The sequence below is a fragment of the Burkholderia sp. AU6039 genome (assembly GCF_002223365.1).
Taxonomy (GTDB): domain Bacteria; phylum Pseudomonadota; class Gammaproteobacteria; order Burkholderiales; family Burkholderiaceae; genus Burkholderia.
Genome location: NZ_NKFK01000005.1, coordinates 169,897 through 223,628, shown reverse-complemented (window position 1 = coordinate 223,628; position 53,732 = coordinate 169,897). Strand labels below are relative to the sequence as shown.

Sequence of the window (53,732 nt, the reverse complement as noted above, 5' to 3'; positions counted from 1 at the left end):
CGTCAGTTTTGATATGCTCACCCTCGCCAAAAACCCCTGGAGACCCCATCGAGATGTCCAACAGCGAGCAGGCCAACGTCGATCTGATCACCGCCAACAAGGTGCGCGACCTACTGAACCGGAACGGGATTCCGCCGCGAAGTCACAACACGACGATCGCGAACGTGCTCGGCCTGAGCTTCTCGGTCGTCACGCGCAAGATGAAAGGCCTGATCCCGTGGAACCTGTCGCAGTTGCAGGACATCGCGACGCACTTCGGCGTGCCGCCCGCGATCCTGCTCGACGACAAGGGCACGCAGCCGCCCGCCGCCGAGATGATCGACGCGACGCTCGTGATCGAGTCGCGGCGCTTTCGCTGCCGCGCGGCGATCTCGACCAAGGCCAGCAGCCAGAGCGAGACGGATTTCGTCGCGCTGCAGTGGCAGGGCGAATGGCTGATCACCGAGCGTCAGCACGCGCGCGAGGGCCGCACGTATCCGGTCGACGTCATCGAGCTGCGCTCGGCCCAGCCGAACGTGTATGCGGCGCGCATCGCCGTGGTCGACGATTCGCAGGATGTCGCCGAAACGGTATGTGAATATTTCATCGAAAAAGGCGTGAACGCGATCCCGTACTTCGACGGCGCGGCATTCCGCAAGGCACTGGAGGTCGAGGATTTCGACGGCTACATCCTCGACTGGATGCTCGGCGACCAGACCGCCGCCGAACTCGTGCGCGGCATCCGCTCGAGCGAGAACAGCGGCGCGCCGATCTTCCTGCTGACCGGCAAGATCTCGACCGGCGAAGCCAGCGAGGACGAAATCGCGCACATCGTGTCGCACTACAACGCGCGCTGCGAGGAAAAGCCGGTGCGCCTGCCGATCCTGTTCGCCGAAGTGGCGCGCGAACTGAAGATCACGCTGCCGGCCGCCACCGCCGCCGCGAACTGAGACTCCAACGACAAATCACCACCGCACGACCGAGGGCAACCCATGCGAATTTCGACCATCTGGACCAAGCACCTGCTGACGGCCTGCCTGCTCGGCATGGCCGCCGCGACCTGGGCCGCTTCGTCGTTCACGTTCACCGTCGACGGCAAGATCGACAAGCACAACCAGCAGGGCAAGACGGCGTACGTGTTTTCCGAGCAGGCGCTGATGGCGCTGCCGCAGCACACGATCGTCACGTCGACGAGCTGGACGCCGAAGGCGGCCTTCACCGGCCCGCGCCTGTCCGACATCCTGAAGACCGTCGGCGCGCACGGCACGCAGATCGAGTTCCGCTGCATCGACGAGTACACGTTCACGATTCCGGTGTCCGACGCCGATCGCTACGGCGTAATCCTCGCACGGACGATGAACGGCAAGGTGCTCGGCAACGACAACTACGGCCCGCTGTGGATCATGTACCCGCGCGACCAGTATCCCGATGAACTGAAGACGCCGCTCGGCGAAGCCAAGTTCGCGTGGCAGATCATCGGCCTGACGGTGAAATGAAACGCCGGCGATGGAAAAATAGAAAAATCATCCTGGTCCTCGGCTCGCTGTGGATCATGGGGTTCGCCGCGTGGGCGTTCCTGTTGTGGGACCTCCTCGCCACCTCGGTCAACGAGGGCGTGCTCGAAGGGCCGCGCGAAGGCGTGTTCTGGACCGCCGCGCAATACCGCAACGTCTATACGCGGTTCGACCGGCAGTTGATCCTCTACACGACGCACCAGGACGACGACTTCAATCACGTGCAGATGCAGCTCGACAGCCTGTCGGTGTCGTTCGGCTTTCTGCAGCGGCCGTCTGAAGTATCCGAATACTGGCTGCGCATCCCGCGCGCGCGCAACGAGATCGACGCGCTCGGCGAATTCATGGCGCGCCTGAAGCGCGAAGTCCCGTTGCTGCGCGATTCGCCGAAAAGCGCGCAGCAGGTCATCGACGAGGTCAATGCGTACTGGCCGAAGGTCAACGGCCTCGCGAACTATTTCCGCGCGATCGAAATGGCGCAGCGCGACTTCACGTTCCATCAGCTGAAGGAGAAGCAGCGTGCGATCCTGATCCTCGGCATCGTGCTCGGCGTGATCCTGTGCGCGCTGTTCCTGCTGCTGTTCTATACGATGCGCACGCGTGACGACCTGCTCGAGCGGCAGGACGCGGCGCTCGACGCGGAACGCAAGGCGTCCGACCGTGCGTTCGAAATGATCGAGGCAAAGAACGCGTTCCTCGGGATGGTCAGCCACGAGTTGCGCACGCCGCTGCAGGCGATCTGCGGATCGGTCGAGATCCTGCTCGCGCGCCCGCAGTCGGAGGCGAACCTGAAGACGATCCGGCGGCTGCAGAATTCCGCGTTGTCGCTCGAGGCGCTCGTCAAGGATCTGACCGACTACATCAAGCTGCGCTCGACGAAGCGCCTCGCCGAACGGGAAACCGTCGGCATGGCGTCGCTGCTCGCCGAGGTGCTCGACCCGTTGCGCGAGAAGATCGCGGCCAAGCGGATCGCGATCGCGCAGCAGGTCGAGCCGCACGACCTCACGATCCGTTCGGATCGCAAGCTGCTGCGCCAGGTGCTGTCGAACCTGATCGAGAACTCGGTCAAGTACACGCTCGGCGGGTCGATCGACGTGTCGATCACGCTCGCCGACGCGCCGGCCGGCCAGCAATTGAAGATCGCCGTGCGCGACACGGGCACCGGCATCGCGAAGTCGCACCTGTCGAAGATCTTCGAGCCGTTCTATCGCGCGAACGACGCGGTCGGGCTGCATGTGGACGGGATCGGCATGGGGCTCGCCGTCGTGCGCGAAATCGTGACGACGCTGCGCGGGCATGTGGACGTGCGCAGCGTCGTGGGCGAAGGCAGCGAGTTCGTCGTGACGCTGCCGGCCGAAGTGCCCGGCATCGACACCGCCGGCCACGCGGCCGGCGACGCGCTCGCGCTACCGCACGCATCCGTGCACCGCGACCGGCGCGCGCTGGTGGTCGACGACGACGACAACGCGCGCGAAACGCTCGGCGCGATGCTGTCTGCGCTCGGCATCGACGCCGATCTGTGCGGCACCGGGCAGGAAGGCGTCGCGCGCTTCGGCACGGGACATTACGACATCGTCGTGATCGATCTCGAGCTGCCGGACTTGAGCGGCTTCGAAGTCGCGCGGCGCATTCGCACGGTCGCGGTACCCGACGACGACGGCCGGCATCCGGCGATCCTCGGCGTCAGCGCATATGAATCGGCGGCGCTGCGCGAGAACAAGCAGGTATTCGACGCATTCCTGCCGAAGCCCGTCCACCTGCGCGAACTCGGCGCGCTCGTCGAGAAGCTGCTCGCCTGAGCCGGTGTGCCGGCGATGCGCCGCTTGTTGCGCTTGTTGCGCTTGTTGCGCTTGTTGCGCTTGTTGCGCTTGTTGCGCTTGTTGCGCTGGTTGCCGCTTGTTGCGCTGGTTGCCGCTTACTCGCCGATCAGGTGCAGCACGATATCGCGGCGGTGCGCCGCGCGGCGATGCTCGAACAGGTAAATCCCCTGCCACGTGCCAAGCACCATGCGCCCCTGCTCGACCGGGATCGACAATTGCACCTGCGTGAGCGCCGTGCGCAGGTGCGCCGGCATGTCGTCGGTGCCTTCGGTGTCGTGCTCGTAGCGCGTGGCGTCCTCGGGTGCGAGCGTCGCGAAGTAACGCTCGATGTCGCGCTGCACCGACGCATCGGCATTCTCCTGGATCAGCAGCGATGCCGAGGTATGGCGACAGAACACGGTGAGCAGGCCGGTACTGATGGCCTGCTGGTCGACGAACGCGCGCACCTGCGACGTGAATTCGACGAGGCCGCTGCCGCGCGTGTCGATGCCGATATGCGTGATCGCCTGTTGCATCGTCGTGACCTCAGGCCAGCGCGGCGAAGCCGTCGGCTTCGATCTGCTTCGCGTCGGCGGGGCGCACGACGCGCGCGACTTCGACACCATCGCGCAGGAACACCAGGGTGGGCCACAGCTTCACGCCGAACGAGCGGCCGAGCGGCCGACCCGGGCCATCCTCGATCTTCAGGTGCCGCACGGCGGGATGCGCGGAAAACGACGCGACGATCGCCGGCTGCGCGCCTGCGCAGATCCCGCACCAGTTCGCGCCGAATTCGATGACGGTCGGGCCGCCCAGTGCGTCGACTTCCGCGCGCGTCGGCGCGTTGGCGGTGTAGCGTTGCTCGGTATCCATCGGACCCTCGTGTGCGTTGGCGGAACAAGGCCGCGCGTGCCCGTGTGACGCGGCGGGCGCGGCCTGCGATCTCCTACTGTAGCGGAAAAGCGCGTGCGATGCCGGGCGCTCCTGTCCGGCGCAAAGGCCGTTCCCGCCCCTGCGGGATGACACGACAAGATTCGGAGCGCGACGCCGTCGCGACAGGATCAGCATGCGGACTGATCCCTCAACGAAGGCACCGATCATGAACGTTCCGCATTGCGTCACCGAACCGAACATCCTCTATTTCGGCACGCCCGTCGTGCTGGTCAGCACGCTGAACGAAGACGGCACGGCCAATCTCGCGCCGATCTCGTCCGCGTTCTGGCTCGGCTGGCGCGGCGTGATCGGCATCGCCGCCAGCTCGCAAACCACCCGCAACCTGCTGCGCACCGGCGAGTGCGTACTGAACCTGCCGTCGTCGGCACAGGCGCACGCGGTCGACCGGATCGCGCGCACGACGGGCACCTACCCGGTGCCGGATGGCAAGCGCGCGAAGGGCTACGTGTACGAACCCGACAAGTTCGGCACGGCCGGGCTCACCGAAGCGGCATCGCAAACCGTCGCGCCGCCGCGTGCGCTCGAATGCCCGGTGCATATGGAAGCGGTCGTCGCGGCCACGCATGGCATCGGTGAAGACGCGCCCGACGTGCGTGGCCACATCCGCGTGTTCGAGTTGCGCATCCAGCGCGTGCACGTGCATCCCGACCTGCTGATGGACGGCCACGCGGACCGCATCGATCCGGACAAGTGGTCGCCGCTGATCATGAGTTTCCAGAAGTTCTACGGCCTTACGCCGCATCAGGTGCATGCATCGCGGCTCGCCGAGATTCCCGAGCGCGCGTATCGCAGCCCGGACATCGAGCGCTCGCGCGATGCGGGCGTGCCGGCCGGCGGCGTGGAGCGCGATGGCAAGCACGTCGGGGCAACGACCGCGTATACCTGAACCGCATCGTTGCCGCCGGACGATAGCGCGGCGCTGGCGTCGCACACGGCCGGCACCCGTTCGCCGGCCGGCGCGCAGAGGCCGATCGGATAAGATACGGCCGGCCATGCTCATTGGCCCCTGACCGAACCGACGGAGTGTTTTCAGTGATTCAACCGACCCAAGTATTCAAGGACAACCTCGCGCAACTGCCGGCCATCGACGGCGTCGCGCGCATCGATCTCGTCGGCACGAACGGCGACGTGGTCGCGACCATCGAGAACCAGCCGGGCAAGCAAGGCTCGCTCGCGGTGTACCACTACCTGAAGCAGGCATTCGGCACGCTCGACGCGAAAGCCGCCGAGCACGGCCTCGCGGTGTTCGCCGAACATACGGCCGACGCACGCAATCGCCCGGGCGCGCATCCGAACGTCGATCGCCTGCTGGCCATCGTCGACGGCGGCGAAGCGCTGCGGATCGACGTCGTCGCGAAGGGTTGAGCCGCCGGCGGCACACACGCCTGCTGCCGGACGGTGCGCGGCCGTGACACGCGGGCGCAAACCCGCGATCATCGCGCCCGTTCCCCTTTCCCCGGAGACCACCCAAGTGTCCCGTTTCGTTGCGTTGCCGTTTGCCCGCGGTCTTGCGTCGAGCGTGTCGATCATGTCGATCGCGGCCGTCGCATGTGCCGCGCTCGGCGGTACGGCATCGGCCGACACGCTGCGTACGACCTCCGATATCGCCGGTGCGTCGCTGGTGCCGCTCGGTGTGCTGCCGCACTCGCCGGAGAACGGTTCGCTGGACTCGTTCTGCACGCAATACCGCGCGAAGACGACCACCGCGGCCGGCCGTGAAGTCGCGAAGCGCGACTGGATCGTGACGTCCGAAGCACCGCTCGGCCGCTACACGGTCGTCACGTTCGCGAGCGGATTCAGTGCCGGCACGAGCGCGATCTGTTTCGCACGCAACGGCAACGTCGGCGTGTTCGACGGCACGACGCTCGTCGCGCTCGGCTACACGGCGCGCAATGCGGGCTGGCAGCTCGGCACGGCCGATCGGCTGGAAAGCGGCGCGCTGCTTATCTGGGGCGGCGACGGCCCGGCGCCACCAGTCGGCGAACTGCGCGAAGAGAACGGCGGCCTGCGCCTGACCCGGGTCGCGGCTGAAAGCACCTACTGCCAGGGCCGCGCGGTCGTGCCCAACGTGTACGGCAAACCGCTCGACGTCGCGCGCCGGATCCTGATCGCGAAAGGCTGGCAACCGCTGCGCCCGCGCGAGAAGCCGGATGCGACGGACGGCGCGGCGACGCTCGCGAAGCACGGCATCATCGAAGCCGAAGCCTGTTCGGGCACCGGCATGGGCTATTGCGCGCTGCGCTACCGGAACGCAGCCGGCGTGCTCGGCGTGACGACGGTCGGCGGCGAGCCGGACAAGCCGTCGGCGAATACCGTGATCGATTATCAGGTGGCCTGCCGCAAGCGTTGAGCAGGGTGGCGATTGCCGACCCCACGCACTCCATGTTGATACAGCGTCGGGCAATAGCGTACGTGCCAAAGGCAGCGCACGCGCGGTGACGATCGGCCTCAACGGCCCGCCAGACCATCGTCCGTTCGTTCGATTGACCGGCCTCGCGCGCCCTCCTAAACTGACCTCCCTTTTACGCGGTATCCACAAAAGGGACTTCCATGATCGACCTCTCCACGCTCGCGCTGTTCTCCGGCGCGTGTCTCGCGCTGACCGCCACGCCGGGCCCCGACATGCTGCTGATCGCGTCCCGCAGCGTGAGCCAGGGCCGGCGCGCAGGTTTCGCGACGCTCGCGGGCATCCAGGCCGGCACTTACTGTCACGCACTGGCGGCCGCACTCGGGCTGTCGCAGCTGTTCGTCGCGGTGCCACTCGCCTATGACGCGGTGCGCTTCGCGGGCGCCGCCTATCTGCTGTATCTCGCGTGGAAGACGTTCCGTTCGGATGCGACCGCACTGTCGCCCGTCGCGTCGCCGCGACGCCACTCGGCCGCGGCGATCTTCCGCCAGGGGCTGACGACGAACCTGCTGAACCCGAAGATGGCGCTGTTCGTGCTCGCGCTGTTTCCGCAGTTCGTGCGGCCCGAACACGGTTCGATCGCCGTGCAGATTCTCGTGCTCGCGACGGTGCTGAACCTGATCGGCCTCGTCGTGAACGGCGCGGTCGTATTGTCCGCGAGCCGGCTGAGCCAGCGGATCGGTGCGCGCCGCCGCCCGTCGAAGCTGCCGCAATATCTGCTCGGGTCGGTGTTCGTGGGGCTGGCGGCGCGGTTGGCGGTGGCGGGGCGGCAGTAGTCGTGAAGCCGTCGGAGAATCACGCTGGTGCAATCGAGTTGATGAGGTTTGATATGGGAACGTATGAAGATCTGCGCAAACGCGCATTGTCCGACCCCGAGTTGCGTGCTGAATACGAACGACTGAACCGCGAGGAGTTTGCGGCGCTCGACGCAATGCTTGCTGCGCGGCGAGCGGCCGGCGTAGCGTCGACCGATGTCGTGGAAGGCACGGAAACGAGCGCGCCCACTGTGGAGTAACACCGGCTCGCGTTCGTGGCGAGCCGGCGTGCACCAACACTCGATACGCCGCTCAAGCAGGCATCGGGCGGTGACAAAAGGCTCGTGATCGCGCTCGCTTGAGTCAGACGCTGTCCGGATCGTCACCTTCGGACACGTTCTCAACGTGCTTGCGCGTATCCGCCACCACCCGCAACGCCCCGCTACCCAGCAAGCTCGCTGGCGTCACCGTGCGGCGGCGCCACGGAATCCGGCCGAAGTACCAGACCCGCCAGAAGCCGAGCGGATGATCGGGATTCCGGCGCAGCAGCATGTCGAAGGTCTCGACGTCGCCGAGCACGATCCGCGTCGCATCGCGCACGACTTCGCGCACGAACCGCGAGCAGAACTGCCGGCGCGACGCAAGATTGAACCCCGTGTCGTAGACCACGCCGATCCGGCGCATCGCCGCGTCAACAAGCCGGCGCCGCTGCGCGGCATCGAGCGGCTGCTTCAGCCGCGCGATCACGCACGCGCCGCGATCGGAGCGCGCAAGAAACCGCGACATCGTCGTGACGCGCGATAGCGGAAACGTGCTCTCCGCAATCAACGGCTCGCCGCCGCGCTCGCCGACGACGATCCCGACGTGATTCGTCCACGAGCGCGTCGCGCTCGCCACTTCGAGAAACGGCCGCACGGTCACGCGGATGAAGACGATGTCGCCGATCTCCGGCTCGATCGGCAACCGCATGTCACGCGGATCGTGTGAACCCACGGAAAAGAGACGCCGCCGGCCCGCTTCGGGCGAACGGATCATGAGCGGCCGGCAGCCGGTATCGACAACCATACGGACCTCGCGCGAGTGGGGATGGCGCGAGCATGTCAGCCGCCGCCGCGCGCCGCATCCGCTTCGTGCGCAAGGGCGGGTATCCGCGCCGCCGGGTGGCGAATTTCGATACCGGGCGCGGACGCCGCGCGGCCTTCAGCGGGTCGCGCCCAGCGCCACGCGCAGCCGCTCCATCAACTGCGTGTAGTACCGCAGCACGTCGTCCTTCGGCACGACATTCGCGGTCGCGAAACGATCCGACCACGCCGGTTTCCATTCATACGCGCCGTGCACGCTGCGATCGCCGTCGGGCGCCTGGACCAGCGAACGGATCCGCGCATCGCGGCCCGGGCCCGTATGCACGTCGAACAGCGCATGGATGTACGTGTGATACGCGTCGTACACGTCGTCGTCGAACAGGTAGCGGTAGATGTGGAACGTGCGGTCGAGGTCGCGCTTCGCGCGGATCACGTCGTCCGGCGAGATGTCCTTCCAGTAGCCGATCCACGTGTAGAAGCACAGCAGCGCATTGAGCTGCGGCGCGACCGCGTCGTACAGCGCGAGCCGCTTCTCGATCAATCGCTGGTTGGTCCACTGCACGAGTTCGAGCCGCTTCAGCCGGCGTGCGACGAGCCAGCCGAGACACGCGACCGACAACGGCGTCAGCACGCCCAGCACGAGCTTGACGATTTCCAGCGAATTCCACGGATTGTTGATTGGCTGCATGAATGGCTCGACAAGAAATAACGCATTCGCGCCGACGCACGACCCGGCGCGCAGCGCCGCCTGCCCGATCACGCCGACATTGACCGTTAGTTGCTTGCGCATCGAACGTCGCGCAATCGCTCGGGCAACCGGTTCGAAGCGGCGTGATTCGTCAGTCTATCGGACGATTGTCACCGAGCCGTGACCGTTCGTCGACCCGTCGTCGTCGCATGGCTGAGCCCTCGCGTCACGCTAGGTCGGGAGCGCCGACGTGAGCTTGACCTTCTGCATCGGGATGTCGGTCTTCACGCTCAGCACACCCGGAATGCGCGTGAGGGTTTCCATCTGGAAGCGCCGGTAATCGTCGATGTCGGCCGCGACGACGCGCAGCAGGAAATCGCAGTCGCCCGCCATCAGGTGGCATTCGACGACTTCCGGCATCTGCTGGACGGCCTCCGCGAAGCGGTTCACCGATTCCGCGTCCTGCCCCTTCAGCCACACGCGCGTGAAGATCGTCAGCCCCTTGCCGACTTTCGCGGGATTCAGCACGGCCACGTATTTTTCGATCACGCCGGCTTCCTCGAGGAGGCGCACGCGCCGCAGGCACGGCGACGGCGACAGCCCGACCTCGTGCGCGAGCTCCACGTTCTGCATGCGGCCGTCGCGCTGGAGCGCGCTCAGGATCCGGCGGTCGATGGCGTCAAGTTTCATTGGCATCCGATTCCAAAAAATTTTCAAATCACGCGTTCAATGCCAAATTCTGAGAAAAATCTGGCCACAACGCAACCCGATTCGAGTCAAAAAAGCAGACAATTCCTCCCCCGAAGGAGGAGTAATGAGCAGTAGCGTTTCAACGTCGTCAGGGCTTCGCGACAAGCCCGCCTATGTCGCCGAGATGGGTCGCGGTTTGCGCGCGGCGCTGCCCGTCATGCTGGGTTTCGTGCCGTTCGCGCTCGTGCTGGGCGCGCAGGCCGCGCAGAAAGGGCTGAGCCTGTTCGAAGTGCCGATGATGACCGGCATGAACTTCGGCGGCGGCTCCGAATTCGCGGCGATCCATCTGTGGTCATCGCCGCCGCACATCGCCCTGATCGTCGCGATGTCGTTCCTCGTGAATTCGCGCCACATCCTGATGGGCGCCGCATTCGAGCCGTATATCCGCCGCCTGCCGCGCCGCCGCGCGTTCTTCGCGCTGTTCTTCATGTGCGACGAAAGCTGGGCGATGTCGCTCGCCGATGCCCGGGCGCGCTCGGCCACGCACATCAGCGTGCCCTATTACGCGGGCATCTGCATGGGGCTCTACCTGACGTGGATCTCGATGACCACGCTCGGCGCGGCGATCGGCCCGACGATCGGCAACGTCGAGCAGTACGGCTTCGACATGGCGTTCACGGCCGTGTTTCTGGTGCTGCTGCGCGGGATGTGGAAAGGGATGCGCGCGAGCCGCCCGTGGTTCGTGAGCCTCGTGGTCGCTGCCGCCACGCACCTGGCCGTGCCCGGCGCATGGTACGTCGCGGCCGGCGCCTGCGCGGGGCTGATCGCCGCGCTGCTGTGGGAGCCGCGCGATGCCTGATTTCCCGGATTTCAGCACGGTCGCGACGATCGTGCTGATGGCGTCGACCACCTATCTGTCGCGCATCCTCGGCTACGTGCTGCTGCGCAACCGCACGCTGAGCCCGCGGATGGCATCGGTGATGGAGAACGTGCCCGGCTGCGTGCTGATCTCGGTGATCGCGCCGGCCTTCGTGTCGACGCGCCCGGCCGACCTGCTCGCGCTGGCCATCACGCTGATCGCGGCGACGCGCCTGTCGATCCTGCCGACCGTCATCGTCGGCGTCGTGTCGGCCGGCCTGCTGCGGCACCTGCTCGGCTGAGCGGTTCCGACCCGCCGCGCACACCGCGGCACGGCCACCACGAACGGGCGCGCAGTGCGCCCGTTTTCACATCCGCGCCCATCGCGCGACACGACGATCCTCACGCGGGAATGCTAGCCTTGAGGCTTGCGCCACGCTGCATTCCCCTCTCATCGTCCAACTCCGCGAGGATCGTCCCGATGCAAGAAACCCGCCCGCTGTTCGACCGCGTCCTGCTCACCAACGACGACGGCATCGACGCCCCCGGCCTTGACGTGCTCGAACACGTCGCCACGCAACTGGCACGCGAAGTGTGGATCGTCGCGCCGGCGGAAGATCAGAGCGGCACGTCGCACTCGCTGAGCCTGCACGAACCGCTGCGCGTGCATCGCAAGGGGGAACGCCGCTTCGCGGTGCGCGGCACGCCCGGCGATTGCGTCGCCATCGCCACCAGCCACCTGATGAAGGACGCACGGCCCGACATCGTGCTGTCCGGCGTGAATCGCGGCGGGAACCTCGGCACCGAAACGGTGTTTTCCGGCACGGTGGGCGCCGCGATGACGAGCATGCTGGTCGGCGTGCCGGCCATCGCGCTGAGCCAGGCCTTCACCGATCGCAACGCGGTGCCGTGGGACACGGCACGCGCGCTTGCGCCGGACGTCATTCGCCGGCTCGTGGCCGCCGGCTGGGACAGCGACGCGTGCCTGAACGTGAATTTCCCGCCGCGGCCCGCGCAGGATGTGCGCGGCCTGAAGGTGACGAACCAGGGTGCCGGCACGCTGCAGGGCGTCGAGATCGTGTCGGGGCGCGACCCGCGCGACTTCGAGTATCACTGGCTGAAGCTCTCCCGCGCACCGCGCGACGACGATGCGGATTCGGAAACGGTTGCACTTGCCGAAGGGTATGTCGCCGTCACGCCGCTGAAATTCGAGCGCACGCACGATCAGGCACTCGCACAACTGCGGTCGCGGCTCGGCTGATCGCGTCGCTCGGCAAGTTAGCGGTCGCGGTAGTTGTGCGTCTGACACCTGCGCGCGGGTGCGCGGCCGCATACGCCTTCGGTACTTCGGTACTTCGGTACTTCGGTACTTCGGTACTTCGGCACTTCGGCACTTCGGCACTTCGGCACTTCGGCACTTCGGCGCTTCGATGCTTCGGCGCTTCGGCGCTTCGGCGCTTCGGCGCTTCGGCGCTTCGGCACTTCGGCACTTCGGCACTTCGGCACTTCGGCACTTCGGCACTTCGGCACTTCGGCACTTCGGCACTTCGGCGCTTCGGCGCTTCGGCGCTTCGGTGCTTCGGTGCTTCGGTGTTTCGGTGTTTCGGCGCTTCGATGCGTCACCGACTCTCGCCTCACGTCAGATTCATTCCCCCGTCGAGCATCACGATCTCGCCCGTCACATAGTCGGACGCGACGAGCATCGCGACCGTCTGCGCGATGTCGTCCGGCGTCGCCGCACGGCGCATCGGCGCGCGCTCGCGCCAGAGCTGCTGCGCGTCCGTCCAGTCGGCCGTAAGCGGCGTATCGACGAGCCCCGGCGCGACCGCATTGACGCGAATCGCCGGCGCGAGCGTTTTCGCGAGCAGCCGCGTCGTGTGATTGAGCGCGGCCTTCGCCGCCGCATACGGAATCGACGCACCTTTCGGCCGCACGCCCGCATGCGAGCTGACGTTCACCACGCACCCGGCCCGCCCGTGCGATGCCGCCTCGCGCAGCGCAGCCTCCGCTTCTGCGACGAGCCGGAACGGCGCGATCACATTGATCTCGTGCATCTCGTGCCACACGTCGGGCGTCGCCGCAGCGAGATCGTCATGCGCAATCACGCGGCTCACGCCCGCGTTGTTGACGAGCACGTCGAGCCGCCCGTGTACGGCTAGTGCGTCGCGGATCAGCCGCACGCGTTCCGCATCGTTCGCGAGATCGGCCTGCACATACGCTCCGCCGAGTTCGCGCGCCATCGCACGTCCCTCGTCGGCCGAGCGGCGCGAATGCAGGATCACCGCGTAGCCGTCCGCCGCCAGGCGGCGCGCGATCGCCGCGCCGATCCCCGACGTCGATCCGGTGACGAGCGCGACCGGCCGATGCACGCGCGACGCGCGCGGCTCGGCGACGGTTTCGGTTTCAGGTTCCATTTCGGAAATCGGGGCAGACATCGGCGGGAGCGGCGCGTCCATATCGGGGAACCCTGTCAGTGGCGTTCCCGCATCATAAGCGCGACGACGCCCCATGACACGAACGTGACGGCAACCGCCATCGGGATTGAATCGGTCAAGCCGAAGCGGTCGGCCGTCAGTGCCGGATCCGTTCGATGCCGAGCCGGAGCGGCATGAGCGACCTGCCGGCCGGGACGGAGACCATCGCTTGCTGTCGTGCCCCGCTTGCGTGTGGGCCGCCGAAGCAGTCACCGCGTTGGCGCATGGCGTCCCCGCCGCGCGGCCCGAGGACGGATCCCCTGGGCAGGCCGCTTCCTGCCTCGCGGCCGCGCCCCGCGCCGTCCCGTCAAATGAAGGGAAAGAGACGCGGCCCGCGTCGCCGCGGGCCACCTGCAGCCGCTACTTGCCGGCCAGCGCCAGCGATGGCGCGAGCGCGCTGTTCGGATCCTGCCCGTTCCAGTTGCCGACCCACGCGTCGTTCGGCGTCGAACCCATCACGAAGTCGAGCGTGCCGCCGGCCTTCATCTCGTCGTACGTGATGTACGGCCGATGCAGCGGCGTGCCGTTCAGGCTGACCGACTGGACATAGCGATTGACCGATGACGGCGCGCCGCCGCCGGCCGTATGCGCGGTCACCTTGAAGCGCCGCGTCGCGCCGAACTGCAGGTTCTTTCCGTCCCCGCCGCCCGACGCCACCGGAATGTCGATCGTCGCCTCCTCGAACAGCGGCGTGCCGAGGTAGAACACGCCGCCCACCGGATTCAGCGAATAAATGCCGAGCGCGGACAGCACGTACCACGCGGACAGTTGCCCGCAATCGTCGTTACCGGGAATCGCCGCATCACGCACGCGGCGCGGATCGGCCAGCGCGGCCTTCAGGCTGTCGCCGCTCAACAGCGCGCGATCGCCGGCCGTCAGCGTCAGCGAGTACATGTCGTCCATCACCGACCGCACGCGGTCCTGCGTCTTCGACGGCATGCCCGCGACGTCGTACAGGTACGGCAGGTGGTTCGCCGGCTCGTTCCCCGCGAAGAACTGGCCGCTGCGCCCGGTCAGGTCCGGAAAGCCCTGGTTGTTGAGGAAGGTCAGCGGATTGGCCGGATCGAACGTGCGGTCGAGCTGCGCGATGAACTGGCTCTTGCCGCCGAGCAGCGCCACGAGGCCGGGAAAGTCGTGGAAGATGTTCCACGTATCGACCCACGAATTCGATTCGGAGAAGTCCGTCTTCTCCGCCGCCGTCGGGTCGAAGCCCGCCACCCAGTTGCCCTGCGCATCCTTCGGCTGCGCAAACTTCCAGCCGTTGTTCGGCACCGGGTTGAACACGTTGCGGTAGTTCTGGCTGCGCTGCAGGTACGGCCGGTAGTCGGCCGTGCTCTTGCCCGCCGCTTTGCCGACCGCCGCCGTCGCCCAGTCGTCGAACGAATAATCCTGCGTCGTCGACACCGATGCGTTGTCGCCCGCGGTCACGTAGCCGCTCTGCCGGTACTGGTCGAAGCCGTGCGCGCTCGCGCTCTGCGTGGTCGTCAATGCAGTCCAGATGTCGTCGATGCCCGCGCTCGTCAGGTGCTTCAGGTATGCATCGGCGATCAGCGGGATCGACGGGTGGCCGGCCATCGTGAAGGTTTCCGTCTGCGCGAGCGGCCACACCGGCAGCTCGCCCTTGCCGTTCTGCCTGAACTGCGTGAGCAGCGACTTCACCCAGCCGTCGACGCGCTCGGGCTGCACCAGCGTCATCAACGGCGACTCGGCGCGGAAGGTGTCCCACAGCGAGAACGTCGACGAATAGTCGAAGCCCGGATTCGCATGCTTGCTCGTGGTCGGCGGCGACGTCGTGCCGTCGTTGGTCGAATCGGTGCCGACGTAGCTGCCGTCCGCGTTGTTGTAGACGGTCGGCGCGAGCATCGTGCGGTACAGCGACGTGTAGAACATCGTCCGCTGGTCGGCGCTGCCGCCCTTGATCCGGATCCGGTCGAGCGCGGCTCGCCACACGCGCTCGGCCGCGCCGCGCACCTGGTCGAACGACTTCGCGCCGACTTCCGCGGCGAGATTGGCCTGCGCATCCGCGATGCTCGACGGCGAGATGCCGACCTTCACCGTCACCGCGCCGCCGCTGTCGTTACCGTCGGCGAACGTCAGGTAGGCCTTGAAGCCGTCGGCGCTGAACGCGACGTGCTTCGTATCGAACGGCTTCGAGAAACGCGCGACGAAATACGTCGGCTTGTTGTTCGCCCAGTTGTTCGTGATCTCCCAGCCGGCGATCGTCTGCGCATCGAGCACCTGGATCTTGCCGGTCGCGGTCGAGCCGCCGATCGGGTTGTCGATGCTGACGATCATGCTGCGCTTCTGCGCGGCCGCGCTCGGGAAATATGTGTAGCGATGCACGCCCGCGTGCGTGGTGGCCGTCATCTCCGCGAGGATCTTCGCGCCCTGCACGTTCCACGGCGTGTTGCCGCTGCCGACCGGCGCCATCTTCACGCGGTAGTAGCCGGGGCTCGCGGTTTCGTCGTCGTGGCTGAACGACGCGTTATAGGTGATCGACGAATCGGCGGCGACCTTCGCCAGCGTCGCGGTATCGACCGGCGCCAACGTCGGCAGGAACCGCACTTCGCCGCCCGAGCCGATGCCGGTGCCCGACAGGTGCGTATGCGTGAAGCCGGTGATGAGCGGATCGTCGTACTGGTAGCCCGACGTGCGATCCCAGTTCCACGGCAGCGTGTGCGCGCCGCCGGTCGTGTCCGGCCCGAGCTGCACCATCCCGAACGGCACGGTCGCGCCCGGGTACACGTGGCCGTGGCCCCGCACACCGCTGCTCCAGTCCGCGTTGATGTCGAGATTCGCGGTGCCGATCATCGGGTCGACGCTGTGCAGCACCGACCGTTGGGTCGCGCCGCCGTTTTCGCCTTGATCGTTCTGGTCACCCTGGTCGTTCTGGTTGCCTTGATCGCTCTGGTTGCCTTGCACGTTCGACCGCTGCGCGAGCACGCTCGCATCCGTCGAACCCTGATCGCCCCCGCACCCCGACAACACGGCAAGGCACCCGATACCCACCACATGACGTAGCTTCATCCGTTCGTCCCTCCCTCTCTCTGCGTCGATCCTGTCGGCAAGAACCGCTCGTCGATCCCCCTGGCTGCTACGGCGCGCTGGCCGCCTGCGGGAACGACGGCATCGCGGATGCGTCGGTGCCCCAGGTCGTGGCGCTCGTGTCAGACGTCATCGCGTACGACAGCTTCCCACCCTTCGCGATCTGCTCGAACGGCAGCCACGCGGCCGAGTACGGTGCGCCGTTCAGCTTCAGCGACTTCACATAGAACGACGCGGCATCGCTGGAGCCGGCACCCGGCGCGACGATGTGCAGCAGACGGTAGCTGCCGTCCTTCTGCCCGACGCGCACCGTGATCTTCTCGAACTGCGGGCTCGACAGCGCGACGCCGCTCACGCCCGGCACGACCGGATAAAGACCGAGCGCGGCCCACACGTACCAGCCCGAGATCGCTCCGAGATCGTCGTTGCCCGGCAGCCCGGCTGCGCCGGTGCCGAACTCGTTCGCGAGCGATGCGTGCAGCACGCGCTGCGTATGCGACGGCGCACCGGCCCACGCATAGACCCACGGCACGGCCATCGTCACTTCGTTGCCGACGTAGAAATACGGCTGCACGGTGCCGATGTTCAGGTGCGTGAAGAACGTATCGAGCCGCTTGACGACCGGCGCGGCGCCGCCCGCCTGCGCGACCACGCCGGCGAGATCGTGCGGCACGTACCACGTGTACTGCTCCGAATTGCCTTCCATGAAGCCGGTGCCGTCGGTGACCCATGCGCCGGCCGACGTCTTCGGCTGGATCGCACCCTGGTCGAACAGGTTGCGCCAGTTGCCGCTCGACTTCAGCAGCGCGCCAGCCGTCGTCGTGTCGCCGAGCGCCGCCGCAAAGCGCGACACCGCGAAATCGCGCACCGCGTATTCGAGCGTGTTCGAGGCGGTCTGGTTGTCGCCCGAGCCCGACGACGGCACGTAGCCGAGCCGGTCGTAGTCCGCGCGGCTGCCCATCACCGGCGTGCCGGCGCAGGCGGCGCCCGGCGCCGTGCTGTTCTTCATGATCGACAGCGCAGCCTGTGTGTCGAAGTTCGTCGCGCCGAACGCATGCGCATTCGCGACGATGATCGAGCCCGCGTCGCCCGGCATCACGGCCGTCTCGGTATTGAAGTACGCCCAGCGCGGGAACGCGCCGCACGCCTTCGCATCGAGCACGAGCGATTGCACGATGTCGCTGGTGCGCACCGGATCGAGCAACGCCTGCAGCTGGATGAACGAGCGGTCGATGTCCCAGCCGGAGAAGTTCGCGTACATCGTGCGGCCTTTTTCTACCTGACGCGTCGGCGCGGCCGCTGCGCCGTTCGACGCGTAGAAATCCGGGTACTGGCCGTTCACGTCGTTGAACACGTTCGGGTGCAGCGACGCGTGATACAGAGCCGTGTAGAACCTCGTCTTGTCGGCGTCGCTGCCGCCCGTGACCTGGATCGCGTTCAGGCGCGTGTTCCACGCGGTGCTCGCCGCGCGGCGCACGGTGTCGAAACGCCAGTTCCGGTTGCCTTGCGCGTCCGTCTCAGGATTTTCCGCGCGCAGGTTCGCCTTCGCATTCGCTTCGCTGACGAACGAGATGCCGAGCTTCATCATCACGTCGGGATGCTTGCGGTCGACATTGAACGTCACCGTCACCGGGCTGTTGTTCGACAGCACCGGCTTCGACGCGAACGGCTGGCTGAATTCCGCGTAGTAGTAGACGGGCACCGCGTGCCCGGCCCAGCAGAACCCGCCGCCCGCGATCGTGCCCGACAACGCGCGGTCGCCGACCTGGCTGATCGTGTCGCTCGTCGTGCCCTGCGCGCGGTTGTTCAGCACGGTCGGATCGATCGCGATCGTCGCCTGCTGGCCCTGTGCGAGCGCCGGATACGTGAAGCGTGCGAAGCCGGTACGCACCGTCGTCGTCAGCTCGGCCTTGATGCCGTTGCCGAGCGTGACGCCGTAGTAGCCGGCCTGCGCGGTTTCGTTCGCGTGATTGAAGCTGGCCGGCGTGCCGGCGTCGCCCGGTGCGAGCTGCGGCATCACGTTCAGGTAGCCGCCGTTCGCCCAGCAGCCGGTGCCGCTCAGGTGCAGGATGCTGAATGCGTTGATCGACGTGTCGCCGTACCAGTAGCCGCCGGAGAAACCGGAGCCGTCGCCCTTGCTGCTGTCGTATTGGGCGGTCGGTGTCATCGGGCTCCATTGCATCATCCCGAACGGGACGGTCGGCCCCGGGAACGTGCCGCCGCCGAGACCCGATCCGACCGGGTCGGCCGGCTGGTCAGTCGCGTAGTCGGTGCCGATCAGCGGATTGACGTACTGCGCGACGTGGATGTCGGCGTTTTTCTTCGACGACTCGTTGCCGTTGCTGTTGTCGTTCTCGTTACCGTTGTCGTTGCCGCCGTTGCCATTTTCATTGCCCTGCGACTGCGCGGCAGCCGACAGGTTCGCCGCGGACACCGACGGTGAATCGCCATCACCGCCGCAGGCAGACAAGACCACGCACAGCGCCAGCAGCGCCGTTCCCAACCCCCAGTTCCTGGACATCGTCCGTCTCCGTATCGTTCTTGAATCTGGATATTGATTCGAACTACTGAGCTTTCAATCAGGATGCTTTTGATGAATTCCGCTTGCCCGGCCAATCGGTCGAAAATCCCGGCTGCGTGTCGTTATTTCCGAATGCGCGCACCTGGAAACAGACGCACCGGCATGTCGAAATACCGGCGCCCAGGAGCGGACAATGTGCACAAGCGTGCCCAAATAAACGCGTTTTCTCTACCCCGTGTTTTTACGAATTTTTATTTCGTTTATCTAAACACGAGGTCATTGATTCGGTTTTTATGTGGAATGGGGCGGTGAATGCGTGATTGGCGATCAAGGCTGCTTCGGCAGATCCACATAGTCCTCGAGCTCGCCGGCCACATAAAGCCGCTTGCCGAGTCGCGGGTATTCGCAGACGTCGTGTTCGAGCCGCTGCCCGCCGACGAGCAGCTCCAGCGGCGTATCGCCGGTGTTCTGCACCGTATGCGCTTCTCCGCCGCGCGGAAAGCCCAGAAAATCGCCCGGCCCGATTTCACTGGTGCGTTCACCGATCGTGACCGCGCCCGTCCCGGACAGCACGTACACGAACTCTTCTTCGTACAGGTGACGGTGATACTCGGCCGATTCGTGACCGGGCATCAGCGTGAGCAGGTGAACACCGAATTGCGTCAGGCCGGTCAGGTCGCTCAGTGTTCGCTTGAGCCGAACGGCATTGGGATTCAGCGAATGCACCGCGCGCGTCGGTTCCATCTTCGCAATATCGGCGGCCTTCAGCAGTTCCCGGGGAAAGGGAGTCGACATGGGGATCTCGCAAGCGTGAATGCTTCGGTTGAACGCGGCGCCGGCGTGGCGCGCGCAGCGGCCATTGTCCGACATTTTCACGCTTGCGGAGGGGTCGCAAACTCCGCCCTCGCACGCGGCTAACGCGCGCAATCGGCCAGCAGGTTCGCCAGCACCGATGCGCCTTGCGCGAGGTGCACCGGATCGGCCTCTTCCGCTTCGTTGTGGCTCAAGCCGGCCTTGCACGGCACGAACACCATCGCGGAAGGCGCGACGTACGACAGGTTCACCGCGTCGTGCCCCGCGCCGCTGCACATCTCCATGGACGGATAGCCGGCGGCCGCCGTTGCCTGCCGCACACGCTCGACGCATGCCGCATCGAACACCACCGGCTCGTATTCGGCGATCGTCTCTACCTGCACGCTCGTGCCGCGCAGCGCGGTGCGCTGCTTGCAGATCGCTTCGATGTCGGCGACCAGTTGCTGCAACGCCGGCCGCGACGGGTGACGCACGTCGACGCTGAACCGGACCTTGCCCGGAATCGTGCTCGGCGAATTCGGCTGGCACGCGACATGGCCGACCGTCACGCGCGCATCGGTATCGAAGGTATGACCGTGCTCGACGATCGCTGCGATCATCGCGGCCGCCGCGCCCATCGCGTCGCGGCGTACGCTCATCGGCGTCGTGCCTGCATGCGACTCGAAGCCGGTCACCGTGACGTCGAGTTCGTAGATGCCCTGCACGCCTGTCACGACGCCGATCGGCAAGCCGGCCTGCTCCAGCACCGGCCCTTGCTCGATATGCGCTTCGAAATACGCCTTCGGCATCTGCCGCTCGCGCGCGGGGCCAGCGAAGCCCGTGCGTTCGAGTTCGTCGCGCAGCAGCACGCCCGTCTGCATGCACGGGCGATCCAGTGCGTAGTCGAGATCCAGCGCGCCGGCATAGACGGCCGAGCCCATCATGCCAGGCGTGAAGCGCGAACCCTCTTCGTTGGTCCACGCGACGACGTCGATCGGATGCCGCGTTTCAATGCCATGCTCGTTCAGCGTACGAATCGCTTCGAGGCCCGCGAGCACGCCATAGACGCCGTCGAAGCGGCCGCCGAGCGGCTGCGTGTCGAGATGGCTGCCGCACGTCACGGGCGGCAAACCCGGTTCCGTGCCCGGCCGGCGCGCGAACACGTTGCCGATCGGATCGATGCGGATCTCGCAACCGGCTGCTTCGCACCACGCGATGAAGCGGCGCCTGCCGCGCGCGTCGTCGTCACTCAGCGCGAGCCGGCAGCTGCCGCCGTGCGCGGTCGCGCCGATCGTCGCCATCTCCATCAGCGAATCCCACAGCCGTTGCTGGTTAACGAGAATCATCGTGACCGCTCCTGAAAAGCACCGAGCATATACACTCGACCCAATAAGAAAAATCCAAGATTTCGTTGTGGACGATAACTTTTTCTTGTCACTCGGTGGTTGGCCCGGCACCCCGCGCTTCTTTCGTATTCTGATCGGTCATTCATGAAGCTCAAGCAGCTCGATGCGTTTCTCGCGGTCGCCGAGCATCGCACCATTCGCGGCGCGGCGCGCGCGCTCGGCGTCACGCAACCGGCGATCAGCAGCATCGTGCGCGAGCTCGAACAGGAGCTCGGCGTGCCGCTCGTCGTGCGCAGCGTGAAGGGAATCGAGCTGACCGATTACGGCAGCGCGTTTGCGATTCGCGCGCGGCTGATCGTCGAGGAGATCCAGCGCACGCGCGACGAAATCGAGCAGTTGCGGCTCGGCACGACCGGCTCGGTATCGATCGCGGTCAGCCCGACCGTCGCGCTGACGCTGCTGCCGCGTGCCTTCACCGCGTTCTCGCGCGACCTGCCCGGCGCCACGCTGAACGTCGACGATGCGCTGACCGCGACGGATCTCGCGCGGCTGCGCGACGGCTCGCTCGACTTCATCGTCACACATCAGCTGTCGAACGCGATACCGGACCCTGACGAATTCGCGAGCATTCCGTTGTTCCGGACGGCGTTCGCAGTCGTCGCGAGAAGCCGGCATCGGCTCGCGCGCGCCCGCTCGCTGCGCGAGCTCGTCGATGCGCACTGGTGCGTGCCGCGCTACGGCGACGAGGGAGACGATCTGGTGCGCTCGATCTTCATGCCGCTCGGCATCGACGTGCCGAAGCGGGTGGTCCACTGCCCGTCGTTTGCCGCGACGCTCGGGCTCGTGTCGCAAACGGATGCGCTCGGCGTGTTCGCGCGGCCGCTCGCCGACGTCGAACGCAAGTCACGCGGCATCGTCGCGCTGGAACTCGCCGAGCCGATGCCCGCATTGACGGTCGCGATCGTGATGCGGCGGCATGCGCTGCTGACGCCGGCCGCACTGCATTTCATCGAGTGCCTGAAGGGCGCGGCTGCAACCGTTCAGGGCACGGACGGCGCATGATGCTCAGCGCACGTGCACGCCGCGCAGCTCCGTCAGCAAGGCCACGAGACGATCGATGTGCGCGTCTTCGGTGCGCCACGACGACACACTGATCCGGAATGCCGGCCGCCCCTGCCACACCGTCGCGCCGAACCACACGTCGCCCGACGCCTGCGCGGCCGCGAGGATTGCCGCCGTTTCATCGTCGGTGCCGGCGCGCACCAGCACCTGGTTCAGCACGACACGGTTCAGCACGTCGTAGCCGGCGGCACGCAGGCCGTCCGCGACCCGCGCCGCCTGCGCGCAATGCCGCTCGACCATCGTGGCCACGCCGGCGCGGCCGAGTGAACGCAGCGCGGCCCACACGGGAATGCCGCGCGCGCGCCGCGAGAACTCGAGGTTCAGGTTCTTCTGCGCGTCCTGCGCGCCGCTCAGGTACACGGCGTCGCTGTTCATCGCGGTCGCGAGCGCGGCCGCGTCGCGGCAGATCACCATCGCGCCGTCGTACGGCGTGTTGAGCCACTTGTGGCCGTCGGTGGTCCAGCTGTCCGCGCCGTCGATGCCGTCCGTCAGCGCACGCTTCGACGAGGCGCGGGCCCACAGGCCGAACGCGCCGTCGACGTGCACCCACGCCCCGGCCGCCTTCGCGGGCGGAATCAGCGCCGCGAACGGATCGAACTCGCCCGTGTTCACTTCGCCGGCCTGCACGCAGAGGATCGTCATGTCGTCGAGCGCCGGCAGCTGTGCCGGATCGATCCGGCCATGCGCGTCGACCGGCGCGACGATGAGGCGCTTCATCCCGAAACCGAGCACGCGCAGCGCCTTCTTCACCGTGATGTGCGCCAGCTCGGAGATCACGACCTTCACTTCGGGCGCGCCGATCAGGCCATCCGCATCGACGTCCCAGCCCTTGCGCGCGAGCAGCGCGCGCCGCGCGGCCACCAGCGCGACGAGCGTGCAGGCCGTCGCGCTCGTGCCGAAACCGACCGCGCTGCCTTCGGGCAACCCGAGCACGTCGACGACCCAGCGCGCGGCCTGGCGCTCGATCGTCGCGGCCACCGGCGAATTCGCATAGGACGATGCGCACTGGTCCCACGCGAGCATCAACCGCTCGGCCGCCGCCGCGGCCGGCAGCGTGGCGCCGATCACGAAGCCGAAGTAGTTCGGGCCGTTCGACGCGACGGTCGCGGGCGTGCCGCGCTCGTCGAGCAGGCGCAGCACGTCGTTGGCCGGGCCGCCCGTATCGGGCAGCGGCTCGTCGAACGCCGCCAGGCCGGCCAAGGCGGCCGCGTCGGGAAACGCGCGCCGCTCGTTCGTCGCGGCCAGATACGCGTGCGCGCGCCGGTCGGCGTCGGCCAGCAATGCAAGTTCGTCCATGTCGGTTGCCTCGTGGGGAATCAGAGTTGCAAAAGATCGCGGCCGAGCTGCTGCAGCGCGCCGTCGATCCGCTTGTAGTACGTGAACTTGCCGACGCGGGTCGCCTGCACGAGCCCCGCATCCGCGAGGATGCGCATGTGGCGCGTGGTCGTGGCCGGCGCGATGCCGAGCTTCTCGGTGATGTACGTGCAGCACACGCCGAGTTCGTCGAAATCGCCGTGCGGCTGCGGCGGGAAATGCTCGCGCGGCTGCTTGAGCCAGCGCATCACGGCCAGGCGGCTTTCGTTGGCCAGTGCGCTGATACGGGTGACGTCGTCCATGGGTTCGGTTTCATTTAACGTTTTGAATATTAGCTAAATGACGAAATGTGTGCAATTGGTTCGAAGGGCGACTTGAGCTGACGCTGGGGTGTATTGGGCCGCCGTATCGGCACCGGATGCGATCGCGGCAAGCGCGCAGCTGCAACGCGTTGCACACAGCGCCGGGAACACGCTTCAGCTCGCCGTCAATGCCGAGCGGCCATTCCGCATACAAGTCGGGCCCGAAACGCATTGCGATCCGTCATGTGCGGCAGGATCGTCCCGACGCGCCTGCCTGCCGTGTGCGGCGCGCACACCACGCGCCGCGCACGGCCGAGCGAGCGGCCGCGCAATGCACTATCCGTTGGCCCGGCCCATCCGCCAGTGCGGGGGATGCAAGGGGTGCGCGGAAGCGTTACCGTGAAATGCATGCGCGGTCTGTCAACGAACCCGCGGCCGTTTCATTGTTCGAGAGGGAGGGTTCGCTAGCTCAATCCCACGGATTAACGATAGGAACGCCGGTTTCAACAAAATCGGCGACATTGCGCGTCACGACGGTCATGCCATGCACGAGCGCCGTTGCGGCAATGAGTGCGTCCCGCTCCGACCGCCGATCCGGTACATGGAGTCGTGCGCATCGTTGTGCGACCGCAGTATCAACCGGCAGCACGCGACCCGCGAACTCCGGCAGGACATGCCCGTCAAGCCATGCCCGCAGAAGCGCACCTTGAGCCGTGTCCCGGCGTTCGATTTGCAAGACGCCTGTCTCCAGCTCCATGATCGTGATTGCCGAGACAAAAAGCGTGGGTGCGTCGACGGTTGAACTCCAGGCCGCCAGGCCTTTGTCCGCCTTGCCGGTTCACACCTTCCGGAGTTCCGAAACAACGTTGGTATCGAGGACGAACATCATCAAAAATCAACCGGTTTGATACCGATCTCCACGCGCGGAGGGGCAAACTCGACGTCCTCGACACCGGGCATGGCCAACGCGTCGGCAATGTTGCGCCGTTGCTGCGTGAGACGCTGGTATTCCTCGAAACTCAGCAGCACATGGGCAGGCCTGCCACGATCCGTAATGAACACCGGGCCATCCTTCGCTGCCTTCTTCGCTTTGGTCACATCCTGGTTGAGTTCGCGACTCGAGAGCGTTGTGATGGTCATCATGGACTCCTCAAACCAATCAATGTAGGTATGTTGCTACAGCAAATGAGATTGCGCGGCATTGCCTGCTCCGGTTGATCCGGCCCCGTGAGCGTCTTCTTCATCGATACCTCGTGCACCTGCGTACGAGCTCCGTTGCCGGCGGCAAAGTCCTCTGGCAGGAAGCGCGATACGCACCGCTATGAATCGTTTCCGTTCAATCACGCGCATCCGATTCCGAGGACAACCCATGCCGAGTTTCGCCGTTGCCGAAGCGAACTCGCCACAATGACCACCCGAAGGGCACGAAATTGGCGTCGTCACGTCGAGTCCGACGCAATTACATCCAACACGTTCACGCCGCCAGCGCCTGCGCCAGCCGTTCGATCAGCGCCCGCACCCGCCGCGGCTGCACGGCGTTGCCCGGATAGACGATCTGCAGATCGACGTCGCCCGGCGAGAACGCGCGCAGGACTTCCACGAGCGCGCCGGACGCCAGATCCTGCTCGACGTCGACCAGCGACTTCAGCGCAACACCATGCCCCGCGACGCACCACGCGCGCACGAGTGCGCCGTCGTTGGCCACCCGCCTGCCGCGCACCGTCACGCGCCGGGGTTCGCCATCGATGCTGAACGGCCATTCGGCATACAGGTCCTGCCCGAAGCGCATCACGATGCAGTCGTGTGCGGCAAGATCGTCCGGATGCCGCGGCGTGCCGTGCGCCGCGAGATACGCGGGCGACGCGCACACGACGCGCCGCGCGCGGCCGAGCGAACGGCTGCGCAGCGAACTGTCGGCGAGCACCCCGCGACGGATCGCGAAATCCAGCCCCTGCCCGACGACATCCACGTAGCCGTCACCGAGATGCAGGTCGACCGTGACGCCCGGATGCTCGGCGAGGAACGCGTCGACGACGGGCACCACGCGCTCGCGCCCGAGATCGGCCGGCGCGCTCAGGCGCACCGGCCCCGACAAGGTCTGCACGCCGAGCCGCACACGGCCTTCGAGTTCGTCGGCCTCCGCCAGCAGGCGCCGCGCGCCGTCGACGAGCGTGCGGCCTTCGTCGGTCAGGCTGATCGCGCGCGTCGTGCGCGTGAGCAGCGCCGCGCCGTAGTGGCGCTCGAGCGCGGTCAGCCGCTCGGACACGGTGGCCGGCGACAGCCCGAACTCGCGGCCCGCCGCGGCCAGTCCGCCCTTCTCCACGATGCGCAGGAACAGCGCGAGATTGTCGAGCAGCATTATTCGCCCCTTCCGAACGATATTTTCGAAGTCTGGCCAATTATCCGAAATATCCGCAAGCGATACAGTGTGCCAACGCTGGCCTCGCGGCCGCCCCTCGACACGTCGCCCCCCAAAGGAAACCCGCCATGGAATACCGCACCCTCGGCCGCTCCGGCCTCAAGGTTCCTGCCCTGAGCTTCGGCGCCGGCACGTTCGGCGGCACCGGCCCGCTGTTCAGCGCCTGGGGCAACACGGGCGTCGATGAAGCGCGCCGCCTGATCGACATCTGCCTCGAAGCCGGCGTGAACCTGTTCGACACGGCCGACGTGTATTCGGACGGCGAATCCGAGCGCGTGCTCGGCGCCGCGATCAACGGACGTCGCGACCAGGTGCTGATCTCGACGAAAACGGGCCTGCCGACCGGCAGCGGCCCGAACGACGCGGGAACGTCGCGCGCGCGGCTGGTCCGCGCCGTCGACGACGCGCTGCGCCGCATCGACACCGACTACATCGACCTGCTGCAACTCCACGCGTTCGATGCGAGCACGCCGGTCGAGGAAGTGATGTCGACGCTCGACGATCTCGTGCGCGCGGGCAAGCTGCGCTACATCGGCGTGTCCAACTTCTCGGGGTGGCAGATCATGAAGTCGCTGGCGGTGGCCGATCGGCACGGCTGGTCGCGTTACGTGGCGAACCAGGTCTATTACTCGCTCGTCGGCCGCGACTACGAGTGGGACCTGATGCCGCTCGGCGCCGACCAGGGGCTCGGCGCACTCGTCTGGAGCCCGCTCGGCTGGGGCCGGCTCACCGGCAAGATCCGGCGCAACACGCCGCTACCCGAAGGCAGCCGCCTGCATGAAACGGCCGGCTTCGGGCCGCCGATCGACGATGCGCGCCTGTACGACGTGGTCGATGCGCTCGACGCGATCGCCGAGGAAACCGGCAAGACCGTGCCGCAGATCGCGCTGAACTGGCTGCTGCAGCGCCCGACGGTGTCGTCGGTGATCATCGGCGCACGCAACGAGGAACAACTGCGGCAGAACCTCGGCGCGGTCGGCTGGACGCTGACCGATGCGCAGGTCGCGAAGCTCGATGCGACGAGCGCGGTGCAAGCGCCTTATCCGTACTTTCCGTATCGCCGCCAGCAGGCGTTCGCGCAACTCAATCCGCCGCTGCGCGGGTAGGCGCCGACGGCCGGCGGAGCCTGCGAACGCGGTCGTGCAGCGCTACGCCGGCACACGCGCGTCGCCGAGCCGCACGACCTTGTCGGCCGGCCCGATGACCGAGCGCCGATGCGTGATCGCCACGACCGTGACGTCGCGGGCCAGCAGCCGCACGTGTTCCATGATGTCGCGCTCGGTGGCTTCGTCGAGCGCGGAACTCGCTTCGTCGAGAAACAGCACGGTCGGCTCGCCATACAGCGCACGGGCAATCGCGATGCGCTGGCGCTCGCCGCCGGACAGCTTCAGCCCGCGCTCGCCCACCGTCGTGCGGAAGCCGTCCGGCAGGCTCTCGATGAACGTCAGGATCGTCGCCTTCGCCGCCGCTTCACGCAGACCCTGCGCATCGCGCGGCCGGCCGAGCAGGATGTTGTCTTCCAGGCTTTCGTTCAGCAGCACGACATCCTGCGGCACGACGGCCACCGCGCCGTACCAGTCGGCGCGATCGATCTCGGCGAGATCGACGCCGTCGACGAGAATGCGCCCGCCGGTCGGCTCGATCGACTTCAGCGCGAGCTTGAAGACGGTGGATTTCCCCGCGCCGGTTTCGCCGACGAGGAACGTGATCGCCCCCCGTTCAGCGACGAAGTCGACGTCGGTCACGCCGCGGCCGTTGTCGTACGCATAGGCGACGCGCTCGAACACGATGCGCCCGTCGCGCGGCGCGAACGCCGACGCATGCGACACCTGCCGTTCCTCGGGCGCCGTCCACAGCGCCGCGAACGGCACGAGCGCCGCGCGGGAGCGTGCGCACTCGTCGACGGCGCGCGCGATCATTTCGAACGGCTGGTTCAGTTGCAGCAGCAACGTGTTGAACAACACGATGTCGCCGATCGACAGCGCGCCCGCCGCATGGCGCGGCAGCAGCAGCCAGAACGTCACCGCGAACTGGATCGCGAGGCCGAGCCCCAGCACCGCGAGATAGCGGACGTGCTGCAGCACATACGCGCGCCAGCTGTCGCGCACGACGCGCGCCTTCTCCGAGAAACGTTCGTTCATCCAGCGATGGCTGCCGAAATGCCGGAGCGTCTCCATCGCATTGATCGCGCCGCCGACGAAGCGCGCATTCTCCTGCCCGGCCTCGATCGCGCGATCGAGGAACGCGCGCGAGCGCCGCGCGCCGACGATCGCGATCGTCACCGCGACCGCACCGTAGGCGGCGGTGATCACCACGACCTCGACGTTGATCAGGGCGCCGAGCGTGACGAGCGTCAGCACGATCTGCAGCGTGCCGGGGATCAGCTCCATCAGGCTCAGCAGCACGAGCACCGACAGCGCCCGGCTGCCGCGCTGGTTCGCGTTCTGGATTTCGGCGGGATTGTGCTCGACGAAGAAGGCCGTGGTCTTCTTCAGGATGCGCTCGAAAAAGCGCGTGCTGGTGATGAAGCCCAGGTTCTCCGAGCTCATGAACGCCAGGTACTGCACCACGCGTTGCAGCGCGCTGGACAAGCCCAGCAGCACCGCGTAAAGCACGAAGCCCGGGATCAGCGCGTGGAGCACGCCGCGGTGCGACAGCGCGTCGATCAGGCGCGAGAACAGATAGGGGGCGGCAACCGCACTCGCGCTCGACAGGAGGACGACCGCCACGACCGTCAGCAACATCAGCCGATCGGCCTTCCAGTAGGCCCGCAGGACCTCGGTGATCGGATGCGACGCACGGGTGTCGTTCATGGCGGGATGAACCGGGCGCGGCGCAGCCCGGATGGCGGCGATGGGCGAAAAAGTCTAACAGAGTGACAAGCGTGGCGTGGTGGCGTGTGGGGCGGTATGGCGGCGGGTGTCGCGCGGAAGAAAGCCCACTGCTCGGGGATGCGCGGGGATTGAACCCGACAGCCCCAAGCGCAGCCGGCATGATCGCCGCGGGTTCTGGCCGACGGCCAGCGTCATGAGAGTTTGGCGGATCGTGGCACCATGAAATGCGGTCATCATGGGCCTACCCATGGGGCCGCGAACTTCCTATCGTGGAGACCTGCGACGCGCCGGCCGGATCGGCGGCGCACCCTCTTCTCATCGACAGGTTCGCCAACATGAACGCCAACGACACCGGACTGACCGTACGCGCGGTCACCGAACACGACTACGACCAGTGGCTGCCGCTGTGGGACGGCTATAACCGCTTCTACGGCCGCTTCGACGACACGGCGCTGCCGCTGCGCATCACGCAACTCACGTGGTCGCGCTTCTTCGACGGTTACGAACCCGTGCATGCGCTCGTCGCCGAGCGCGACGACAGGCTCGTCGGGCTCGTGCATTTCCTGTATCACCGCAGCACGACGCATATCGGGCCGACCTGCTACCTGCAGGACCTGTTCACGCTCGACAGCGAGCGTGGCAAGGGCGTCGGCCGTGCGCTGATCGAAGCCGTGTACGACGCCGCGCGTGCGCATCGCGCCGAGCGCGTGTACTGGCAGACGCACGAAACGAATCACACGGCGATGCGGCTCTACGACACCGTCGCGGCAAAGCCGGGGGCCGTGCTCTATCGGAAGGAGCTGTCGCGCTGAGTTGAACGGCGAGGCGTGGGCAAGCCCCCGCTCCTGAATCGCCCCCCTGATGGAATGCCACGCCCCCTCGTCGGAACCGTCATCTCGATCAGCTTAGTAGCCCAAGGGACACAAAATCGCCCTTCTGGCCAGATTTTGTATCCCTTGGGCTACAGTTCTTTTCTACCAATTTGTAGCAAAAGGGCTACAATCGAAGCCAATCTGGCAATTTTTGATGCCCTGGGGCTACAAATGACGACATTGGCCGATGTTGGAGAGATGCTGAAAGATGCTCGCCACTCAGCGGGGCTTTCGCAGCAAGAGCTGGCCGAACACGCCGGCGTCGCACGTACGACAGTCGCTCGCATGGAAACGCTTGCGCGAGGCGACATGAGCGTATCTGCGCTCGTTCGTCTCCTTGAGGCCGCCGGCTATGACCTGCGGGCGGTGAAGCGCGGACACGCGCGCACGCTCGACGACGTGCTGGCCGAGCAGCGCACGATGGGAGATGCGTGACATGCGCCTTCACGTCTATGTCAAAGGCAAGCGCGTCGCTCATCTCTATCGCCAGGCGGACGACTATGCGTTGCGCTACATCGAAGCTGCCGGATTCTCGGACGCAGATCGGGCCGATACCGCGAGACAGGTCATCGGTCGCTCGGAATTGCTGGCAGATCCCGACAAGGGGAATTGAGGCCCGGCGAAATTCACCCTACCGGCCGCGCCTTCATCCACAGAAACAGCGGCACGCGCGCCCACTGCTTCAACTGATCCGTATCGGCATGGTCGGGCGGCGGCTCGCGCAGCGACACGATCGCGAACCCGGCCGCTTCCAGCGCCTCCATGTACGCCTGCAGCGGCAGCGACCAGCCGGCGAAGTGCATCGACAGCCCGTCGCGCGTTTCCACGCCATCGAAATGCTCCCGCCCGAAATAGCTGCCCTTCAGCACGAACGGCGCATCCGGTTGCGGCCCCGCGAACCCGCCGCGATCGCGGAACGGATGCACGAGCGAGATGAACAGCGTCCCGCCCGGCTTCAGCACGCGGCGCGCTTCGTTCAATGCGCGCTGCATGTCGTCGAAATCCATCAGCACGTTGTACGCCATCACGAGATCGAAGCTGGCCGCGTCGAACGGCAGCGACGCCGCGTCGGCCAGCTTGTAGCGATGCGCGGAATCCGCGTGACGCGCGGCGTCGAGCATCGCGGGCACCACGTCGGTCGCGGTCACGTCGTAGCCGAGCGCCTTCAGCTCGCGGCTCACGCGGCCTTCGCCGCAGCCGATCTCCAGCGCGCGGCCGGTGTCGCGGCCAATATAGGCCGCGAGCCCCACGCGGTATTTCCAGAACGCGTCGTGCCCCGGCTTGCCGGCCCAGTCGATCCATTGGTCGGCGACCTGCGTCCAGTGTTCGGTGATGGCTGTCGTGTCGGTCATGTGCGCTCCCGCCCGGTGTGCGTCGTTGGCTCAGGTTGCGCATGGTAAGCCGAAGCGGCGGAACGCGTCGGCGGGGTGCGCCGCGCAACCGGTTTCCGTTTCCGGCTGCGACGTTCTACAGTGACATAAAACAATCTGCGCCGTTGCACGTCGCCGCCGCCCGACGATGCGCACCCGATTCCGAGGACATCCCATGCCGAGCATCCTGGCCGCGCCCGCCAATCTCCCCCCGAGCCCCGTCGCGGCGGAAACGCGCATGGTGCACGACGTCGCGACGCTCAAGCCGTCCGACTACCGTGGGGCGGACGGTGCGTCGTGGGTCATCGCCACCGTCACGCCGGCCGCGGACAGCGGCACGAATGTGACCGGCACGACCTACTTCGACACCGCGAAAGGCCGGACCGTCCCGGTGCCTGACGCGCGGCGCCGCTATGCGAATCGCGGCACGTGGGAGGTCGTCGCGAGTTCGGGCCCTTCCGTGCCCGCCACCGGCCGCTACGACTGGCTGACGCTCGCGTGGCTGCCGATCAACCGGCGGCCGCTGCCGCAAACGCCCGAGCACCTGTATTCGCCGTTCATTCGCGGCGGCACGATCGTGTATCGATGGAATCCGGCCGCGGAAGGCGGCGAACAGTTCGGCAACGTGCGGATGATCTTTCCGGAATGGACGCAGCAGGTGGCCGATGCGTTGCGGGCCGCTTCGGCAGCGTCGCCGGACGAGGCGAACGCGCCGGCCGCACCGCCGCCGCTCGATCGCCTGAAAGCGGACACGAATCCGATGACCGCCGTGCTCGACTTCAGCGATGCACTACGCGATGAACCGGTCGAGAAGATCGTCGCGCGGATGCCCGCGTTGCTACGCGTGAAGGATCTGCACGAACTGTCGGCGATCGTGTTCCTGTGCCTGTCCGGATCACGCGCGGAAGACCGGCCGCGCTTCGCGGCAATGATCAACGGCTCGATCGCGTCGACCGACGACAGCGCGCGCCTGCTCGCGATCGCCTATGGCGCGTTCGCGGCCGGCCGGGCGCGGCCTTATCCATTCAACGATGCGGGGCAGACGGCGCGGATCAACGACGTGTTCGGCGCGTTGAAGCGGCGCACGGCGGCACTCAATGTGCCGGTTGGGGAAGGTTCGCCCTGGTATGAGTTCTTCACGGCGTATCGGCTCGGCGACGCGATGTCCGGCACAGGGCAATGAGTGACCGCGGCGGCCCGCGCCGCGACGGCAAGACCCGATCACGGGTGTGAGAAATCTTTCGCCGCGCAGTCGCCGGCTCTTTCATGCATGCCAAACGCGGCGATGAAGCCATGCCGACTCGATTGCCGATCTTTTCGACCTTTTGAATCGAATCGTCCGGTGTTAAATTCCCGCCCGGCCACAGAGCCACCTCAAATAACCCGAACTAAAAAAGACCAAATCATGAAATCTGTATTCCGTCATGCCGCGCTGGCACTGGTAACGATCGGCTTCCTGTCGGGCTGCGCGAGCAGCGTGACACGCGACGCCAGCGATCAGGCGGGGGCCATCGCAACGGCATCGACGCCCAAATTCGGCTCGAAGCCCGTGATCGTGCAAGTCACGCTCGACAACGCCGCGCAGGAAGCGCTGAAAGACAACCTGAAATTCAGCCCCGAGAACCTGAAAGGGAAAATCGAAAGCGCACTGGCCGCTCGCAAGCTGCTGGCAAAGGCGGATTCGACCGATGCAATGCACCTGAACGTGGAAGTCACCGGCATTCGCGTGCGCTCGAGCTTCTCGGCCGTCATGTTCGGCTTCATGGCGGGCAACGATCATGTCGACGGCACCGTGACGCTCGTCGACGCCGACAATCATCAAGTCGACCGCTTCAAGGTGTCGGCTTCGTATGCGCTCGGCGGTATCGCCGGCGGCATGGACGATACGCGCATGAACTGGCTCTACGAGACATTCACCGAGAAGACGCTGACGACGCTCGAACCGGCGGCTGACGCGCAACAACAGGCAGACGCCGCGCAGGCGAAGAAGCTGTAATCGTCGACGCCCGCCGGGCCGCACATGCGCGGCTCGTCGGGCGGTCACCCCGGCGCGCGCCGCTTCGACGACGAAGCGGATATCGACCGGGGCAACGTTCAGCGGGCGTGTTCGTCCTTCAGCATGCCCTTCAGCAGCAGACACGCGCCCCCACCCACCGCGCTCACGCACGCGACATAGCCGAAGTACAGCTGATAACCGTGCATGCCCGGATACGCGGTCGTCAACCAGCCGTTCAGCAACGGCAGGAACACGTCGGGCGAATAGCCGAGCAGCGAGATGATGCCGATCGCAAGCCCCGTGATGCGAGCCGGCACGTCGCAGCGTTCGAGCACGCTCCAGTACAGCCCGCGCACCGCATACGTCAGCAGGCCGATCACGATCACGACGCCCACGAGCAACGCGATCTGGTTGAACGACGGAAACACGATCAACCCGACGAACGCGAGCGCCGCGCAGAACAGCGCGCCGCCGAGCACGTTCAGCGTGCCGATGCAATCGCCGACGAAGCCGCCGCCGATGCCGCCGATCGGCCGCATCCACAGCTTCAGCGACGCGATGAAGCCGGCCGCGACGATCGACATGCCGACGCCCTTCTGCTGCAGATACGGGGAAATGCTGTAGGTCGCCCACGACAGGTGGTAGCCGCAGAACACGATCAGCGCGAACACCCACAGCCGGCGATTGCGCGCGAGCGTCAGCAGGTCGCGGCCGAGGTGGCCTTGCTCCGCTGTCGCCGCATCGTGCGCCGGCGACCCACCCGCATCCTTGACGAACAGCAGCAGCGCGCCGAGCGCGATGCATACCGCCGAATAACCGACGACCACCTGCCGGAACGCGCCGCCGTGCGACACGCTGCGCGTGTCGACGAGCCAGGCGAACAGCGCGAGCGACGCGGTCGCCAGCAGCGCCTCGATCAACCCGCGACCGCCGTCGAGAAACCCGAAGAACCGGCCCTGCTCGCTCGGCCGCGCGATCGTCTTCACGCGCTTGATCACGGATGCCCAGAACGTCAGGCCCGTCGTCACGCCCCAGCCGCAGAAGATCACCATCAACGTCGCATACGACGGCGCGCTCGCATTCGCATACCAGAAGCCGAGCGCGCCGGTGCCGGCGAGCGAGAAGCTGATCAGCCAGCGCGGCGGCAGGCGATCGGCAAGCCAGCCGCTCGGCAGGTAACAGACGAGGAAGGTGGTGCCGAGCGCCGAATAGAGATAACCGAGCTGCGTGCGCGTGATCTGGAACAGGTCCAGCATCGTGTCCTGGTAGAACTGGCGCAGGTACAGCATCGGGTAGATCGCGCCGGCCGCGCAAACGAGCAGCGCAAGCTGCACATAGCGGCCCGCGGAGGCAGTCGTGGCGGTGTCGCCCGGGTGCGCGGTGCGAAGTGCCGCGTCATGGTTCGTCATGTGTCTCCTCCATCGGGTGATTCCCGCCGGCTGTCGGCCGGCGTCGTGCAGTGCGCGAGTGAATGCCCGGTGCTCGCATCTGGCAGCGGTCCTATTCCGTTTGATCAGCCGACAGGAGTCGGTTCGCGGCCGCGCCCGCCGGCCGCCACCAGGCATTCACGCCCGCACGCATGACCATAAAAAATCGGCCGCCCGGGGAAGAGCGGCCGTCAAGGAGAGATCCCTGTTCGGGATGCCGGCGGACACCACTCCGGACCGGCCTGGGTATTGTTGATGAACGCGATTCCGACGACCATCAGACCGGTCTGATTTGCAGCCTGCCCGCCTGCAAATCACGGAGTCCTGAGCCCGCCAGCTCGCTCGAATCCGCAACGCGCCGTTACGTTCTCGACGGGAACCCCCATACGCGGCGACCTGTCGAATCGCCGCACGACCGTCGACGGCTTCATCGCCGTGGCGGACAATCCCTTCTCCAGCCCCGCTCGATCACGTCCCGCCCTTTCATGCTGAGCATTGGTCCCTTCTCGATCCGCGTCGTCGCGGTAGCCGTCGCCGCGCTGCTCGCGTGGCTCGTCGCCCGTTTCATCCAGCGTCGCCCGCCGGACGGACATCACAAGACCGCATCGAGCCTGATCCTCGATGCGTTGCTGTTCGGCCTGCTCGCCGCACGTATCGGCTACGTCGCGCAGTGGTGGCACGAATACGCCGCCGCGCCGCGCTCGATCATCGCGCTCGGCGACGGCGGCTTCGACTGGCGCATCGGCCTCGCGGCGGGAATCGTGTTCGCGGGCTGGCGCCTGCGCCGCCTGACCGCGCTGCGTCGCCCGGTGATGGCCGGCATGCTCGCGGGCGTGGCCGCATGGGGCATCGCGCAGGGCACGTTCACCACGTTGCAGCACGGCGCGCCGCCGCTTGCCGCGTTGCAGCTCGAAGCGCTCGATGCCACGCCGGTGCCGGTGCAACGCTTCGCGGGCAAGCCCGTCGTCGTGAACCTGTGGGCCACGTGGTGCCCGCCGTGCCAGCGCGAAATGCCGATCCTTGCGCAAGCGCAGCAGGAGCATCCGGGGATGACGGTGCTGATGGTCAACCAGGGCGAAGACGCGCAGGCGGTGCGCGCGTTCCTCGAACAGAAAGGGCTGCGGTTCGATCACGTGCTGCTCGATCGCACGCTGCACGCGATGAAAACCTACGGTTCGCGCGGGCTGCCGACGACACTCTTCTTCGACGCGACAGGCAATCTCGTCGAATCGCACATGGGCGAGATCACCGCCGCGCGGCTGAAGGATGCCGTGGCGGACCGCTTCGGCCAGTAACGCGCGTCGTCCGAAGGGCAGCCGCGCCTTCACGTCCGCGCCTCGACCGCAGCCACGGGGCCGGGCCGGGACTTGTTCCGGCAGATGGATGCGCTGCACGCGTAAGGCCGGATCGCGCGCGGCGGAAAGCGCGACGCCGAAATCAGACTCGTCCGATTGGCCGTGCCGGATGCGATCCGTAAACTCCGGCGCATGATTTCCGCACTCCAGTCCACCTTCGACGCGCTGCGCGACACCGTCGCGCGTTGCACCCGGCGCCCCGCGTTCCTCCGCAACCTCGACATCGTGGTGCTCGCACTGATCGTCGCGAGCGTGCTCGTCGTGATGGCCGACAGCGTGCACGACCTGCACGAACGGTACGGCCACGCACTCTATGCGGCCGAATGGGCATTTACGCTGCTGTTCACGGCCGAATACGTGGTGCGATTGCTATCCGCACCCAAGCCGCTTCACTACGCGCGCAGCTTCTTCGGCATCGTCGATCTCGTGTCGATCCTGCCCACCTATCTCGCGTTCTTCTTCCCCGGCCTGCATGCGCTGATCGACGTACGGCTGCTCCGGCTATTGCGCGTGTTCCGCATCCTCGGGCTGTCGATCTATCTCGAGGAAGGGCAGATGCTGATGCGGGCGCTGACCCGCGCGCGGCGCAAGATCTTCGTGTTCATCGGCGGGATGTTCGTGCTGACCGTGATTCTCGGCACCGTGATCTTTCTCGTCGAAGGGCCCGAGAACGGCATCACGAGCATTCCGGTGGGCGTGTACTGGGCGGCCGTGACGATGAGCACGACCGGCTATGGCGACCTGACGCCGCATACGCCGCTCGGCCGGCTCATCACGTCGTGCGCGATCCTGCTCGGCTACGGGATCATCGCGTTTCCGACCGGGATCATGGGCGCGGAGCTGGTGGCGTCGGCGCTGGAGCGCACGCGTGTCAACGCACGGCCGGCCACGGGCGATGAACCGTGCTGCCCGCATTGCGGTGTCGCGCTGCCTGCAAGCGGTGCTGCCGATACGCCGCATCCAAAATAAGCCCCGTCCTATTCAGCTTCATCGCCCCCTGGTCGAAACTGGGCGCATCGAGCGGTTCGGTCGCTGCATCGCCGGTCATCACGACACGCGATGCGCACCGTGAATCCACCGCTCGTCTTTCTGCCATTTCGATAAGGAATTCACATGATCATTCGATCGACCCTGGTGACGCTCGCCGCTGCCACGCTGACGACCGCCGCTTCCGCACAAGTCCTTCAGGAAAAGAACCTGCCGCTGAACCTCGCCAGCGAAATCGCGCAGCAGGCCGTGCAGGCCTGCTCCGCCAACGGCTACAACGTGGCCGTGACCGTGGTCGATCGCAGCGGTCTCGCACGCGTCGTGCTGCGTGGCGACAACGCGGGGCTGCATACCGTCGACGCATCGAAGCGCAAGGCCTACACCGCGCTGTCGACGAAGACGCCGACCGGTACGCTTGCCACGAACCTGCAGAAGAACCCGGCCGCCGCGCAGATGACGGCCATCGACGGGTTCCTGGTGCTGGGCGGCGGCGTGCCGATCAAGGCCGGCGACGAAGTGATCGGCGCGGTGGGTGTGGGCGGTGCGCCGGGCGGGCATCTTGATGAAGCCTGTGCGCAGCAGGGGATCGCGCGCGTTCAGGCGAAGTTGCTGTAACGGCTATGCCCGGATTCCGGCAAGTCGAACCGGCGGCGCAACGTTACGGCGTGACGACTCCGGTTCCGGGCGCCGCCGTGGAATGTCTGCCATGCCGGACCGTGTTCCGCCCAACGCCGCCAGGCGTCTGGCGGCCTCGACACGCACCAGCGTGTTGATGACCTCCCGCAATAAGTCCGCTTCGTTCATCCCTGGTCCGGCCGTTTGCACGGCCTTCGCAAAGAGATTGCCGTCGATCGTCACGGTGAGCCACATGGCCTGCCCCTCATCCCGCCTGCCCGCCCAGCGTCTGCGCGAACGCCGCCAGCCCCGTCAGCATGATCTGCACACCCACACACAGCAGCAGGAACGCCGACACCCGCATCGCCACTTTCGTCCCCTCGCTGCCGAGATAGCGCGCGAGCGTCGTCGCGCGGCTGTAGATCTGCCAGATCGCGAACGCGACGAGCGCCGCGACCGCGATCGACACCACGCCCGACATCAGGTAATCCGCGGCCTTCCGGGCGCGGTTTGCATGCAGCGCGATGCCGGCCGCGATCGAGCCGGGGCCGATCGTCAGCGGCACCGTGAGCGGGAAGAATGCACGCGCCATCAGCTTCGGCAGATCGTCGCCATGCACGGCACTGTCGCCACCCGGCACGTCGGGCGCGTTGAGCATCGACCAGCCGGCCACGGCCACCGCGAAGCCGCCGCCGATCCGCAGCGCCTCCATCGAAATCCCGAAGAAGTTCAGCACCGGCGCACCGATGAAAAAAATCACGAGCAGCGTGAAGAACACGTTCGTCGCGAGCTGTTTCGACAGCGTCGCGCGCTCGGCCTCCATCAGCGATTGCGTGCGTTCGAGAAACACGAACGCCATGCCGAACGGATTGATGATGCCGATCAGGCCGGTGAAGCCAAACAGGATTTCGGGGATCAGGCGGTCGACCGGCATCGCGATCGTGCTCCTCGATAACGGTGAGGGAATAAAAAAAGGCGACCGGTCGAGATAACCGGCCGCCAGGAGGACACACCTCAAAGTCCGGCGCGCGCGGGGGGCGCGCCGACCCGCAGAACCCCGATTGTCGATGAAGCGCGGTGAGCGGGAAATCAGTCAGGTCTGATTTTGCGGGACGATGTTCGATGCGATTCCCTCATGCGAATGGCGCGAAGGGTCGCGCTGCATTTCGGGCGCACGCTGAAGAACACCAATCAAAAAAGCGGCGGCCAGTCGTGACGAGCGGCCGCCCAAGAAATTAGAAAATTCCACGAGTCGTCGCGGCGCGTGGAGTGAACGCACCACGTGTCGGCAGCAACGTAGCGGCACCGACGTACCCCGGCGCAGCGACGGTCGCGCTTTCCGCGTCGGCATCGGCGGTCGATGCGACGCCGGTGACGATCCGCGTCAGCAATTCGGGAATCGGGACGACACCCGACCAGCTCGCGCACATATTCGAACCCTTCGCGCAAGCCGACAGGTCGATCGCGCGACGATTCGGGGGCACCGGCATCGGGCTGGCGCTGAGCCACAAGCTCGTCGAATCGCTGGGCGGCAACATCGTGGTGGACAGCGTGTCGGGCGTCGGCTCGACTTTCGTCATTACGCTGCCGCTCGGTCACCGTCCGGGCGCCGCGTGCGCCGATGTGAACGCGGATGCCCCCAATGCCCGCGTGATGTTCGTCGACGCCAACCCGGTGAACCGTCCGCTGACTCACGACCAGCTCGACGTCCTAGGCTATCCGGCCGACGTCGCGTCAGCGTCGCGGCGGCGCTCGACCTCGTCGATCGACATGACTATGCGCTCGTGATGACCGACCTCAACATGCCGGGGCTCGACGGCCATGCGTTTACGCGGGTGTTGCGTGAGCGCGGCCGATTCTCGCGGTGACGGCCCATGCCGAGCCGGATGAATTGCGTTTCGCGCGGGAAGCGGGGATCGACGAGATTGTCGCGAAACCGACGTCGTTGAAGTCCCTGGAGCTGGCGATCACGAAGCACACGGGTCCATCACAGGCGCCGCATTCCTCACCGCCATCGCGCCGGTATGGGCCGCTGCCTCATGATCTGCACAAGGTGCTTCCCGACACCGCGTACCGGTCGAATGGCGCAATCGCACGGGCGCTCCAGGACGGTGACTTGAAGGCTGCCCGAGCGGAGATTCACAGCATGCGCGGCGCTTTCGCGACGATCGGCGAGCATGAGATCTCCGGTCTGCGCGCATCGATGGAAGCGTTGGCGCTGGCGGGCGACGCCGCGGCGTTCGCGCGTGAGTTCGAGCGATATCGGCACGACGCGAAAGAGATCCTCGTGCGACGTGCGGCTGGCGAGTCGCAACAGTCGGCTGACACGTTTTCTGACATATCGGCGATGAGGTGACGAAGCGGTTCGCCAGCGCAACTGCCCCGGAATCGTTGGACTTCAAGCGCGCAAGACATCGGCCGAACGGCCCATGTCGATAAAACCGTACAAGACCGATATCAGCCAGCAGTTAATCTCGGTAGAGTGGTTACACGTTCTCGCGTGGAAGGTTCATTCACTTCGACATGCCAATCATGTAACGGAATGGCGAACGAAATCCACTGTGTAAACGAGCGCGGCCCGCAGGTGACAACAACACCTGCGGGCCGCTGACCACAACCAACTTCAAAGGAGTTGACCATGGCTGGCGCGAATCATAACGCACCGACGTATTTCCGCGATTGTTTTTTCTCCCCGCAATCGTCCTCTCAATCTGGCCGGCTCGTTCCGCACGTCAGGCTGACCGACATGGCGCCGCCTGTCATGTATCTGTGGACGAAATTGTCCGGCCGGTGGATCGAAGCGGCGGGTTTCGATCCGGAGCAACGCTTGCAGATCGAGGTATCGCACAAGCGGCTGGTGATTACCCCGATCGACGATGCGGGCAGCGATTGTCGCGTAACGCACGAACGCCCCGATGGCGATCCCGCGACGGGGCAGCAACTGGAATCGGTGATGGCAGGAGAAGCACAATGAATCACGACGCCCCGAACCAATACACCGACGGCGTGCCGGCCGATTTCGACTTCTACGACGTCGGAGAACTGGCGGCTAAGTCCACGCTCGTGCTGAAGCTCAATGCGCTGATCGCGTCCCGCGGCCTGAGTGAGGAAGAGGCTGCTGCGCTGGCCGAGATGACCCGGCCGGTGGTCACCCCCGAGCAGCGCGACAGGCTTCGAAACGTTTCGCTGGAAACGCTGATGGTGACGCTCGCATCGCTCGGCCAGCATGTGGAAATCGTGGTGCGGCCCGCGACGGAATCGGGGCCGGTGGGTATCACGGTTTCGGTCTGACGGTTGGTGAAGTAGACGGAAAGTAGTGTGTGCGGTGGCCGGTTCCGGCCGCCGCCATAACAGTTTCGGCACCACACTCTTTGGATAGGTCAGTGATGAATCGCGACGAATGTCCTCAGTGCACCGACAACGTGCTTGTCGACCTGGATTTCGATGATGCCCAGGCACTGACGGCCAAGGCCGCACTCGCCCTCAAGCTCAACGAACTGATCGACTCGCGCGGCCTGACTCAAATCGAGACGACATCCATCACCAGCATGACGCAACCGAAGGTGTCCCAAGTACGTCGCTACCAACTCCGGAACATTTCTCTGGAGCGGCTGATGCAAGCGCTGGTGTCGCTGGGCCAGCATGTGGAAATCGTGGTGCAGCCTGCAAGCCGCTCGTGTTCGGCTGCTATCACTGTCGCAGCGTGACCAAGACCCCGTCCTGGAAAGGAAGTGTTTAGTACCGGAATATCCTCGGCGCTCGCATAGGGCAGCGTTAGGAGTAGCGCCATCAATGGATAGCATGACTGCGACCGGGCCCAACGGTCGCCGCCGAAGCCCCTCCGATACCACGCGTATTCAATTTAACGTGAACGATCGTTACAACCAATCGGACCAGGCTGATTCTGCAACGCTCACCCTCCCGAACCAATCGATCCTCCGCGAGCTTGCGCGCGCAGCGCGCGTGTTGCCCACGGAATCTGATCGTCTCGCCAGCCTGCGTGACACCTTCCAGCTCGCGGTCGAATTGTTCGAATGCGAAGTGCTGGCCGCCCAATGGATAGAGTTGCCACACACTGAGCTTGCCGGGCAGAAACCGCTTGAATGTTTGGATACGGATCAGGGTCACGACCGCATACGGACGCTTCTGATACGAGCCATTCACGGAGTCTGCGCATAACCCGCGTCAGACTCACATCTGCTCGAACAGACCGAGCGGGGAATTCCACGTGAACGAAAGGCGGGCTGCCATTTTGTCTGACGGACGTCGCCAGACACACCAGGCAGCCCTTCACACACCACCAACTTACTGCTGAATCGTCGCCTGCGCCGCCAGCTTCTCGACCAGCGCAGCCATCGCCCGCTGATCCGCCTGCGCTTCGAGCTGCTGTCGCAGCACGTTCTTCGCCGCGTCGATCGTGCGCGCGGACAGGTCGTCCGTGTTCATGCGGATGCGCCCGTCGGCTTCGCGCAGGTTCTTCGTCGCAACATCGAACATCGTCTGTCCTCTCGATCGAGTCGAGGCCGACCGTCTGGCCCCGAATGTCTCGCATTAAAAACGCAGACGACATCGATCTCCATCAGACAGGTCTTACATCGCCCCGCGATACGCCCGAATCAGACTCGGCCTACGCGCACGCGTCCAACGGGCTTCCCGACGACTTTCGCAAGAGTTACGTACTAGTCAAAGTTCCAAATGATTACGTTTAGGACTTGTCCGATTCAATTGCCGACGGTACCTGCATAAAGTGGAGTGCATCACGGCACCGGGGTCTTCCACCACAACCGGAACGACAGCCCGCGACGCCATCCGGCGCCATGCTTCGCATCGCGAAGTGTTGCCAGCCCGCCCAGATTCACGATGCAGCCGATCGCCGCCCGATGCGCGAACGGCTTTCCGGAGAGAACCCACATGCAGATCACCCCGCACGACATGCCCACGCTTGCCGACATCCCTCGGCTTCCGCTCGATCTCGCCGATGCGACGCAAACCGCTCCGATCGAAGCGGAGGCCGCACCCGGCATGCTCGACGAATCCGTCGCCGCCGCCACACAGACGTTGATCGAGCGCGGCGATCTCGCGCGCGCTGCCGAGCTCGCGGTCATGCACTGGCAACAGCATCCGGCATCGCCCGCGGCGGCATTCAATTGCGGTTACGCGCTTCAGATGGCCGGGCGTCACGCGGAAGCAATCGTCCCGTATCGCAAGACGCTCGCGCTCGCCCCCGCGTGGCCGTCGCTGAAGAACAATCTCGCGCTCGCGATCCGGCTGTCGGGCGACGATCCCGACCTGGAACACGCATTCATCGAAGGTGCGCTCGACGACGATCCGAACCACGCGCAGGCGTGGACCAACGCGGTCGTCACGCGCATCAACCGCTTCGACCTGGACGGCGCGCTGCGCGCGGCCACCCGTGCCGTGGCGCTTGCGCCGGACAGCGCGCTCGCGGCCAACAACGCGGCCACCGCGCTCAAGGAAGCTCAACGATGGGACGAAGCCGAGCAGTACGTGCAGAGCGCGTGCGCGCTCGATCCGCACGACCAGACGCACCGCCACAACCTGTCGCTGCTACGGCTCGCGCGTGGCGACTTCGCATCGGGATGGGCTGACTACGAGGCGCGCTGGCACGGCGCAGCGGAACTGCGCGGCACGCTGCCCGGGTTTGCTCGGCCGCGCTGGTGCGGCGAATCGCTTGCCGGAAAGACGCTGCTCGTGTGGGGCGAACAAGGCATCGGCGACGTACTGCAGTTCAGTCGCTACGTGCCGCTGCTCGCGGAGCGCGTGCATCGCGAAGGCGGCCGGCTCGTGTGGAATGTGTTTCCGCAGATGGGCGCGCTGATCGAGCGCAGCCTCGGCGATCACGCCGACGTGTTCGATACCCGCACCCGCGTCGAGCACCTGCTCCACTTCGACTACGAACTGCCGCTGATGAGCATTCCGTGGATGCTCGGCCTCGACGCGGACACCCTCTTCACGTCCGTGCCGTACCTCCATGCTGACGCCGGCGCTACCGACGCATGGCGCCACGCGTTGTCCGGCGAGAAGCGGCTGAAGGTCGGCCTTGCGTGGACAGGCAGCCTCAACCATCAACGCAACCGCTTCCGCCGCGTCGGGCTCGAGCGTTACGCCGATGCGTTTGCCGGCGTGCAGAAGGACGTCGCGTTCTATTCGCTGCAACCGGGCGCGCAGCATGACGTCGAAGCCGCGAAAGCGGCCGGGTTCGACGTGACCGACATGACGCGCGAATGGAAGACGCTCGACGACACCGCCGCGTTCGTCGGCGCGCTCGATCTGGTGATCACCGTCTGCACGTCGGTCGCGCACCTGAGCGGTGCGCTGGGCCAGTCCACCTGGGTGCTGCTCGATGCGAACCCGCATTGGATCTGGCAGCACGACCGGCGTGACAGCCCGTTCTATCCGAGTGCGGCGCTTTATCGCCAGCGGAATTTTGCCGATTGGCAGCCCGTGCTCGACGAGCTGGCCGCGGATCTTCGCGGTCTCGTCGGCTGATAGGCGAGCACGGGCGCTGGCGTTGCCGATTTGCGGCCGACGGACATCCTACGGCTGCGAAAACACCATCACACGCCCTTGCACACGCTGGAGCTTCAGCCAGCCCATGTCGGCGGTGAAACGCAGTTGCTGCAACGGGAAGTCGAACTGCGCCTCTCCGGCGGCGCTCACGACCGCCTGGGCGATCCAGCGGATCAGCGCCTTCCCTTCGTCGGTCGTCACGCTGCCGTTCTGCACGCCGTAAAAATAGCGATTCCCGGCGTTGACCTCGTTCTGCAGTTGCATCCAGTGCCCCGGCAACCCCTGCAGGGTCCGGAACAGGTCGGCGACCCGTTGCGTCGTGAGGCCGCGCGCCCACAGCGCGCCGTTCGCAGCCGGCCGCGCCAGATTGTGGCGATCCGCTGCGTGGGCCTGCTCCTTGATCTGTCCCCGCAGGGAATCATCCTTCGACATGCCGCACTCCTCATGGTGATAGGCGCGGGAGAACAGCCTCGCGCGCGCCGCATGCACGATACGCCCATTGCGAGAAGTCATCGCCTGTCAGGTATGTCAGGCGTCAATATGGGACATCCGTCCCCATCATGCTGTCCCCTTCCCTTCAGCACGAACGCCGTTGCCGTACACCCCGCCATCGCGAACCGCATCGTGATTCCATTACCGGGCGGAAGAGGTTTCGGAGTATCCGTCCCGCAAGCATCTCGACGCGAAGACCCGCGCGTGGGTGGATTTCATGAAAGCGGAACTGCGTGCCGCGCTCTCAGGATCGTGCGGCAGCAACCGCACGCACGACGATGCAGCCGCGCCGGTCACCCCCGGCGCGGCCGCCAAGCCCCCGCTTACGCGACAGCCTTCACCGCGGGCTGCGCAGCAAAAAACGTCGCCTGCACCGCTTCGTCCGCCCGCGCATACGCACGATTGATGCCGCTGATCACCGCGCGGATCGACGCGGTCGTCAGGTTCGCGTCGATGCCGACGCCGAACGCGCTGCCGCGCACGCCCGTGCCGGCCAGTTCCGCAATCGCGATCGCCTTCGCATCGGCGCCTTGCGACAACGCGCGCTCCTCGTAGTGCTGAATCCGCAGCGGCATACGCAACGCATGCATCAGCGCATCGAGCGGGCCATTGCCTTCACCGCGCAGCACGCGGCGCTCGCCATGCACGTCGGCCGTCAGCACGATCGTCTCGCGGCCGTCGCGCTCGGTCAGCTCATGGCCGACATAACGCAGCGGCGCATCGCCTTCCACATATTCCTGCTGGAACAGCGACCAGATCTGCGCGCTCGTCACTTCGAGCCCGCTGTCGTCGGTCAGGCGCTGCACGGCCGCGCTGAAGTCGACCTGCAGGCGGCGCGGCAACGCGACGCCATAGCTCTGCTCGAGCAGGTACGCGATACCGCCCTTGCCCGACTGGCTGTTCACGCGAATGATCGAGTCGTACGTGCGGCCGACGTCGCTCGGATCGATCGGCAGGTACGGCATTTCCCACACGGCATCGGGGCGCTGCACCGCGAAGCCCTTCTTGATCGCGTCCTGGTGCGAGCCGGAGAACGCGGTGAACACCAGGTCGCCGACATACGGATGGCGCGGATGGATCGGCAACTGCGTGCACTCCTCGGACGTGCGCGCGACTTCGTTGATCTGCGAGAAATCGAGGCCCGGATCGACTCCCTGCGAGTACAGGTTCAGCGCGAGCGTGACGAGATCGACGTTACCGGTGCGCTCACCGTTGCCGAACAGGCAGCCCTCGATCCGGTCCGCGCCGGCCATCACCGCGAGCTCGGCCGCCGCGACCGCGGTGCCGCGGTCGTTGTGCGGATGCACGGACACGATCAGCGCATCGCGGCGCGCGAGGTTGCGGTGCATCCATTCGATCTGGTCCGCGTAGAAGTTCGGCGTGCCGACTTCGACGGTGGCCGGCAGGTTCACGATTGCCTTGTGCTCCGGCGTCGGCTGCCACACGTCAAACACGGCGTCGCACACTTCCTTCGCGAAATCGAGCTCGGTCGCCGTGAAGGTTTCCGGGCTGTATTGCAACGTGAAGTGCGTGTCGGTCGCGGCATCGGCGAAGCGCTTGATCGTGCGCGCGGCGTTCACGGCCAGCTCCTTCACGCCGTTGCGGTCGAGGCCGAACACGATCTTGCGGAATTCCGGCGCGGTTGCGTTGTACAGGTGCACGATCGCGCGCTTCGCGCCGCGCAGCGAGTCGAAGGTGCGCTCGATCAGGTCGTCGCGCGCCTGCGTGAGCACCTCGATCGTCACGTCGTCGGGAATGTGGCCGCCTTCGATCAGCTCGCGCACGAAGTTGAAATCGGTCTCGGACGCCGACGGGAACGCGACCTCGATCTCCTTGAAACCGATCGCGACCAGCATCTTGAACATCCGCATCTTGCGCGCGGCGTCCATCGGCTCGAACAGCGACTGGTTGCCGTCGCGCAGGTCGGTGCTCATCCAGATCGGCGCCTGCGTGATCGTGCGCGTCGGCCACGTTCGGTTCGGCAGGTTGACGGGCGTGAACGGTCGGTACTTCGTCGCGGGGTTCTTCAGCATCATGATGTTCGGTCCTCGGTCGGTTTGTCAGGAAACCGCCACGCGCTGGCCATCCGTCGTGGTGGCAGGCTGCGCGCGCAGCGGTGAAAACGGGTGAAAGCGGGTGAAAGCGGCACAACGGCAAAGCGGTACGGCGAGCGACAGCCTTGGCGGTTGAGCGACCGGGACGGAGCGGAGCGATTCGGAAGAAGGACGAACTCAGGCGCCGGTCGACAACCGGGGCCAGGTCGATAATGCGGGGGAAATCTGGCGCTTCAGGAAAGAAGCAGATGGAAAGCGCGCAGCCGCAGACCCAGCCCGGAGAAACGGGCTAGTAGTCGTAGCGAGAAGAGAGGCTGGGCGGCTTGCATGGCCGAAATCAGATCACAGGGGGATGGGGGCTGTCAACGGGCTGGGCGCACATGGCGCGGAATTTGATGGCTCAGAATCAGTCCTGTCCGATAGGCGGCGCGCCACCGGGTCGATATGCTTCATGGGTGCGGCACCGGTGAGGGCCCTGTTCACGTTCGGAGTGAGTTGGTCTACGTACTTCGCCGGTTGCCGCACCCCCTCCTGTTGCAAACAATCGGGTTTCGGTGTGGGCGTTCGGTGGTGGCCGGTGGGCGCGGCCACGACCGAGATGCTGATGTTGAAACCAACGCTGCCATATGCGAACGCCGAGCGTCCGCGCCGAAGCCCGATTGCCCCCGCCTCCCCCCATCCCGCCCCGCCCGCGCAACCGCGCATCGTTCAGGAAATCGATACGCCCGTCGATATAGTTTCTCGAATATATCGAAATACCTTCGATTAAACGCAGTTCATTAAATCGATTAACCACCATTTCCGATTTACTGAACAATGGCCATTCCCCGGCGATTATTTTCTTATTTATTTTTCGGCATGCTCGGTACGTCGCATTTCAAACAGCAAACGTTTGCGCGACACAGCTGGAAGCCTTATCCATCATTCCTCAGGAGGAAAGCATGGCCGATTCTCAAACGTCATCCAATCGCGCCGGCGAGTTTTCGATTCCGCCGAATACCGATTTCCGCGCGATTTTCTTCGCGAATGCCGCCGAGCAGCAGCACATCAAGCTGTTTATCGGCGACAGCAAGGAACCCGCCGCGTATCACAAGCTGACGACGCGCGACGGCACGCGTGAAGCGACGCTGAATTCCGGCAACGGCAAGATCCGCTTCGAAGTGTCGGTGAACGGCAAGCCGTCGGCCACCGACGCGCGCCTCGCGCCGATCAACGGCAAGAAATCCGACGGCTCGCCGTACACGGTCAACTTCGGGATCGTCGTGTCGGAAGACGGCCACGACAGCGACTACAACGACGGCATCGTCGTGCTCCAGTGGCCGATCGGCTGACCTGACCCGCGTCTGACGACGCACCTGACGCGTCCCCCCCGCCGGCCGTCTCCGGGCCGGCCGGCGGTTGCGCGCCGCCTTCAGCGGCACCGCCCCCTTTTTGCATCGAAACCCGCCCTACCAACGGAGACATCCATGCCCCTCCTTTCGGCTTCGATCGTCAGCGCACCCGTGGCGACCTCGGAAACCTACGTCGACATCCCGGGCCTGTACATCGACATCGCCAAGGCAGAGATTCGAGACGGGAAACTGCAGGTCATCCTCAACGTGCCGACGCCGTACGCGACCGGCAACAACTTCCCCGGCATCTATTTCGCGATCGCGACCAACAAGGGCGTCGTCGCGGACGGCTGCTTCACCTATTCGTCGAAAGTGCCCGAAGCCACCGGGCGCATGCCGTTCACGCTCGTCGCGACGATCGACGTCGGCACCGGCGTCACGTTCGTGAAGGGCCAGTGGAAAAGCGTGCGCGGCAGCGCGATGCACATCGATTCGTACGCGAGCCTGTCCGCGATCGGCGATACGGCCGCGCTATCGTCGTCGTCCGGCAGCGGAAGCGGCGAAACCGGCGCGGGCGGCAATCCGGGCGGCTCGGGTAGCACGGGTAGCTCGGGTAGCGGCACGATCGGCGGCAGCGGCGAGCGCGACGGCACGTTCAACCTGCCGCCGAACATCAAGTTCGGCGTCACCGCGCTCACGAATGCCGCGAACGACCAGACGATCGACATCTACATCGACGACAACCCGAAACCGGCCGCCACGTTCAAGGGCGCCGGCGTGCAGGACCAGAACCTCGGCACCAAGGTGCTCGACTCCGGCAAGGGGCGTGTGCGCGTGATCGTGATGGCGAACGGCAAGCCGTCGCGGCTCGGCTCGCGGCAGGTCGACCTCTTCAAGAAGTCGTACTTCGGGATCGTCGGCTCGGAAGACGGCGCCGACGACGACTACAACGACGGCATCGTGTTCCTGAACTGGCCGCTGGGCTGAGCACGACGATTCACGGCGCGGCAGGGCGTGCGCGCCGTGGTCGAATCCGCAATGGCGCCCGGGCCAACCCGACATTGCGAACCGATTCATTCGAGCAGTCCATCGCAGTTCCACTGCTGTACTCCGTGCGCGACCACGGCGAAATCCATTCACCGGCCGCGCAACGCGAGACCTTTCATCGAGACGAGGACGACATGTCACAACCGTTTACCCATGACGATCTGTACGCCCTGCTGCAACTCGCCGGCAACGATGCCACCGCCGTCCAGGCGAACGGCGACCAGGCGGTGCTCGACCGCATGCGCCAGTTCATGACCGCACAGCTCGTGGAAAAGCTGCCGCAATACGACGTGTTCGTCGATATCGCGACGATCCCGTACAGCTTCGACGTCGGCAGTTGGCAGAACAAGGTGAAGGCCGATGCGGCCGGGCAGGTGGTCGCCTGCACGGTGACGTGGGCCGGCGCGCCCGGTGTGCTGCCCGGCGCCGCGGCGAAGTTCGGCGTCGGGGCGGTGGTCAACTACTTCTCGAAAGCGACGCCGCAGCCGCAACCCACGCAGCCGGATCCCACGACGACCGGCGGCGGCGAACGCGACGGCGTCTTCAACCTGCCGCCGAACATCGCGTTCGGCGTGACCGCGCTGGTCAATTCGTCGGCGCAGCAGACAATCGAGGTCTTCGTCGACGACAACGCGAAGCCGGCCGCGACGTTCCAGGGCGCCGGCACGCAGGACGCGAACCTGAACACGCAGATCGTGAACTCCGGCAAGGGGAAGGTGCGCGTGGTCGTGACGGCGAACGGCAAGCCGTCGAAGATCGGCTCGCGTCAGGTCGACATCTTCAAGAAGACCTACTTCGGTCTGGTCGGATCGGAAGACGGGACGGACGGTGACTACAACGACGGGATCGCGATCCTGAACTGGCCGCTGGGCTGAGCCGCATAAGCTCGCCTCCCATCGCCACGCCGCCCGGCGTGGCGATCCGCGTGGACGCCCCGGCCCGCCCCGCCCCTGCAAGAACGATCAAACGCCCCCGCCGCCGATACCATATAGTCCGCCCGACACGCTCATTGGAAAGCCATGAATCCGGTAGGACAAGCACTCTGGTTTATCGAAACCAAACTGGACCGCGAACTGACGCTCGACAGGATCTCCGCCAATTGCGACATGTCGCGCTTCGGCTTCTCGCGCCTGTTCTCGATGAACACAGGCTGGCCGGTGATGCGCTATGTGCGGGCGAGGCGGCTGACGCGTGCGGCACGCACGCTGGCGCAAGGCGCGCCGGACATCCTGCAGGTGGCGCTCGATGCCGGTTATGGCTCCCATGAGGCGTTCACGCGCGCCTTCCGCGATTGCTTCGGCATCACGCCCGAAGACGTGCGGGCACGGCGCACCCTTGACGGGTTGTCACTAGTGGAGCCGCTTCGCATGAAAGAACTGAAGATCATCGACGTTGTACCGTCACGCTTCGAAACCGCCGGCAAGCGGCTGATCGCCGGCATGAGCGACCGGTACACCTTCGAAACCAACGAAGGCATTCCGGCGCTGTGGCAAGCGTTCATCCCATACATCGGTACCCTACCCGGCCAGGTCGACGACGTGACCTACGGCGTGTGCTGCAACCCCGATGCGGATGGCAGCTTCGAATACATCGCGGGCGTGGAAGTGACGAGCCGCGACCGGTTGCCCGCACCCTTTCGCTGGATCGAACTCGAACCGCAGCGGTATGCGGTCTTCGAACACGTCGGGCATATCTCCACGCTGCACCAGACGTTCTACAGCATCTGGAACGGCTGGCTGCCTACGTCAGGATTCAAGGCGGTCGACGCGCCCGAGTTCGAGCGCTACAGCGCGGACTACGATCCGGTGACGGGCGCCGGCGTGCTGGAAATCTGGTTGCCTGTCGAACCTGCTGCGTAAGCGGTTTGCCTTGATCGGCCGCGGCGTGGCTCGCCACGGCCGGCGGCACCGCGCCAACCGTCAACCGGCCCACGATCCGGCAGGCTCCGACATCGCCACCGGCTGCGACCACCCAGCCGAAGCCAGGCGCGTGCGTGCATCGACTACCACGCGATTGAACGCAACGCGCCGTTCGCCCTTCAGCTTCGCTGCCTTGCCCGCCTGCACCAGCGCGACCGGGTCGACGAGACGGGCATGCCGCCGGACCTCGAAGTGCAGATGCGGCCCCGTGGCCGTACCCGTGCTGCCGACCGCGCCGACACGCTGGCCGCGCGCAACCCGCATGCCGGTTCGCAGCGTCGGCTCGAATGCCGACAGGTGTGCGTAGTACGACGCATAACCGCCGTCATGACGAATCACCACGTACTTGCCGTAGCCGCGCGGCTCGCTGCCGATGAACGAGACGACGCCGCGCTCCGACGCGTGAACCGCACGCCCGGCCGGCGCCGCGAGATCGACGCCGGAATGCACGTGACGTGCGCCGGTGACCGGATGCACGCGCGTACCGAAATGCGAGCTGATCCGGTTTGCGCTGACGGGCATCGCAAACCGCGCGCCGGCGACGGGCATGCCGTCGAGGTCGTAATAGGCGCCCGGCGAGCCGGCATCGGGCGCAAACCACACGGCCGCGACGTGCTGGCCGTGCAAGCGAAGCTCGAGCGCCGTCACGCGCACGCCGCCCGGCAGTTTGGCCTCACTGTCCTGTTCGTAGGCGACGCGGAAGGTATCGCCAAGCGCACCGTGCTGTTTCAGGTCGATGCGACCGGCGAGCAGGCGGGTAATCTGCGCGGCAACGCCGGCCGGCAGATCGGCACGCGCCAGCGACGCCTGCAGGCTGCCGACGATCGCGCCGGCCCGCGCGCCGTGCTGGGCTTGCTCGAACATGAACGGCTCGGCGGCGGCAAGATCGACGGGACGCCGTTCGAACGCAGCCTGCTCGCCCGTCGCGGGCAACGCCGACGCAAGACCGTAATCGAACCGTGACGCGTACGCGCGTTCGACCGCCCCGCGCGCCGCGTCGCACAGCACGCGGTAAGCCACGCAGGCACCGAAGCGCGCCACGGGGTCGTCGCGTTCGCCGGCCGTCGGCGCGGTCGACGCGGTCGACGCATGCGACGTGTAGGCCACGTCGAGCGGCGCGGCCGTCGATGCGTGCAAGCCGCCCCACGTCGTGCGCGCGGCATTGAAAAATGGCACGTCGACAAGGTCGGCCGTCACGGGCGAAAACGGCGCGGCGTCGTGCGACGCATCTGCCACCGCACCCGGTGCGCCGGCCACACAGGCCGCCGCGATGACACCGCGCAGCAACGCGCGGCGCATCGGGAAACCATGAACGCCGCGCTGTGCGGGTTGACCTTGTTCGCGTGCGAGACGGAAACGCAGGTCTAACCGCATGACGTCGTCACTCGCTGTCTGTCAGTAAAAAATCGGGAAAGAACCGGGTATCGCGGAGGAACGATCGTCGCGACCCGGCAACGTGAAAACAAGTGTAGCGGCGGGCTCGACGCTGCTGAATAGGACTAGTCTCATTTGATGGAAAAGCCGCTTAGTACAAAAACGAAACCTCGATTTCGCGGCCTGACGGCACGGCCATGCGGCATTCGACCCCACCCGTTCGGGCGAACCATTGTGTGCCGTGTACAGTCGAACGCTGCCCGGCGCGTGAGCGCAAGCCTGCCCGACCACGGCGGGCACGCCACGCGTCACGCATCGTTTCTTCAACCCGGAATCCCGTTAATGTTTCTCGATCAACTACATCCGGAACGCTGGACGTTCCTGTGGAACGCGCTGTCCACCCTCTCCCTCAAGTTGTGCGCCGGCCTGGCGCTGCTCGTCGCCGGCTGGTGGCTGTCGAAACGCATCGGCAACTGGCTGAACCGTCTGCTCTCGAACAAGGAGCGCGTCGACGACACGCTGCGGCCGATCCTCTGCGACGTCGCCGTGTGGGGCATCCGCATCGTCGCGATCGTCGGCGCGCTGTCGCAGCTCGGCATCGAAACCGCGAGCATCGTCGCAGTGCTCGGCGCGGCCGGCCTCGCGATCGGGCTCGCGCTGCAGGGCACGATGCAGAACATCGCGGCCGGCATCATGCTTCTGCTGCTGCGGCCGTTCAAGGTGGGCGACTATATCGACGGCGGCACGGGCGTCGCGGGCACCGTCGACGAGGTCGGGCTCTTCATGACGCGGCTGACGAAGCCGGACGGCATCTGCGAATACGTGCCGAACAGCGCGCTGTGGGGCAGCTCGATCCGCAACTACACGCGCAACCCGACGCGCCGCCTCGATCTCGAAGTGGAAGTGTCGGTGCATGACGATATCGATCGCGCGCTCGATGCGCTGCGCAAGCTGGCGCTCGCCGACCCCGACGTGCTACAGGATCCGGAGCCGAACGTGATGGTGATGCGCTTCGACGACAGCACGGTCGTCGCGAACGTTCGCGTGTGGACGCACACCGACAAGTTCTGGGACATGCGCTGGCGCCTGGCGCGCCAGGTGCGCAAGACGCTCGCCGACGCGCATTGCGCGCTGCCGATCCGCACGCGCGAGCTGCACATCGTGCATGACGCGGAGCGTCGCGCCGAACGCGAGCAAACGCACGCGCTGTAAACGGCGAAGGCCGCGAAGCACCGCCTGCTTCGCGGCCTTCGCGACGTCAATGCAACGTCACCGCCGCATCACATCTTCACGATATCGAGCAGCGCCTTCTTGCCGCTCCTGTACGTGAACACCGAGATCGCGCCGTGCTTCAGGTCGCCCTGCGGCGTGAAGCTCGTCTCGCCGATCACGCCCTTGTAGTCGGTCGCCGGCATCGCGGCCAGCACCTTCGCCGGATCGGTCGAGTTCGCGCGCTTCATCGCGTCG

59 protein-coding genes and 1 pseudogene (1 of these 60 running past the window's edge) are annotated in these 53,732 nt (G+C 66.0%); 34 read left to right on the top strand and 26 right to left on the bottom strand.

Features of this window, described 5'->3' with window-relative positions:
• Positions 1–53: 53 nt before the first annotated feature.
• From CFB39_RS18810 to atsR, 3 genes are read left to right on the top strand one after another with little or no spacing between them, the layout of a single operon-like run.
• Complete coding sequence (locus tag CFB39_RS18810; RefSeq protein ID WP_089473964.1) at positions 54–929, top strand: helix-turn-helix domain-containing protein; 876 nt, start codon at positions 54–56, stop codon at positions 927–929.
• A 42-nt stretch (positions 930–971) separates the two neighbouring features.
• Entirely contained in the window at positions 972–1,475 is a 504-nt protein-coding gene (locus tag CFB39_RS18805) for a molybdopterin-dependent oxidoreductase (RefSeq protein ID WP_089457438.1), read from the top strand.
• Entirely contained in the window at positions 1,472–3,292 is a 1,821-nt protein-coding gene (atsR, locus tag CFB39_RS18800) for a hybrid sensor histidine kinase/response regulator AtsR (protein WP_089473963.1), read from the top strand. Before CFB39_RS18805 ends, atsR begins: the two co-directional genes overlap by 4 nt.
• Positions 3,293–3,408: 116 nt before the next feature.
• On the opposite strand, the gene CFB39_RS18795 is transcribed toward atsR, so the two are convergent.
• Complete coding sequence (locus CFB39_RS18795; RefSeq protein WP_089428528.1) at positions 3,409–3,828, bottom strand: secondary thiamine-phosphate synthase enzyme YjbQ; 420 nt, start codon at positions 3,826–3,828, stop codon at positions 3,409–3,411.
• Between the two features lie 10 nt (positions 3,829–3,838).
• Positions 3,839–4,165: a thioredoxin family protein gene (locus tag CFB39_RS18790; protein ID WP_039369742.1), complete on the bottom strand. Its 327-nt coding sequence runs from the start codon at positions 4,163–4,165 to the stop codon at positions 3,839–3,841.
• Between the two features lie 226 nt (positions 4,166–4,391).
• On the opposite strand from CFB39_RS18790, the gene CFB39_RS18785 reads away from it, so the two are divergent.
• The 5 genes from CFB39_RS18785 to CFB39_RS40865 all read left to right on the top strand — a co-directional run bounded on the left by CFB39_RS18785 (position 4,392) and on the right by CFB39_RS40865 (position 7,668).
• The gene (locus tag CFB39_RS18785; protein WP_089473962.1) at positions 4,392–5,132 is read left to right on the top strand and encodes a flavin reductase family protein; all 741 of its coding nucleotides are present in this window, start codon (positions 4,392–4,394) and stop codon (positions 5,130–5,132) included.
• A 146-nt stretch (positions 5,133–5,278) separates the two neighbouring features.
• A complete protein-coding gene (locus CFB39_RS18780; RefSeq protein ID WP_089473961.1) occupies positions 5,279–5,611 on the top strand; it encodes a DUF2322 family protein in 333 nt (110 codons plus the stop codon).
• A 163-nt stretch (positions 5,612–5,774) separates the two neighbouring features.
• Positions 5,775–6,596: a hypothetical protein gene (locus CFB39_RS18775; RefSeq protein ID WP_089475592.1), complete on the top strand. Its 822-nt coding sequence runs from the start codon at positions 5,775–5,777 to the stop codon at positions 6,594–6,596.
• Positions 6,597–6,796: 200 nt separating this feature from the next.
• Positions 6,797–7,429 (top strand): LysE family translocator, encoded by a 633-nt coding sequence (locus CFB39_RS18770; protein ID WP_089473960.1) that lies wholly within the window; start codon positions 6,797–6,799, stop codon positions 7,427–7,429.
• Positions 7,430–7,482: 53 nt separating this feature from the next.
• Entirely contained in the window at positions 7,483–7,668 is a 186-nt protein-coding gene (locus CFB39_RS40865; protein WP_256991418.1) for a hypothetical protein, read from the top strand.
• 103 nt (positions 7,669–7,771) lie between these two features.
• On the opposite strand, the gene CFB39_RS18760 is transcribed toward CFB39_RS40865, so the two are convergent.
• From CFB39_RS18760 to CFB39_RS18750, 3 genes are all read right to left on the bottom strand, one after another.
• Positions 7,772–8,473, bottom strand: coding sequence for a YebB family permuted papain-like enzyme (locus tag CFB39_RS18760; RefSeq protein WP_089473959.1), 702 nt, complete (start codon positions 8,471–8,473; stop codon positions 7,772–7,774).
• Between the two features lie 135 nt (positions 8,474–8,608).
• Positions 8,609–9,178: a hypothetical protein gene (locus CFB39_RS18755; protein WP_089475591.1), complete on the bottom strand. Its 570-nt coding sequence runs from the start codon at positions 9,176–9,178 to the stop codon at positions 8,609–8,611.
• Positions 9,179–9,409: 231 nt separating this feature from the next.
• Positions 9,410–9,868, bottom strand: a complete 459-nt coding sequence (locus tag CFB39_RS18750; protein WP_012365188.1) for an Lrp/AsnC family transcriptional regulator — start codon at positions 9,866–9,868, stop codon at positions 9,410–9,412.
• A 124-nt stretch (positions 9,869–9,992) separates the two neighbouring features.
• On the opposite strand from CFB39_RS18750, the gene CFB39_RS18745 reads away from it, so the two are divergent.
• The 3 genes from CFB39_RS18745 to surE all read left to right on the top strand — a co-directional run bounded on the left by CFB39_RS18745 (position 9,993) and on the right by surE (position 11,987).
• Positions 9,993–10,727, top strand: a complete 735-nt coding sequence (locus CFB39_RS18745) for an AzlC family ABC transporter permease (protein ID WP_089473958.1) — start codon at positions 9,993–9,995, stop codon at positions 10,725–10,727.
• A complete protein-coding gene (locus CFB39_RS18740) occupies positions 10,720–11,028 on the top strand; it encodes an AzlD family protein (RefSeq protein ID WP_011356491.1) in 309 nt (102 codons plus the stop codon). The genes CFB39_RS18745 and CFB39_RS18740 overlap by 8 nt, the downstream gene beginning before the upstream one ends.
• Positions 11,029–11,207: 179 nt before the next feature.
• Positions 11,208–11,987: a 5'/3'-nucleotidase SurE gene (surE, locus tag CFB39_RS18735; RefSeq protein WP_089473957.1), complete on the top strand. Its 780-nt coding sequence runs from the start codon at positions 11,208–11,210 to the stop codon at positions 11,985–11,987.
• Between the two features lie 373 nt (positions 11,988–12,360).
• On the opposite strand, the gene CFB39_RS18725 is transcribed toward surE, so the two are convergent.
• From CFB39_RS18725 to CFB39_RS18705, 5 genes are all read right to left on the bottom strand, one after another.
• The gene (locus CFB39_RS18725; protein WP_089473956.1) at positions 12,361–13,182 is read right to left on the bottom strand and encodes an SDR family NAD(P)-dependent oxidoreductase; all 822 of its coding nucleotides are present in this window, start codon (positions 13,180–13,182) and stop codon (positions 12,361–12,363) included.
• 378 nt (positions 13,183–13,560) lie between these two features.
• Entirely contained in the window at positions 13,561–16,227 is a 2,667-nt protein-coding gene (locus CFB39_RS18720; RefSeq protein ID WP_089473955.1) for a GH92 family glycosyl hydrolase, read from the bottom strand.
• A 67-nt stretch (positions 16,228–16,294) separates the two neighbouring features.
• Positions 16,295–18,766 carry a GH92 family glycosyl hydrolase gene (locus CFB39_RS18715; RefSeq protein WP_089473954.1) on the bottom strand — a complete coding sequence of 824 codons (2,472 nt, stop codon included), beginning with the start codon at positions 18,764–18,766 and terminating at the stop codon, positions 16,295–16,297.
• Positions 18,767–19,093: 327 nt separating this feature from the next.
• Entirely contained in the window at positions 19,094–19,561 is a 468-nt protein-coding gene (locus tag CFB39_RS18710) for a cupin domain-containing protein (protein ID WP_089463605.1), read from the bottom strand.
• A 119-nt stretch (positions 19,562–19,680) separates the two neighbouring features.
• On the bottom strand, positions 19,681–20,904 hold the full coding sequence (locus CFB39_RS18705; protein WP_089473953.1) for a Zn-dependent hydrolase: 1,224 nt from the start codon (positions 20,902–20,904) through the stop codon (positions 19,681–19,683).
• 1 nt (position 20,905) lies between these two features.
• Here CFB39_RS18705 and CFB39_RS40255 point away from each other — a divergent pair, with 1 nt between their 5' ends.
• Together CFB39_RS40255 and CFB39_RS18700 are read left to right on the top strand one after the other, a co-directional pair.
• A complete protein-coding gene (locus CFB39_RS40255; protein ID WP_179257698.1) occupies positions 20,906–21,052 on the top strand; it encodes a hypothetical protein in 147 nt (48 codons plus the stop codon).
• Positions 21,049–21,966, top strand: a complete 918-nt coding sequence (locus CFB39_RS18700; RefSeq protein WP_089473952.1) for a LysR substrate-binding domain-containing protein — start codon at positions 21,049–21,051, stop codon at positions 21,964–21,966. The genes CFB39_RS40255 and CFB39_RS18700 overlap by 4 nt, the downstream gene beginning before the upstream one ends.
• Before the next feature lie 3 nt (positions 21,967–21,969).
• On the opposite strand, the gene CFB39_RS18695 is transcribed toward CFB39_RS18700, so the two are convergent.
• The 5 genes and pseudogenes from CFB39_RS18695 to CFB39_RS18675 form a co-directional block, all read right to left on the bottom strand.
• On the bottom strand, positions 21,970–23,322 hold the full coding sequence (locus tag CFB39_RS18695; protein WP_089473951.1) for an aminotransferase class V-fold PLP-dependent enzyme: 1,353 nt from the start codon (positions 23,320–23,322) through the stop codon (positions 21,970–21,972).
• Between the two features lie 20 nt (positions 23,323–23,342).
• Positions 23,343–23,642 (bottom strand): helix-turn-helix transcriptional regulator, encoded by a 300-nt coding sequence (locus CFB39_RS18690; RefSeq protein ID WP_089473950.1) that lies wholly within the window; start codon positions 23,640–23,642, stop codon positions 23,343–23,345.
• A gap of 469 nt (positions 23,643–24,111) precedes the next feature.
• Positions 24,112–24,531 (bottom strand): annotated as a pseudogene (locus tag CFB39_RS18685) (type II toxin-antitoxin system VapC family toxin).
• Positions 24,531–24,782, bottom strand: coding sequence for a type II toxin-antitoxin system Phd/YefM family antitoxin (locus tag CFB39_RS18680; protein WP_089473949.1), 252 nt, complete (start codon positions 24,780–24,782; stop codon positions 24,531–24,533). Before CFB39_RS18680 ends, CFB39_RS18685 begins: the two are co-directional and overlap by 1 nt.
• Before the next feature lie 334 nt (positions 24,783–25,116).
• Complete coding sequence (locus CFB39_RS18675) at positions 25,117–26,001, bottom strand: LysR family transcriptional regulator (protein ID WP_089473948.1); 885 nt, start codon at positions 25,999–26,001, stop codon at positions 25,117–25,119.
• A 128-nt stretch (positions 26,002–26,129) separates the two neighbouring features.
• On the opposite strand from CFB39_RS18675, the gene CFB39_RS18670 reads away from it, so the two are divergent.
• Entirely contained in the window at positions 26,130–27,167 is a 1,038-nt protein-coding gene (locus CFB39_RS18670; protein ID WP_089473947.1) for an aldo/keto reductase, read from the top strand.
• A 42-nt stretch (positions 27,168–27,209) separates the two neighbouring features.
• On the opposite strand, the gene CFB39_RS18665 is transcribed toward CFB39_RS18670, so the two are convergent.
• Complete coding sequence (locus tag CFB39_RS18665) at positions 27,210–28,874, bottom strand: ABC transporter ATP-binding protein (RefSeq protein ID WP_089473946.1); 1,665 nt, start codon at positions 28,872–28,874, stop codon at positions 27,210–27,212.
• 356 nt (positions 28,875–29,230) lie between these two features.
• On the opposite strand from CFB39_RS18665, the gene CFB39_RS18660 reads away from it, so the two are divergent.
• The 3 genes from CFB39_RS18660 (at position 29,231) to CFB39_RS40250 (ending at position 30,380) form a co-directional block, all read left to right on the top strand.
• Positions 29,231–29,707, top strand: coding sequence for a GNAT family N-acetyltransferase (locus CFB39_RS18660; RefSeq protein ID WP_089473945.1), 477 nt, complete (start codon positions 29,231–29,233; stop codon positions 29,705–29,707).
• Between the two features lie 231 nt (positions 29,708–29,938).
• The gene (locus CFB39_RS18655; RefSeq protein WP_089473944.1) at positions 29,939–30,202 is read left to right on the top strand and encodes a helix-turn-helix transcriptional regulator; all 264 of its coding nucleotides are present in this window, start codon (positions 29,939–29,941) and stop codon (positions 30,200–30,202) included.
• 1 nt (position 30,203) lies between these two features.
• Positions 30,204–30,380 (top strand): hypothetical protein, encoded by a 177-nt coding sequence (locus CFB39_RS40250; protein ID WP_179257697.1) that lies wholly within the window; start codon positions 30,204–30,206, stop codon positions 30,378–30,380.
• Between the two features lie 13 nt (positions 30,381–30,393).
• Here the strand turns inward: CFB39_RS40250 and CFB39_RS18645 are convergent, their stop codons facing one another.
• Entirely contained in the window at positions 30,394–31,119 is a 726-nt protein-coding gene (locus CFB39_RS18645) for a class I SAM-dependent methyltransferase (RefSeq protein WP_089473942.1), read from the bottom strand.
• Between the two features lie 193 nt (positions 31,120–31,312).
• Here CFB39_RS18645 and CFB39_RS18640 point away from each other — a divergent pair, with 193 nt between their 5' ends.
• The gene (locus tag CFB39_RS18640) at positions 31,313–32,320 is read left to right on the top strand and encodes a hypothetical protein (protein WP_089473941.1); all 1,008 of its coding nucleotides are present in this window, start codon (positions 31,313–31,315) and stop codon (positions 32,318–32,320) included.
• Positions 32,321–32,542: 222 nt separating this feature from the next.
• Positions 32,543–33,133: a DUF4410 domain-containing protein gene (locus tag CFB39_RS18635; RefSeq protein ID WP_089473940.1), complete on the top strand. Its 591-nt coding sequence runs from the start codon at positions 32,543–32,545 to the stop codon at positions 33,131–33,133.
• Positions 33,134–33,231: 98 nt separating this feature from the next.
• On the opposite strand, the gene CFB39_RS18630 is transcribed toward CFB39_RS18635, so the two are convergent.
• On the bottom strand, positions 33,232–34,542 hold the full coding sequence (locus CFB39_RS18630) for a nitrate/nitrite transporter (RefSeq protein ID WP_089473939.1): 1,311 nt from the start codon (positions 34,540–34,542) through the stop codon (positions 33,232–33,234).
• 503 nt (positions 34,543–35,045) lie between these two features.
• On the opposite strand from CFB39_RS18630, the gene CFB39_RS18625 reads away from it, so the two are divergent.
• From CFB39_RS18625 to CFB39_RS18615, 3 genes are all read left to right on the top strand, one after another.
• A complete protein-coding gene (locus CFB39_RS18625; RefSeq protein ID WP_089473938.1) occupies positions 35,046–35,855 on the top strand; it encodes a TlpA disulfide reductase family protein in 810 nt (269 codons plus the stop codon).
• A gap of 192 nt (positions 35,856–36,047) precedes the next feature.
• Entirely contained in the window at positions 36,048–36,884 is an 837-nt protein-coding gene (locus tag CFB39_RS18620) for an ion transporter (protein WP_089473937.1), read from the top strand.
• Positions 36,885–37,034: 150 nt separating this feature from the next.
• Positions 37,035–37,517 carry a heme-binding protein gene (locus tag CFB39_RS18615; RefSeq protein WP_373452746.1) on the top strand — a complete coding sequence of 161 codons (483 nt, stop codon included), beginning with the start codon at positions 37,035–37,037 and terminating at the stop codon, positions 37,515–37,517.
• A 3-nt stretch (positions 37,518–37,520) separates the two neighbouring features.
• Here the strand turns inward: CFB39_RS18615 and CFB39_RS18610 are convergent, their stop codons facing one another.
• Together CFB39_RS18610 and CFB39_RS18605 are read right to left on the bottom strand one after the other, a co-directional pair.
• Complete coding sequence (locus CFB39_RS18610; protein WP_089473935.1) at positions 37,521–37,772, bottom strand: hypothetical protein; 252 nt, start codon at positions 37,770–37,772, stop codon at positions 37,521–37,523.
• Between the two features lie 10 nt (positions 37,773–37,782).
• On the bottom strand, positions 37,783–38,451 hold the full coding sequence (locus CFB39_RS18605) for a MarC family protein (protein ID WP_089473934.1): 669 nt from the start codon (positions 38,449–38,451) through the stop codon (positions 37,783–37,785).
• A gap of 335 nt (positions 38,452–38,786) precedes the next feature.
• On the opposite strand from CFB39_RS18605, the gene CFB39_RS40860 reads away from it, so the two are divergent.
• The 6 genes from CFB39_RS40860 (at position 38,787) to CFB39_RS18580 (ending at position 41,696) form a co-directional block, all read left to right on the top strand.
• Complete coding sequence (locus CFB39_RS40860) at positions 38,787–39,305, top strand: ATP-binding protein (protein WP_256991417.1); 519 nt, start codon at positions 38,787–38,789, stop codon at positions 39,303–39,305.
• 76 nt (positions 39,306–39,381) lie between these two features.
• Positions 39,382–39,873, top strand: a complete 492-nt coding sequence (locus CFB39_RS40855; protein ID WP_241025820.1) for a hypothetical protein — start codon at positions 39,382–39,384, stop codon at positions 39,871–39,873.
• A 282-nt stretch (positions 39,874–40,155) separates the two neighbouring features.
• The gene (locus CFB39_RS40850) at positions 40,156–40,491 is read left to right on the top strand and encodes a SymE family type I addiction module toxin (RefSeq protein ID WP_089428559.1); all 336 of its coding nucleotides are present in this window, start codon (positions 40,156–40,158) and stop codon (positions 40,489–40,491) included.
• On the top strand, positions 40,488–40,808 hold the full coding sequence (locus tag CFB39_RS18590) for an XRE family transcriptional regulator (protein WP_089428560.1): 321 nt from the start codon (positions 40,488–40,490) through the stop codon (positions 40,806–40,808). Before CFB39_RS40850 ends, CFB39_RS18590 begins: the two co-directional genes overlap by 4 nt.
• 95 nt (positions 40,809–40,903) lie before the next feature.
• Positions 40,904–41,224, top strand: a complete 321-nt coding sequence (locus CFB39_RS18585) for a helix-turn-helix domain-containing protein (protein WP_089473933.1) — start codon at positions 40,904–40,906, stop codon at positions 41,222–41,224.
• Positions 41,225–41,309: 85 nt separating this feature from the next.
• On the top strand, positions 41,310–41,696 hold the full coding sequence (locus CFB39_RS18580) for an antitoxin Xre/MbcA/ParS toxin-binding domain-containing protein (protein ID WP_179257696.1): 387 nt from the start codon (positions 41,310–41,312) through the stop codon (positions 41,694–41,696).
• Positions 41,697–41,822: 126 nt separating this feature from the next.
• Here CFB39_RS18580 and CFB39_RS40845 read toward each other — a convergent pair whose 3' ends face one another.
• Together CFB39_RS40845 and CFB39_RS40240 are read right to left on the bottom strand one after the other, a co-directional pair.
• Positions 41,823–42,014, bottom strand: coding sequence for a hypothetical protein (locus CFB39_RS40845; RefSeq protein ID WP_089428563.1), 192 nt, complete (start codon positions 42,012–42,014; stop codon positions 41,823–41,825).
• Between the two features lie 260 nt (positions 42,015–42,274).
• Positions 42,275–42,430, bottom strand: a complete 156-nt coding sequence (locus CFB39_RS40240) for a hypothetical protein (protein ID WP_179257695.1) — start codon at positions 42,428–42,430, stop codon at positions 42,275–42,277.
• Here CFB39_RS40240 and CFB39_RS18570 point away from each other — a divergent pair.
• On the top strand, positions 42,429–44,027 hold the full coding sequence (locus CFB39_RS18570) for a tetratricopeptide repeat-containing glycosyltransferase family protein (protein WP_089473931.1): 1,599 nt from the start codon (positions 42,429–42,431) through the stop codon (positions 44,025–44,027). The two genes, CFB39_RS40240 and CFB39_RS18570, sit on opposite strands and share 2 nt — an antisense overlap.
• Positions 44,028–44,075: 48 nt before the next feature.
• Here CFB39_RS18570 and CFB39_RS18565 read toward each other — a convergent pair whose 3' ends face one another.
• Together CFB39_RS18565 and leuA are read right to left on the bottom strand one after the other, a co-directional pair.
• Positions 44,076–44,480 carry a peptide ABC transporter ATPase gene (locus CFB39_RS18565; RefSeq protein ID WP_089473930.1) on the bottom strand — a complete coding sequence of 135 codons (405 nt, stop codon included), beginning with the start codon at positions 44,478–44,480 and terminating at the stop codon, positions 44,076–44,078.
• 383 nt (positions 44,481–44,863) lie between these two features.
• A complete protein-coding gene (gene leuA / locus CFB39_RS18555; RefSeq protein ID WP_179257742.1) occupies positions 44,864–46,573 on the bottom strand; it encodes a 2-isopropylmalate synthase in 1,710 nt (569 codons plus the stop codon).
• Positions 46,574–47,535: 962 nt separating this feature from the next.
• Here leuA and CFB39_RS18550 point away from each other — a divergent pair.
• The 4 genes from CFB39_RS18550 to CFB39_RS18535 all read left to right on the top strand — a co-directional run bounded on the left by CFB39_RS18550 (position 47,536) and on the right by CFB39_RS18535 (position 50,831).
• Positions 47,536–47,925, top strand: coding sequence for a fucose-binding lectin II (locus tag CFB39_RS18550; RefSeq protein ID WP_043178912.1), 390 nt, complete (start codon positions 47,536–47,538; stop codon positions 47,923–47,925).
• Between the two features lie 135 nt (positions 47,926–48,060).
• Positions 48,061–48,912, top strand: a complete 852-nt coding sequence (locus CFB39_RS18545; RefSeq protein ID WP_089473928.1) for a fucose-binding lectin II — start codon at positions 48,061–48,063, stop codon at positions 48,910–48,912.
• Between the two features lie 194 nt (positions 48,913–49,106).
• Positions 49,107–49,847, top strand: a complete 741-nt coding sequence (locus CFB39_RS18540) for a fucose-binding lectin II (RefSeq protein ID WP_089448365.1) — start codon at positions 49,107–49,109, stop codon at positions 49,845–49,847.
• 144 nt (positions 49,848–49,991) lie between these two features.
• Positions 49,992–50,831, top strand: a complete 840-nt coding sequence (locus tag CFB39_RS18535; protein WP_089473927.1) for an AraC family transcriptional regulator — start codon at positions 49,992–49,994, stop codon at positions 50,829–50,831.
• A 60-nt stretch (positions 50,832–50,891) separates the two neighbouring features.
• On the opposite strand, the gene CFB39_RS18530 is transcribed toward CFB39_RS18535, so the two are convergent.
• Positions 50,892–52,265, bottom strand: a complete 1,374-nt coding sequence (locus CFB39_RS18530; RefSeq protein WP_089473926.1) for a M23 family metallopeptidase — start codon at positions 52,263–52,265, stop codon at positions 50,892–50,894.
• A 342-nt stretch (positions 52,266–52,607) separates the two neighbouring features.
• Between CFB39_RS18530 and CFB39_RS18525 the strand changes: the two genes are divergently transcribed.
• Positions 52,608–53,477, top strand: a complete 870-nt coding sequence (locus CFB39_RS18525) for a mechanosensitive ion channel family protein (protein ID WP_089473925.1) — start codon at positions 52,608–52,610, stop codon at positions 53,475–53,477.
• A gap of 68 nt (positions 53,478–53,545) precedes the next feature.
• Here the strand turns inward: CFB39_RS18525 and CFB39_RS18520 are convergent, their stop codons facing one another.
• Positions 53,546–53,732, bottom strand: partial view of a branched-chain amino acid ABC transporter substrate-binding protein gene (locus tag CFB39_RS18520; protein ID WP_089473924.1) — the end only. The gene runs 947 nt beyond the window's last position; 187 of the gene's 1,134 nt are visible here — the last part of the coding sequence; the start codon falls outside the window, past its right edge; it ends in the stop codon at positions 53,546–53,548.

What these genes read in the sequence shown, in the direction of transcription:
- CFB39_RS18750 (WP_012365188.1), bottom strand. Translation starts at nt 9,868, where the DNA reads ATGAAACTTGACGCCATCGACCGCCGGATCCTGAGCGCGCTCCAGCGC.
- CFB39_RS18535 (WP_089473927.1), top strand. Translation starts at nt 49,992, where the DNA reads ATGAATCCGGTAGGACAAGCACTCTGGTTTATCGAAACCAAACTGGAC.
- leuA (WP_179257742.1), bottom strand. Translation starts at nt 46,573, where the DNA reads ATGCTGAAGAACCCCGCGACGAAGTACCGACCGTTCACGCCCGTCAAC.
- CFB39_RS40865 (WP_256991418.1), top strand. Translation starts at nt 7,483, where the DNA reads ATGGGAACGTATGAAGATCTGCGCAAACGCGCATTGTCCGACCCCGAG.
- CFB39_RS18635 (WP_089473940.1), top strand. Translation starts at nt 32,543, where the DNA reads ATGAAATCTGTATTCCGTCATGCCGCGCTGGCACTGGTAACGATCGGC.
- CFB39_RS18585 (WP_089473933.1), top strand. Translation starts at nt 40,904, where the DNA reads ATGAATCGCGACGAATGTCCTCAGTGCACCGACAACGTGCTTGTCGAC.
- CFB39_RS18625 (WP_089473938.1), top strand. Translation starts at nt 35,046, where the DNA reads ATGCTGAGCATTGGTCCCTTCTCGATCCGCGTCGTCGCGGTAGCCGTC.
- CFB39_RS18525 (WP_089473925.1), top strand. Translation starts at nt 52,608, where the DNA reads ATGTTTCTCGATCAACTACATCCGGAACGCTGGACGTTCCTGTGGAAC.
- CFB39_RS18540 (WP_089448365.1), top strand. Translation starts at nt 49,107, where the DNA reads ATGTCACAACCGTTTACCCATGACGATCTGTACGCCCTGCTGCAACTC.
- CFB39_RS18570 (WP_089473931.1), top strand. Translation starts at nt 42,429, where the DNA reads ATGCAGATCACCCCGCACGACATGCCCACGCTTGCCGACATCCCTCGG.
- CFB39_RS18700 (WP_089473952.1), top strand. Translation starts at nt 21,049, where the DNA reads ATGAAGCTCAAGCAGCTCGATGCGTTTCTCGCGGTCGCCGAGCATCGC.
- CFB39_RS18720 (WP_089473955.1), bottom strand. Translation starts at nt 16,227, where the DNA reads ATGAAGCTACGTCATGTGGTGGGTATCGGGTGCCTTGCCGTGTTGTCG.
- CFB39_RS18725 (WP_089473956.1), bottom strand. Translation starts at nt 13,182, where the DNA reads ATGGACGCGCCGCTCCCGCCGATGTCTGCCCCGATTTCCGAAATGGAA.
- CFB39_RS18810 (WP_089473964.1), top strand. Translation starts at nt 54, where the DNA reads ATGTCCAACAGCGAGCAGGCCAACGTCGATCTGATCACCGCCAACAAG.
- CFB39_RS18590 (WP_089428560.1), top strand. Translation starts at nt 40,488, where the DNA reads ATGAATCACGACGCCCCGAACCAATACACCGACGGCGTGCCGGCCGAT.
- CFB39_RS18760 (WP_089473959.1), bottom strand. Translation starts at nt 8,473, where the DNA reads ATGGTTGTCGATACCGGCTGCCGGCCGCTCATGATCCGTTCGCCCGAA.
- CFB39_RS18675 (WP_089473948.1), bottom strand. Translation starts at nt 26,001, where the DNA reads ATGCTGCTCGACAATCTCGCGCTGTTCCTGCGCATCGTGGAGAAGGGC.
- atsR (WP_089473963.1), top strand. Translation starts at nt 1,472, where the DNA reads ATGAAACGCCGGCGATGGAAAAATAGAAAAATCATCCTGGTCCTCGGC.
- CFB39_RS18715 (WP_089473954.1), bottom strand. Translation starts at nt 18,766, where the DNA reads ATGTCCAGGAACTGGGGGTTGGGAACGGCGCTGCTGGCGCTGTGCGTG.
- CFB39_RS40845 (WP_089428563.1), bottom strand. Translation starts at nt 42,014, where the DNA reads ATGTTCGATGTTGCGACGAAGAACCTGCGCGAAGCCGACGGGCGCATC.
- CFB39_RS18805 (WP_089457438.1), top strand. Translation starts at nt 972, where the DNA reads ATGCGAATTTCGACCATCTGGACCAAGCACCTGCTGACGGCCTGCCTG.
- CFB39_RS18630 (WP_089473939.1), bottom strand. Translation starts at nt 34,542, where the DNA reads ATGACGAACCATGACGCGGCACTTCGCACCGCGCACCCGGGCGACACC.
- CFB39_RS18545 (WP_089473928.1), top strand. Translation starts at nt 48,061, where the DNA reads ATGCCCCTCCTTTCGGCTTCGATCGTCAGCGCACCCGTGGCGACCTCG.
- CFB39_RS18530 (WP_089473926.1), bottom strand. Translation starts at nt 52,265, where the DNA reads ATGCGGTTAGACCTGCGTTTCCGTCTCGCACGCGAACAAGGTCAACCC.
- CFB39_RS18655 (WP_089473944.1), top strand. Translation starts at nt 29,939, where the DNA reads ATGACGACATTGGCCGATGTTGGAGAGATGCTGAAAGATGCTCGCCAC.
- CFB39_RS18665 (WP_089473946.1), bottom strand. Translation starts at nt 28,874, where the DNA reads ATGAACGACACCCGTGCGTCGCATCCGATCACCGAGGTCCTGCGGGCC.
- CFB39_RS18670 (WP_089473947.1), top strand. Translation starts at nt 26,130, where the DNA reads ATGGAATACCGCACCCTCGGCCGCTCCGGCCTCAAGGTTCCTGCCCTG.
- CFB39_RS18645 (WP_089473942.1), bottom strand. Translation starts at nt 31,119, where the DNA reads ATGACCGACACGACAGCCATCACCGAACACTGGACGCAGGTCGCCGAC.
- CFB39_RS18660 (WP_089473945.1), top strand. Translation starts at nt 29,231, where the DNA reads ATGAACGCCAACGACACCGGACTGACCGTACGCGCGGTCACCGAACAC.
- CFB39_RS40250 (WP_179257697.1), top strand. Translation starts at nt 30,204, where the DNA reads ATGCGCCTTCACGTCTATGTCAAAGGCAAGCGCGTCGCTCATCTCTAT.
- CFB39_RS18755 (WP_089475591.1), bottom strand. Translation starts at nt 9,178, where the DNA reads ATGCAGCCAATCAACAATCCGTGGAATTCGCTGGAAATCGTCAAGCTC.
- CFB39_RS18775 (WP_089475592.1), top strand. Translation starts at nt 5,775, where the DNA reads ATGTCGATCGCGGCCGTCGCATGTGCCGCGCTCGGCGGTACGGCATCG.
- CFB39_RS18785 (WP_089473962.1), top strand. Translation starts at nt 4,392, where the DNA reads ATGAACGTTCCGCATTGCGTCACCGAACCGAACATCCTCTATTTCGGC.
- CFB39_RS40240 (WP_179257695.1), bottom strand. Translation starts at nt 42,430, where the DNA reads ATGTGGGTTCTCTCCGGAAAGCCGTTCGCGCATCGGGCGGCGATCGGC.
- CFB39_RS18705 (WP_089473953.1), bottom strand. Translation starts at nt 20,904, where the DNA reads ATGATTCTCGTTAACCAGCAACGGCTGTGGGATTCGCTGATGGAGATG.
- CFB39_RS18580 (WP_179257696.1), top strand. Translation starts at nt 41,310, where the DNA reads ATGGATAGCATGACTGCGACCGGGCCCAACGGTCGCCGCCGAAGCCCC.
- CFB39_RS18795 (WP_089428528.1), bottom strand. Translation starts at nt 3,828, where the DNA reads ATGCAACAGGCGATCACGCATATCGGCATCGACACGCGCGGCAGCGGC.
- CFB39_RS18690 (WP_089473950.1), bottom strand. Translation starts at nt 23,642, where the DNA reads ATGGACGACGTCACCCGTATCAGCGCACTGGCCAACGAAAGCCGCCTG.
- CFB39_RS40850 (WP_089428559.1), top strand. Translation starts at nt 40,156, where the DNA reads ATGGCTGGCGCGAATCATAACGCACCGACGTATTTCCGCGATTGTTTT.
- surE (WP_089473957.1), top strand. Translation starts at nt 11,208, where the DNA reads ATGCAAGAAACCCGCCCGCTGTTCGACCGCGTCCTGCTCACCAACGAC.
- CFB39_RS18695 (WP_089473951.1), bottom strand. Translation starts at nt 23,322, where the DNA reads ATGGACGAACTTGCATTGCTGGCCGACGCCGACCGGCGCGCGCACGCG.
- CFB39_RS18680 (WP_089473949.1), bottom strand. Translation starts at nt 24,782, where the DNA reads ATGACCATCACAACGCTCTCGAGTCGCGAACTCAACCAGGATGTGACC.
- CFB39_RS18640 (WP_089473941.1), top strand. Translation starts at nt 31,313, where the DNA reads ATGCCGAGCATCCTGGCCGCGCCCGCCAATCTCCCCCCGAGCCCCGTC.
- CFB39_RS18610 (WP_089473935.1), bottom strand. Translation starts at nt 37,772, where the DNA reads ATGTGGCTCACCGTGACGATCGACGGCAATCTCTTTGCGAAGGCCGTG.
- CFB39_RS18565 (WP_089473930.1), bottom strand. Translation starts at nt 44,480, where the DNA reads ATGTCGAAGGATGATTCCCTGCGGGGACAGATCAAGGAGCAGGCCCAC.
- CFB39_RS18790 (WP_039369742.1), bottom strand. Translation starts at nt 4,165, where the DNA reads ATGGATACCGAGCAACGCTACACCGCCAACGCGCCGACGCGCGCGGAA.
- CFB39_RS18605 (WP_089473934.1), bottom strand. Translation starts at nt 38,451, where the DNA reads ATGCCGGTCGACCGCCTGATCCCCGAAATCCTGTTTGGCTTCACCGGC.
- CFB39_RS18620 (WP_089473937.1), top strand. Translation starts at nt 36,048, where the DNA reads ATGATTTCCGCACTCCAGTCCACCTTCGACGCGCTGCGCGACACCGTC.
- CFB39_RS18550 (WP_043178912.1), top strand. Translation starts at nt 47,536, where the DNA reads ATGGCCGATTCTCAAACGTCATCCAATCGCGCCGGCGAGTTTTCGATT.
- CFB39_RS18745 (WP_089473958.1), top strand. Translation starts at nt 9,993, where the DNA reads ATGAGCAGTAGCGTTTCAACGTCGTCAGGGCTTCGCGACAAGCCCGCC.
- CFB39_RS18710 (WP_089463605.1), bottom strand. Translation starts at nt 19,561, where the DNA reads ATGTCGACTCCCTTTCCCCGGGAACTGCTGAAGGCCGCCGATATTGCG.
- CFB39_RS18770 (WP_089473960.1), top strand. Translation starts at nt 6,797, where the DNA reads ATGATCGACCTCTCCACGCTCGCGCTGTTCTCCGGCGCGTGTCTCGCG.
- CFB39_RS18740 (WP_011356491.1), top strand. Translation starts at nt 10,720, where the DNA reads ATGCCTGATTTCCCGGATTTCAGCACGGTCGCGACGATCGTGCTGATG.